Source organism: Vibrio alginolyticus NBRC 15630 = ATCC 17749 (assembly GCF_000354175.2).
GTDB lineage: Bacteria > Pseudomonadota > Gammaproteobacteria > Enterobacterales > Vibrionaceae > Vibrio > Vibrio alginolyticus.
In genome coordinates, this window is the sequence record NC_022349.1 from 2,191,518 (window position 1) to 2,249,188 (window position 57,671).

Consider the following 57,671-nt stretch of genomic DNA (forward strand, 5'->3'; position numbering starts at 1 on the left):
TTTACCGCTGCGCGTCAGTTCTGGATTCACACCAGATTCCCATTTCAGCCATCTAGATTGCTAGATAGCACCAACTTGAGGCAAATATTATTCAGCTATTGATTATTTGTCCAGCCAATATTGCCCTTAGAAGTTGTAACGTTTTGATTGATTTTGCTTTCTACTCTGCCTGTACGCACTATCTTTAAATCAATTCCAGTACAAAACTGGACATCCTATTGAGATTGAATAAAATCTGCGCTCTTAAATTGAATGCACCATAAAAGGTAAGATCATGGCTACTCTTGATGTAAACCCACAACGCTACCAAGAACAACTGGCTGAAAAAGTCGAACGTCTCACGGATATGTTCGCGCCATACAACATGCCAGAACTGGAAGTGTTTGAATCACCAGAGCAGCACTACCGCATGCGTGCTGAGTTCCGTGTTTGGCATGAAGGCGAAGATCTTTACTACATCATGTTCAACCAAGAAACTCGTGAGAAGTACCGTGTTGACCAATTCCCTGCAGCAAGCCGTCTGATCAACGACCTGATGCCGCTATTGGTTGAAGCGATGAAAGACAACGACTCACTACGTCGTAAACTGTTCCAAGTGGATTTCCTATCGACGCTAAGTGGTGAGATTCTGGTCTCACTCCTTTACCATCGCCAACTTGATGAAGAGTGGATTGAAAACGCGAAAGCCCTTAAACAGCGTTTAAATGATGAAGGCTTTAACCTAAACATCATTGGTCGCGCTCGTAAGATGAAGATTGTCCTAGACCGAGACTACGTTATCGAGAAGCTCGATGTAAATGGTCAAAGCTACATCTACCAACAAGTAGAGAACAGCTTCACTCAGCCGAACGGCAAAGTCGCAGAGAAGATGCTGGAATGGGCGGTCGACTGTACCCAAGAAAGCACTGGCGACCTACTAGAGCTTTACTGTGGTAACGGTAACTTCTCGCTGGCGTTGGCACAGAATTTCGACCGCGTACTGGCAACTGAGCTAGCGAAGCCATCTGTGGTATCTGCACAGTACAACATCGCCGCCAATAAGATTGATAACGTACAAATCTTACGTCTATCGGCAGAGGAATTTACTCAAGCGATCGAAGGTAAGCGTGAATTCCGTCGTCTACAAGATGCAGGTGTGGATCTGAAGAGCTACAACTGCAACACGATTTTTGTCGATCCACCACGTGCTGGGATGGATGTCGATACTTGTAAAATGGTGCAAGGTTACGAGCGCATCATGTACATCTCTTGTAACCCTGAGACTCTAAAAGAGAACTTGGACATTCTATGCGAAACACACAACGTGACGCGTTTTGCTCTGTTTGACCAATTCCCTTATACCCACCACATGGAAGCAGGTGTAATGCTAGAGCGCATTAAATAAGGGTTTAAAAGGTTTTTAATTGTAGCAAAAATCGCTCTGGGTACGGCTTGGGGTACGGGAGCATCTAAAATGCTCGATTGTTATGATTGGATTTGATGTCAACGCCACCAGCTTTGCTAGTGGCGTTTTTGTTTTAGCTATCACTAAATCCGAAGTCAGTGCGCACTCATTTTTCAGAAACAATCAGTTCTGAGTACTAAAACACCCAGGCTATTTTTTAGTTTGCTTGGTGTACTCCTGCTCTATGAGATACTCAATAAGTTTGTTTTTCTTCATATCAAGTGCTTTAGACAGGTGGTCAATTTTCTTTTGCAGAGACTCCTCCATCTCAAAACTGTAGGCCTTCACCTTTTTAAGCTTGTTCTTCTCTCTATGCTTATATTGATTCCATGAAAGATTCATCTTGTGAATGTACGCACTCTTGCTCATATTTTTCTCATCATAAAGTAGAGAAGCCTTAAAAAAGCTACTGCTACTCCATAGATAAAGGGATATGGCTAAGGATAAGTTAGCCGTATTGTTTGAAGCAGGTATCTCAAATGGTAGAAAAGCACCATCGCTTTCTAGCTTATTTTTTGTCCATTCAGCTCTATCTTCATTCTCTTCTTTTGTTAGCTTGAAGAAAGGAGAACGCTTAAAGTCCAGATATTTGTTTTTTATCTCGTTCATGGCCTCTTGTTGCTTTAATGCATCTTGGATACCAGTTTCTTTAAATAAGTAATGCAAGAATATAGTTGTATGCATTTTCCACTTTGAAGCATGAGGCGAAAACTTTGGTACATATCCAACAACCGCATCATTAGCACTTGTTGAAAAAACCACATCAAAATCTGAGATATTCTTCGCTTTAGTATCTTGCTTATTACACCTAACCACTAGAAGCATGCAATACCATATAAAGTAGGAAGATACGTAGTCACGAGTATCAATCCAGTCATACTCACTGAGCGCAATATTTCTAATTACAAAGTTATCTTTCAGTCTTTGAAGGCAACCTTCCGAATCTTTCTTCACAGCATCTTTGGCAATCATGATTCGAGCATCAATATCATCCTGATTGCTATCTATCGTGATCTCAAAACTAACATCAAAAAGAAACCTAGGGTCATGTTCTACGTTGAATGTCTGTATTAAATTTGCCATATTTATTACTTAGTAATTTTTATGTAATTTTAAAGTATTTCTTATATGTTTTTATAGTATTTTTCAAATAAACAATCTGAAACCTAAACCAAGCTCACATAGGGGAATTGATGTGAGTTTTATGGTTTTCCAGTGGAGGAATATCGAAGGTGTCCTTGTTATGTGACAACGTAAGCTGAATTCATACCAAAAATACACAGTTTTGGTGGATACTATCCCATCCCAAAGCACGTCATAGCAGTAGTCAAACTTCTACAAAGTCGAAGTTTTTATCAGAGTAACTTTTGCAAGTTTTGAAACCACAAGACGCCTTGTGAACAAAGATACGTGACTGGAAGAGGTGAGTAAAAAACTGTCGGTAATAATAGTATTTATATGAATCTTATCTAATAAATTACAACAACCTATCTACCTATTGAGAACACTAACCAATAGGAATGATAGAAATGAACAACAACAGTACAGACAAGCGTTACATCGGCGGTATGCTACTAAGCTGCAACTCGAATAACGGTCCTCTCGACGATAGCTACTTAGCCTCGATAAAACGAACTTTCGATTATGCACTAAGCCAATACCCTAGAACGTTGTTAATGCGATTTGACTTGCACTACCCCGATGGTTATTCAAATGCCAATGTCACAGGTAAACAGATCACTAAGTTCCGAGAGTCCTTTAAAGCGATTATGTGTGCTTACTTAAAACGTAAAAGCCATAACCGCCACTCCGATCCTCGATTTATCTGGTGCAGAGAGATCGTCACTTCAGCGTATCCTCACTATCACGTAGCTGTATTGTTGAATGGTGATGTTTTTAAAGGAGTGGGACCTTACGATGACATTAAGGGCGAGTACATTTCGGGGATGATTGCTAAGGCCTGGGCAAGTGCAACCGGCCTTTCGGTCGAGCAGGCAAGCCGTGCGATTTATTTCCCCAACAACGGTACGTATGAAATCAACAGACGAGACAATACAGAGACCTTTTACAATCAATACAACCAAGCCTTTTACCGTGTCAGCTATTTGGCAAAACTAGAAAGCAAGCTTTTTGGAAACAGAGGAAGAAACTTCGATAGTAGTCGTCATTAGCAAGGCAAAAAAGAAAGGCCCCTGCGGCCTTTCTATAATCTAATCTGTCGTATAGCGGAACTCACCTTCACTGGAAAAGATTTTTATCTCTAAGACTCTACAGCGCGTTGTGGTGACGTATCCGGTTGAATCCCCGTACTTCAGGTCCACTTCAGGATAACGATGCCATACGACCCCATTCGCCTTGCTATCGCTAGATGGCTTTTTGTAGTCGGGATTGCTCAGATTATTGAGTAAGTCATCGGATTGGCTATATTTATTCTTGTTTACAGTCATCTTGGGCATCTCTGGCCAAGCAACCTCACAATTGCCTCGGTTTACTTCAATGCCGAAGATGGTAGAGAAGTCAAAAAGAGACGTCACAAAGATTTTCGTTTTCGTTCCCCATTGAGTATTGATGTCTTTATATTCCACTTTGTAGCCTTAAGCTGACGCATTAAAGGCTAATAACATTGACAGTGCTGCTGTAAGCACAATTGGTTTCATGAGAAGTATCCTTTGAACAGTTATTCAATGAGTTGATATTAAAAGGTGGTTGCGACAACTTATGTCGAAGAGAGGTTGGCTTTGAGAGACGTAACAGTGGAGACGCTATCTACCAGCCAAAGATATAACGTAGACTACCTAAGCATGCCCCTAGTGCGCCGCCAATGATTTTGCCCAGGTGTTTGCCTGTAGCGCCAAACACACTTCCTATTTCTTCGCCGTATTGAGCACCTTGAGTCGTCGTGTCGAAGATTGCCTCCCACAAACTAAGACTGTTTTTTTTGTTGTAATCACTGGCATCGTTGTCTTTCCAATTCTCATGTCGAGGGGAAAGCGTGCGATTCGCCAGTAAGAGCCGTTTATTTTTTGGTAAACGCTCAACAATCAAATACAGCAACTTGGAAAGGTTATAGGGCCGTTGCTTGACCAATCCATCACTGTGCCCCGCAACGTAGTAGACGGGCTTTAGATAAACCCCTGTTGCGCGTAATACGCGTCGATGAACCGAGCGCACCATGGTTTCAAGATAAGTTTTAGACACGGGTGTCGGTGTATTGCTTTCGTAGTCCCAGGATTGATTTCCTTTTAACGCATTATCGGCTTGATTAATGGCGATGATTAAACGGTGCTGTGCTTCTTCGCCTAATGCTGGAATAAGCACATCATTAATCAAGGTGATAGGTGTACCTAAATCGCGTGAGCCACCATCAAGAATCACAAGTACCAAGTCAATCACGAAACGGTTCTGCTCATCTCTGGCTCTCAGCGCATGTTTCAATAAGCGAGCATGGCGTTTGTCTTCTTCTAGGCCATCCCCCAGACCAGGACTATCCCAAAGAATAAGATTGTTCAGACGATATTGCGTAACACCCTGAGTGTGCGGTTCACACCCAATGCCCACTTCTGCAACGCCCATGTCAAAGAGAGCGTTAATCGTTGAACTTTTTCCTGCTCCGGTGGCTCCTGTAATGAGGATGTTGAGCTCGGTGGCTCTCATTTGTTTGAGGTTATCGAGTAACTTGGTGCGAGTACGCTCATTGAGGGATGCCTGGCGTATCTCGCTTTCAAGCGTAGTGAAAAGATCGTGCTGTTCGGACATAAGCGCTCCTTAGTTAGCGTCCGGAAAAATTACAACTAGCTACCTCCTTATGACGAACAAATCATGAGGACAGAAAAATGAGACTAATTCGACTAAAAGAAGTGCTGGATAATACAGGTTTGAGCCGTGCGTATATGTACAAACTCATGGCAGAGGGTAAGTTCCCTAAATCGGTATCACTGGGCTTTCGCAGCGTGGCTTGGGTAGAAAGCGAAGTACAAGACTGGATATTAGAAAGAGTGGCAGAACGAGATGAGCGATTGGGTTTGCCAATGCTAGAACAAGAGGCAGTGGCTTAAGCAATTTTTGTGGTGCATTCCTCTTTTGTAATGCTCCAGACCTCATCACCAAACCCGCGTAACCATCGATCGAGCTGAAGTGAGTCAATCACCGTTGCCGTCACTTGATATCCACCATCAATTAATTCCACGTGCTGATCGATCGACAGCGGCGTTTCGAGTAAGTGATAACCGCTTTCTCTGCCAATACAAAACGACAGTCGTATTTCCTCCCCTTCACCAAAGTAAAAACGCCCATCTAAATCATACCGTTCCAAGTCAAAATCACTTGGATAAGCAAAATCAAACGTAGAGATGCTTGCTTTATGGATACGATGCAATGCCAAAGAACGTTCGTTGGTGTGACCGCGAAAACGGCACACGAGATAAAGACGGCTTCCTTGTTGCGCTAACCCCAATGGCATCACCTCTTTGCTTTTCTGCTCTAGATTGGCATTGGTATAACAAAGGGACAAATAACGATTGTGGAAGAGAGCGTAACTGACCTTCTCAAAAATCTCATTGTCGATGTGGGGAGGAAGCAACGGTACGCCCTCACTAACAAAGCGCACTTTCTTTAGCCATTGACGCTCTTTCACATTGCTGGTGGTGGGAAATAGGTGTTGCTTGGCGTCATTGAAAACCGTGTCGAGAGTTTTCATCAAGTTCACAGGGAGAAGATAACGCAGATAATTTTCCGCCAAGCTCAATAAAACCGCCTCTTGTGGACCGTGTGAGAGCAAATGGCGCGAGCGACGACTATAGCCAAAAGGCTTGTCGCGCATATCCACGTCGACATCATCAAAGAACTGAGCGATATCGGTAAGATTGCGCTGAATGGTTCGCTCTGAACGCACAATGCCCACTTCACTCAGTTGCTGCTGGATCTCTTTGGCTGTGATTTTGCGACTGTTTGGAATGCGCTTATAAATCTCAAGAACCAGCTGGATGTAATGCTGAGAGCGATTAAGCTTAGTATCGTTCATAGATGGCTTTATTTTTAAGCGCACGAGCCCTCACCCATACAAGAGACGAGTAAAGACAATGAGCTAACGAATTGATTAAAGAGAGTTTACGAGGCGCTGCGTTGACTTATGTCGCAGCAGTTTTGCAAGGAAATAAAGAAAGCAGCGGACACGGCAAAGCGCCGTGTCCACTTACCATCATTAACGGTGACGGTTCACCAAGCTTTGAATGGCATCGTCACTATAGCCACGACTTTTAAGCTCCTGGCGAGCAGCCCCAATGGCCCATGTACCGCCTGAACGATTGGCAATAGTGCGCGCTAACTGATCATCACTCTTACGAGCAGCATCCGCTTGCGCTTCTTTCATATCACCGTACGTATCAGAAGCCATCTTCGCTCCCGCTTGTGCGCCTGCTTTAGCAAGCTTTCCAACGTTGTCCCATAATCCCATTAGGTTATCCTTCTTATTAAGTGGTCAATTCCCATGCATAGTACGAACTGGTGCGTTAACTTATGTCGTACCGGATAAGGTTTGTCTTAAAAATGAGCGAGCTAGCCAGTATCCTGAAACCTCAACAGAGGGGCCTCTCATGCAAGACACTCAACACCAAGAACATTACAGTGAGCAATCCTTTTGGGATACGCTCAAACGCTACGCCAAGAAAGCTGGTCGTGAGGTAATTGAAACGGCCTTGATCCTTTACTACTGTGCGAAAGACAGCGATACGCCACGTTGGGCGAAAACCGCAATACTGAGTGCGCTGGGTTACTTTGTCTTACCTATTGATGCCATACCCGATGTATTGGTAGGGGTTGGCTATAGTGATGACATTGGTGTGTTGATGGCGGCTTTGACTTCGGTAGGGGCGCATGTAAAACAAGAACATAAGCAAGAAGCAAAGCAACAACTGGAAGTCTGGCTAGATTGATAAAAAGTTAATGAGAAATCTGAATGTCGTCGTAACACTCCCATTCGACGTACTGAAGAAAGTTTTGCTCCCACATTTGATACAGCTCATCGATACCTGGAGAGCGAATGCTTTGCCATCCCGTGGCGACGGTAAAAGCGACTTGATTGCCAAAGTCAAAATCAATGCATCGCTCTAGCTCCGGATAATAGTTCCCCATATACGCAAAATCGGTAATGTAGAGAATATCAATCGTTTTACCATTCACAATGTTGAGGCCAATTTCAACCGGATGGTATCCCCCTTCTTCCGCGCTATAGCTTTTGTCTCGAAAATGGATAGAAAGGGCATAGCTGGTGGACTGTGTTGATTCCATCGAGGCATGACAATGTTGGTTTAATAACGTCAGAAGCTTATTAGAAACAGGCAGCACTGACGGCGTAAAATTCAGTATAGACATGGCTAGATCTCCTAAAAGTGGCCGAAGTTAAAATGTGATCATGAGTGGTGTTCATCGAAGGTTTGAATCATCGATAACTGAATGTCATCAAAGAGGGACTGAGTAAGGTGTCGAGAGAGCGCGTTCAGCCAAGTATCTAACAGCGCTTTCACTTGCGGGTGTGCGAGACTTGCTGCACCGCTATCTGGTTGATAACACCAAAGATTGAAGAGATGAAAGTAGAGTTCAGGCTCCATCTCACTCGGTTTATTTTCCGAATAAGAAAAACTCGCTAAACAGACGACCTGCCAATCTTCACTGGCCGATGTTCGACGAAATTGAATTTCAATGGGATGAAGCCCCTGCCCCGTCTGGTAATAGCGTTTTTGTCGACAGTTCAGGACCATACGTTGAGCTTGTGGAGGAATCGAATAACGTTGGACTACCAAAAGCAATGCTCGATGAAAGCCATCCAACAGTTCCAGTTCACCCGATGTTTTCTGGATCATAGTAGCCCCCTTTCTGCAAAAGAGATGGCGCTATCACCAACCACGATATGATCAAGAACTCGAATGTCCACCAGCGCCAAAGCCTCTTTAAGCCTTTGCGTAATTTATTTATCGGCTTGGGAAGGAGTGGCATCGCCAGAAGGGTGATTGTGAGCAAAGATGAGCGCGGCGGCATTGACTTTTAAAGCCGCTTTGAGGACTTCTCGGGGATAAACACTTGCTGAATCAATTGTGCCAAAGAACAGCTCTTCAAAGGCAATAAGGCGATGCTGATTATCTAAAAACATCACCGCAAACACCTCTCTTTCATGGTGTTTTAACTTGCAAGATAAATAGGTTTTTGTTGCTTCGGGATTGCAATATTGTTCGCCTCGGAGAGCCCGTGTGGCAAGGATTTCAGCGGCCGCGTCGAGCACCTTATCTGCTGTAACAGGACCATCAAAATAGTAGTTATTTTCGCGCATAAAAAGCTCCTAAAAATGAAACCGTTGAGGTATGCACGAAGATGATATCTATCTGAAATTGTTTTGATTGCTATGGGTCAAATCATGGTACTTTTATCACTAGTATTCTCAAAGTATTTATTGATGTCGTTAAATAGGTCTGATCTTTATGGGTAAGTTGAGTATTCCAAGTCGTAATGTAAACCAATTTGTGTATGACTTTTCTCGTTATAATTACAGTAATGACAAGGAGGAGACGACTACAATTGAACGCGTAAAAAGGATTACTCAAAATGATCGTTCTGATGATGGAATAAAAGAAATTCAGTTAGAGCTTCTTTGGAATGAACTAACCAAAGAAAAGCGCCAAAAGCCCGCAAGACCTACCCAAAGAACTAACAATAACGACAAGCACAAAAATAAAAGTGAGCAGAAAAAGGAACACAGAGCTCAAAGGAAGAAAGATGCCGATGCCAGAAAGCTGCAAAAAAAGGCCAACAACCTAGATAGATCCACTTCACGCACACCGAAAACATTCCAGAGAAAGCCTGAGTCGGCTCAAAAGAGCATGAATAGTTGGTCCAATGCACCATCTTGGAGTGAAGTAAAAAAGCGTTCACCGCAGAATCTAGATCCCACGGTTAAAACGAGCCCTATCGACAAGCTTCCTAATGGTCCGGAAAATCGATTAAAACAAAGTATTTCTCTATTAAGCGTTACCGACAAACTACTTTCTGAGCTTCAGGCAGAACTCGCCATCTATCAGTTGCAATGCGTTTGGAACTGGTCAGATGGAAGTCGGAAATTGGTTTTACGACAAACAGGTACCTCTTTGCCTTATGAGACGATTCAAGGTAAGGATGACAAAGAAAAATTAGAGATACTAAAACGGGCATATAGGCTTTTCACTTTCAAGAGCAACTATACTGGTGAGCAAGAACAAAGGGTCTCTCTGGAGAAACTCGTTAACTTTATGTGGTCTACTCAAATACTGAGATATTCGAGAGACAAGAAGGTATCTCTTCCAAAGAGCATTAAGAAAAAATCTTTTGCATTCACCTCAACAACTTCGCTGCTGCATAAACAACTAAGCTGGAAAAACCTTTCAGCCTTAGAAAAAGCAAATCTGATAATTATGATTCGTTCAAGGATCGGTTTTGCTAAAACAAAAGAACCTCTAGAGGCTGCGTTAGTGCAACCTGACATCTATGAGCAGTTGTTAAAAGAGCGCCCCGAGCTCGCTCCATCGCTTTTATCTTCAGACAATCAAAGTCAATCAGATAAAACGGCAAAGCCAACGAAAGAAACCAGCTCAAGTACAGCCAACCAACAAACCTCTAATGTTGGAGATCCCAATAACGCATTGAGTACCGACGATGAGTTACAATCGAAAGCTCCCTATGGTCCTCATGGACAAGCGAAATCGTTAGAGTTACCCAGTAATACAGTCCTCAAAACCAGTGATTCATCAATAGATAAAACGTCGGTAAAAGCAAACGCCGAAATCAACGCAACAAAAACAGTTCAGAGCACATTTCGTTGGCCCTCTACAATTGCAAACGAAGCAGATGGTTCGCTGCCTGAAAGTCAGTGGCCTCAAATGGGGATGCTCAAAGCAGTGGGATACACAGTAGGTGTATCTGGTTTGGCAGTCTCTTCTCGACTCAAGTTGCTAAAAAACATTTATTGTGAAGAGTTACCATACGTCGACTCAAAGGCATATGTCGCTGAGTGGGGCTCCCCAGAAACGGCTACACGATTAAAAAAAATGGCAGAAACACTGGCTGCTCTTGCAAGAAATGCAAAGCGCAAGAGTGCAAACATGGAAGTGGCGATTCGAGATTGGGAGCATGATCTAACTTGGCTTAAAGATCAATACTACTTGAAGCACAAATATAGCTGGGTCTGGCCAACTTCAACAAATCAAGATGAGAAACCTCACGTCAAAATTATCAAAAAGGAACCTGTTAAGCTCTATCGTTCTTCCCGAGAGTTTTTAACTGAACAGTACACGAATAAAGCGGGTGAGCTTTGCTGTCAGGTCTGCCAGTCGGCCCTGCCTTTTAAACTAACTAACGGTGAGTATTTTTGGGAAGAAACATCTATTTCAAAACAACTGGACTCATCACCCTTCTCTGATTTAGTGCTCTGCCCGAACCATAGGGCGATGTATGAGCACGCGAATGAGAGCGAAGCACAGTTGATCGAACAAATAACAGCAGGGAAAGTAAAAGAGCTCTCATTGAAGCTGGCAGGGAAATCAGAAAAGCTTTTCATAACCAGTGATCACTTAAAACAATTACTGCCTGCTGTAATAAAACTCCAATCAGAGGTTTCTCCATATTCTCAGGTTAGCAAAGGGCTAATGAATGTCAGAAATCTGTACCTATATGAAAGTGATGGGTATTGGCACTTAACGTCTAAGAAACGCGCAATTTTGATATCGCGACCGTCAAAAAATGAAGTAATTGAATGGCTAGAAGGCTTTGATAAATTACGAAACTTCTCTCAACCCTCAAATGTCAAAGAGCAAGAGCCACCTGCAAAAAAGATAAAGGTTAAACCTCTAGCTAAGGGGCCTTCAGCGATACGCTTTGGTACAACAAAAAAGGTTACGCAAACCAGTTCCTATAAAACGGGCTATAAACTTTGTTCCGTCTGCAATGGAGATGGTGGTGTCAATGGAGGCTGTTGGAAATGCGAAGGATCTGGCTGGATGTAAAATAGACATCTACCTGCATATGGGCAGAACAAGCAAAATTTCTTCGTTGAACAAAAACGATAGAACTCATATTGTTTTTCAGGGGAGGGGGTAGTGGAAGCATTCAACCTTAATGCAGCTAAACCACAGGACAAACGAGGAAACTTCAAGTTTGAACGGCTTACTACTGATATCGAAAGCGCCTACTACCTACTAGTAGACCTGTAGTGTTATTGCACAACTTCCTTTGATTTCTGAGGATTATCAGTACAGTTTTCCTAGTAAACCGACTCTCAACCCCAATTCACCTTTTTTGTAATTGGCAAAAAACAAGATAGAAAAACTAGCTTAAGCCGAGGTCCAGCAAGTTCTATGGTCCTTCTAAAATCCACAAGGATAAATAAACTATAGCGGTCCAGATTACTGGCAGAACTCGGTCGGTAAATCACTTAAGGAAATTGAGGCGGAATCCATTTAATGGTATCAGACGCATAAATCATTAGAAACAAGCAAGGGAAGCCAACGCAATATCCTATAGAGATCATTGTCCCCTTCCCTATTTTCCCCTATCCTCTGCCCACAAAACTCCCTCGCGTGTGATGCACACACAACAAGCAACACCACCACATCACATGAACAAAGGGAAAGCATTTTTAAATGAATTTTTCAGGAAAAACTATAATGACAAGTTTAGAACAGCGTAGAGAACTTCAACGCCAGATATGGGCAATTGCCAACGATGTACGCGGCTCTGTCGATGGGTGGGATTTCAAACAATACGTACTCGGCACCTTGTTCTACCGTTTCATTAGCGAAAACTTTGTTGATTATATTACCGGTGGCGACGATAGCATCGACTACGCAGCAATGAACGATAACGATGAAAACATCCTTGCCGCTCAAGATGATGCGATTCGTACCAAGGGCTACTTTATTTTTCCAAGCCAATTGTTTAGTAACGTTGCCGCCAATGCGCACAAGAACGAAAATTTAAACACTGACCTAGCTGCCATTTTTGCGGCAATTGAAAACTCAGCGAATGGCTACGATTCAGAAAAAGACATCAAAGGCTTGTTTGCTGATTTTGACACCACCAGCAACCGCCTTGGTAACACTGTAGAAGCCAAGAACAAACGACTATCTGCCGTACTAAAACGAGTTTCAGCGCTCAACTTCGGCAGCTTCGAAGACAATCAAATCGATCTGTTTGGTGATGCTTACGAGTTCTTAATTTCCAACTACGCGGCCAATGCAGGTAAATCCGGTGGTGAGTTCTTCACGCCTCAAAACGTTTCAAAACTGATCGCTCAGCTCGCAATGCATGGCCAAAACAGAGTGAACAAAATATACGACCCCGCTTGTGGCTCTGGTTCACTATTGCTACAGGCCAAAAAGCACTTTGATAACCATATCATCGAAGAAGGCTTCTTTGGTCAAGAGCTCAATCACACCACCTACAACTTGGCACGTATGAACATGTTTTTGCACAACATCAACTACGACAAGTTTGATATCCAACTGGGTGATACCTTAATCGAGCCACATTTTCTCGATGATAAACCATTCGATGCTATCGTCTCTAACCCACCTTACTCTGTGAAATGGCGTGGCAGTGACGATCCAACACTCATCAATGATGACCGCTTTGCACCTGCTGGTGTACTTGCGCCCAAATCCAAAGCCGACTTTGCCTTTGTGCTGCATGCGCTAAGTTACCTATCAAGCAAAGGCCGTGCGGCAATTGTTTGCTTCCCTGGTATTTTCTACCGTGGTGGCGCTGAGCAGAAAATTCGCCAATACCTAGTGGATAACAACTACGTAGAAACTGTGATTTCGCTGGCACCTAACCTGTTCTTTGGCACCACCATTGCGGTAAATATTTTAGTGCTGTCTAAACACAAAACCGACACCACCACTCAGTTTATTGATGCCAGTGGCTTGTTTAAAAAAGAAACCAATAACAACGTGCTGACCGACCAACACATTGAAGACATCATCAAAGTGTTTGCCAGCAAAGAAAACGTGGACCACCTTGCTAAATCCGTTGATTTGGATGTTATCGCAGGCAATAGCTACAACCTATCGGTGAGCAGTTATGTAGAAGCTAAAGACAACCGCGAGTTAGTGAATATTGCAGAGCTTAATACAGAGCTTAAAACTACCGTCGCTAAAATCGAAGCGCTTCGCAGTGATATTGATGCCATTGTGGCAGAGATTGAAGGTGAGGAGGTTGAGGTATGAACAACCTAACCTATTTAGAGAAACTGTTGGATGGTGTTGATGTTGAATGGAAAAAATTAACTGATGTTTTTCAGCTTAAAAATGGGTATACACCATCAAAATCAAAAAAAGAATTCTGGGAAAATGGAACTGTTCCATGGTTTAGAATGGATGACATCCGAGAAAATGGCCAAGTCCTTGATGGCTCGCTTCAAAAAGTCTCAGAGAGCGCAATCAAAGGTGGAAAGCTATTTCCTGCAAATTCAATAATAATTGCTACATCAGCAACCATTGGAGAGCACGCTTTGGTTCGTGTTCCATTTTTAGCAAATCAGAGATTTACCAATTTAAGTTTAAAGCCTGACTATAAAGACACTTTTAATAGCAAGTTTATTTTCTATTACTGCTTTATTTTGGCAGATTGGTGTAAAAAAAACACAACCATGTCCAGCTTTGCATCTGTTGATATGGATGGATTTAAAAAATTTCTTTTCCCCATCCCATGCCCTGACAACCCAGAAAAATCGTTAGCAATACAAGCCGAAATTGTGCGTATTCTGGATGCATTCACTGAGCTGACCGCTGAGCTGACCGCTGAGCTTAACCTACGCAAAAAACAGTACAACTACTACCGAGATAAGTTGTTGAGTTTTAAATATGATGAGGTTGAGTGGAAGACGTTGGAGGAGGTCGCGCACTTTGCAAATGGAAAAGGGCATGAGAAAGATATATCAGAAGATGGCAAATTTATTGTTGTAAATTCGAAGTTCATCTCCACAGATGGTTTAGTTGCTAAGTACTCACATAGCCAAATATGCCCTCTCTTTAAAGACGATATTCTACTCGTAATGAGTGATCTACCCAATGGCAAAGCTCTCTCAAAAACATTTCTTGTAGATGAAGACGAAAAGTACACGTTAAATCAGCGTATAGGACGGATCACCGTTAAAGATAAGTCTGAAATGTTGCCTAAATTTTTACACTATTTTTTAGATAGAACACCGCAGTTGTTAAAACACAATAATGGCGTTGATCAAACAAATTTACGTAAAGGGCAGATCCTTGAAGTTAAGGTACCAATTATTTCACTCCAAAAACAGACGCATATAGTTAATATCTTAGATAAATTTGATAAGCTCACAAAATCGCTTTCGGAAGGTCTCCCACGCGAAATCGAGTTACGCCAAAAGCAATACGAGTATTATCGCGACTTGTTGTTGAGCTTCCCTAAATCGAATGAGGGGGCGGCGTAGTATGAGTAAGGAACTAAACGAGATAGCCAACGACCTAAAGAAGGCGAATAAAAAAGTACAACTGATTTATGCTTTTAACGGCACAGGTAAAACGCGTTTATCGCGCGCATTTAAAGAATTAGTCGCACCCAAAGATGACGCACAAGAAGAAGGAGATGGCGAAGCAGGCCAACAAGCACCACTGTCACGCCACAAAATTCTCTATTACAACGCATTTACTGAAGACCTCTTCTATTGGGATAACGATCTGGAAGGAGATGCTGAGCCTAAACTAAGGATTCAACCAAATACCTTTACCGATTGGATTCTCAAAGTTCAGGGACAAGAAGCTAACATTACTAAAATTTTCCAGCGTTATAGTAATGACAAGCTCACACCTAATTTCAGCCAAGACTTTAGTCACGTTACATTCTCATTTGAACGAGGCAACGCAGAAAAAGAACCAAATGTAAAAATTTCCAAAGGTGAGGAAAGCAATTTTGTTTGGAGCATTTTTCACGGTCTTTTGGAGCAGGTGATCCGGGTACTCAATAACCCTGAGGAAGAAGATGGTGACGAGTTCCAACAACTAGAGTACGTCTTTATTGATGATCCCGTCAGCTCTTTAGACGAAAATCATTTGATTGAGTTGGCCGTCAATCTAGCAGAGCTGATCAGAACAAGTCCGGACAAGCTTAAGTTTGTTATATCAACCCATAACCCTCTTTTTTACAATGTCTTGCACAATGAACTAAATAAGAAAACGTGTTATCTATTACAAAAATTTGAAGACGGCAGTTTTGAACTAAAAGAGAAGCAGGGGGGCGCAAATACCAGCTTTTCGTATCATTTGTATATCAAGCAATTGATTGAAAAGGCAATATCTGACAACGAAGTACAACGATTCCACTTCAACTTATTACGAAACCTGTATGAAAAGGTCGCGGCATTTTTGGGCTACTCGGATTGGACAGCGCTCCTCCCTGAGAATCGCGAACTGTATGCTAAACGAGTGATGCATTTTTACAGTCATCGCTCCTTGTCAAATGAAGAAGTTGCAGAACCCACAGAACCAGAAAAGCAGACAGTAAAATTTCTGCTTGAACATTTATTAAATAACTACGGTTTTAAACTGCAAGGAGAAGCGAATGCCTAACCTCAGCCTACAAGACCAAACCTCAGAGTTCTTACTCTATACCGCGCCTAATGGCGATGTAAAAGTCGAAGTGTTACTCAGTGGTGAAACCATTTGGCTCACTCAAAAACGCATTGCACAGCTGTTTGGTGTGGGTGTGCCTGCCATTTCAAAGCACTTAGATAATATTTACGATTCAGGCGAACTGCAACGCGAGGCAACTATTTCCATTTTGGAAACAGTTCAACAAGAAGGCAAACGCGAAGTTAAACGCAAGCTGGAGTACTACAACCTAGATGCGGTGATTTCAGTAGGCTACCGAGTGAACTCAGCACAAGCGACGCAGTTTCGTATTTGGGCGACTCAGTTGATTAAGGACTACATCATCAAAGGCTTTGCCATGGATGATGAACGCCTTAAAAATGGCCGCTTCTTTGGCAAAGATTACTTTAAAGAGCTATTAGAACGCGTTCGCTCTATTCGTGCCAGTGAGCGACGTATTTACCAACAAATCACCGATATTTTTGCTGAATGCAGTATTGATTACGATCCTAAATCAGAAACCACTCGTCTGTTTTATGCTCATGTACAAGACAAATTTCACTTCGCTATTACAGGGCACACAGCAGCGGAAATCATCGCATTGAAGGCAGACGCCAACCAACCATTAATGGGCATGACGACATACAAAAACGCCCCTTCAGGTCGTGTGTTAAAATCGGATACCACTGTTGCCAAAAACTACCTTAGTGAAGACGAGATCAAAAAACTTGAACGTGCCGTTTCGGCTTTTTTTGATTACATTGAAGGCATTATTGAACGTAGAAATACCTTTACCATGGAGGCGTTCGCCGAAAGCGTCAATAAGTTTTTGACCTTTAATGAGTACCAGGTACTTGAAGGTTACGGCAGCGTTTCACGCAAGGCTGCTGAGCAAAAAGCTCATGCCGAATATGAGCAATTTAACAAACAACAAAAGATCGAGTCTGACTTTGATCGTGAAGTAAAGAAGTTGCTCAATGATGGTAGAAAGAAAAAGGACTAGATAAATGACCACCTCCTACAAAAGTATTGCGGAATCCAATAATTTTATTGTCCTAGATCGATATACCAAGCAATGGCAAGTCAATGACAGCTATCAGAGCGAAAGTGATTTAGAGCGTGAGTTAATCCAAGATTTAACTCAACAAGGCTACGAGTATGTGCCTAACCTCACAACACCTGACGCCATGATGGCCAATGTCCGTACGCAACTACAAACGCTCAATAAAACCACGTTTACTGACGCGGAGTGGTTGCGTTTTCAGGAGCAATATTTAAATACCCCAAGCGACAACATTATCGACAAAACCCGTAAGGTTCACAGCGACTACATTTACGATTTTGTCTTTGATGATGGTCATATTGAAAATATCTATCTGTTTGACAAAAAAACGATTTCACGAAACAAAGTACAGGTGATCAAGCAGTTTGAGCAAACTGGCAGCCATGCGAATCGCTATGATGTGACTATATTGGTCAATGGATTGCCTTTAGTCCAAATCGAGCTTAAAAAGCGTGGTGTGGCCATTCGCGAAGCATTCAACCAAATACATCGTTACAGCAAAGAGAGCTTTAATGCAGAAAATTCTCTGTATAAGTTCTTGCAGTTATTCGTGATCTCCAATGGCACCGATACACGCTATTTTGCAAATACCACCAAACGAGATAAAAACAGTTTTGACTTCACCATGAACTGGGCGGAGTCAAACAACAAATTGATCAAAGATCTAAAAGATTTTACTGCCACGTTTTTCCAAAAAGAGACGCTACTGGAAGTGATTTTGCGCTATTCAGTATTTGATATCAGCAATACTTTGCTGGTGATGCGCCCTTATCAAATCGCCGCCACAGAACGTATTTTATGGAAAATCAAGAGTGCATTTAACAGTAAGAGCTGGAGCAATACCAAGAGTGGCGGCTACATTTGGCACACCACTGGATCAGGTAAAACGCTCACCAGTTTCAAAGCGGCTCGCTTGGCTACTGATTTAGACTTTATTGATAAAGTTTTCTTTGTCGTAGACCGAAAAGACCTCGACTATCAAACGATGAAAGAATATCAGCGTTTTTCGCCTGATAGCGTCAATGGTTCCGACAGCACCGCAGGGCTTAAACGCAATCTGGATAAAGACGACAATAAAATCATTGTCACCACCATTCAAAAGCTCAACAACCTGATCAAAAGTGAAAAAGACTTACCTATCTACAACAAGCAAGTAGTGTTTATTTTTGATGAATGCCATCGCAGCCAATTTGGTGAAGCACAGAAAAACTTAAAGAAGAAGTTTAAAAAGTACTACCAGTTCGGCTTTACTGGCACTCCTATCTTTGCTGGCTACAATGCCCTCGGCGCAGAAGATACGGCTTCTGTATTTGGCGAACAATTACATACCTATGTCATTACCGATGCTATTCGTGATGAAAAAGTCCTGAAATTCAAAGTGGACTACAATGATGTGCGTCCTCAATTCAAAAGCATTGAAACAGAGCAAGACGAACAGAAACTGAGTGCTTCAGAGACCAAGCAAGCTTTCTTGCACCCAATGCGAATACGTGAAATCTCACAGTACATCTTGAATCATTTCAATCAAAAAACGCACAGAGCCTACTCTGGCGCTAAAGGTTTTAATGCCATGTTCGCAGTGAGTAGCGTTGACGCTGCCAAAGCCTATTATGAAACCTTCAAGACCCTACAAAGTGAAGCGTGTAATGGCGTAGCAACTAAGCCACTTCGTATTGCGACCATCTTCTCGTTCTCTGCTAACGAGGAGCAGGATGCGATTGGTGATATCGCAGATGAAAACTTTGAAGTTACAGCGATGAATAGCAGCGCCAAAGAGTTTTTGAGTGCCGCGATTGCAGATTACAACGCGTTATTTAAAAGCAATTATGGGGTAGATAGTAACGGCTTTCAAAACTACTACCGCGACCTTGCTCAACGGGTGAAAAATCAAGAAATAGACCTGCTGATCGTGGTAGGGATGTTTTTAACAGGATTCGACGCCCCAACACTTAACACTTTGTTTGTGGATAAGAACTTACGCTATCACGGTTTGATGCAAGCATTCTCGCGTACTAACCGTATTTACGATGCGACAAAGACCTTCGGCAACATTGTGACGTTTAGAGATTTAGAGCAAGCGACTATTGACGCCATTACCTTATTTGGGGATGACAACACCAGAAATGTATTACTCGAAAAGAGTTACAAAGAATACATGGAAGGATTCCAAGATCTCCTTACCGATCAATATCGTCGCGGTTTTGTAGAGATCGTCAATGAACTACAAACGCGCTTTCCTGATCCTCAATCAATTGAGAAAGAAGAAGATAAAAAAGCCTTTGCTAAGCTGTTTGGCGAGTATCTAAAAGCAGAGAACATCCTACAAAACTACGATGAGTTTGCAGGCTTAAAAGCACTACAAAGCTTGGACATTAAGGATGAGCAGGCTGTTGAGGAGTTTAAGGCTAAATACTACCTCAACGATGATGACATTGAAAAAATGCAAGCGATCGCTATGCCAAGTGAGCGTGCAATTCAGGACTATCGTTCAACCTACAACGACACTCGTGACTGGTTACGCCGCCAAAAAGAAGGTAAAGATCAAGACAAACCTTCTACCGTAGATTGGAATGATGTGGTTTTTGAAGTTGATTTACTTAAATCTCAAGAAATTAATCTCGACTACATTCTGGGGCTAATTTTTGAACACAACAAGAAGAGTAAAACGAAAGAAGGTTTGATCGAGGAAATTCGTCGCCTGATACGGAGTAGCTTAGGAAACAGAGCAAAGGAAAGCTTAATAGTAGACTTTATTAATAAAACAAATCTTGATGAAATCACTGACAAAGCCAGCATTATCGATTCGTTTTACAAATTCGCGCAAGAAGAATTAAAGCGTGAAGCCAATGATATTATTGTGTCTGAAAAGCTCAAGGAAGATGCAGCTAAGCGCTACATCGCGTCATCACTCAAACGAAGCTATGCCTCTGAAAATGGTACAGCTCTGACTGATGCACTGCCTAAGTTAAGCCCACTAAACCCACAGTATCGGACACAAAAGCAAACGGTTTTCCAGAAAATCGCGGCTTTTGTTGAAAAATTCAAAGGGATTGGGGAAACAATCTAACATAGTGAGATCAATGTCAGATCGCATTATTATCAACAACGGGAGCTTGATGCTCCCGTTCTTTTTTATTTTTTGTGCCATATCGCTATGCCGATTTCGACGCAGACAGAGGCACTACATTGGCAACCGTCAGAGATTGTAACTTCTCGCCCCAGGCTTGTAATACCACTAACTGTTCTTCAAGGTAATCGTGATGATTGTATACCCGCAACATACCTGGTAGCTGGTGGCCAACCGTCTTTTCAATCGCCACAATATCTAACCCCATTTCACTGCAACGACTGATAAAGGTGCGGCGCAGATCGTGTGGTGAGAAACGCTCAAAATCATCCGGTAAGTTACGTTTAATTAGCGCACGTACTGCTGCGGGTTCCTGAACCTTATCGGCCAAAAGCTGAGGCCAAACAAGTTTCCATTTGCTTGGTAGGCTCTCACGCTGCTCTTTAAGAAGCGCCAACAGGTAATCGCTTAATGGTACTTTCCGACTCTCCTGACTTTTGGTGTGGCGCTCCTCAGAGCTGGCAGGTAACAACCATACCTTTTCTTGCCAATCTATCTCACTCCAGTGCATTTCAAGCACGGCACTAATACGTTGCCCACACCCAAGCAAAAACTGCATTAAACGGACGTTAGAAGGCTCTGTACGCCAAGAAGGCAAACTGGTTAGCAAAGTCTTCAACTCTGAAAAGCTCAAATTGCGCTTGGTGACTTTAGAACCACCACCGACATCCTTGGATTTCAAATGTGGTGCAGGGTGTGCACCAATCATATTCAAAGCTAGCGCATGGTTGATCACCTGATTGATAATTCTATGGCATGCACTAATCGCACCCGCTTTTCGCTGTCCATTCTCATCAACCTTTGCATCAAATACTTTATTAAGATCATGAATTCTCAACTCTTCTAGTTTGATGTGACCAAGAAATGGTTTGATATCCCGGCTATAGGTTGCCCTCGCTTGTTCTCCTCGTAGCTGCTTGGACAAACGCTTCTCGTCAAAACTGGCAAAAGCATCATCAAAAGTTTTTGCTTCCTCTTGCTCGCGCTGTTCACGTGCCAGTTCCTGCTTCGGATTTTTATTGTTTTCCAGCCAGCTACGGTAACGCCCCGCTTCTGTTCGAGCCTGTTCAAGTGTCATCCCCGTTTCCGGTTTCAACTTAACATACCGCCCCATGGTGATTTTTTCGTGTTTGTTACCAGCCTGAAAGCGAAAGATCCAAGTCATCGTGCCCGTTGGTCGAACGCGAATATTCAATCCTTCGATTTTCTTATCTGGAATTAAGTATTCCTTGCCTTGTGGCTTCAATGCTTTCAATGTGGCATTCGTACTAATTTTATCGACTGGCTTGATCATGACTGAAAAACCTCTGTATTTCTGGGTACGGCGTGGGGTACGGGGAAAGACGAGTTTTCATTGTACGGCTAAAGACGTCCTTGGACAATTAACAATTAAAATTCAATTAAAAACAACACATTAAAATGCAAAGTTGGATTTTATAAGACATTACAAGATTCAGAGTTTGATTTACCCACCACATGGAAGCTGGCGTGCTATTGGAACGTAAAGCTTAGTCCACCAGCTTCAGACAAAAAAAAGCGAGCTCAATGGCTCGCTTTTTTTAATTTGATTCGTTTGCTTATTCCGCAGAAGTCTTCTTGCTGACAAAACCTAGCTTCTTACCAATCCATGCGAGTAAGATCATTGAAACCATGATCGCGAAGAAGTTTGAGCCTGCTTCTGGGTATTGCGCTTTAATAAACGCAGAGTGACCAAACGCACCTACGAAGAAACACGCCAAGCCAACTAATGGGATATCTTCTGATACCGGATTATTTAGGTACTCTTGGTAAAGAGCTTGTACAGCCAGTACGAGTGCAATCAATGGGAAGATTGAAAAAGACACTTCACTCATGGTCAACCATGACAACAAAGCATCACCACACATACCTGCAACCAGTGCCAAAATCAGCGTTTTCTTTTCAGATTTATTTCCATTCGACATTATTCTATCCCGCCTTTTAATCGGTTACGTTCACGTTCTTTGCGATACCAATAGGCCCCTTTGGCTATCATTCGCAATTGCATGATCAATCGCTCGGCGAGTTCATCGCGCTCACGTCGATCTAAATCTAAAGCTTCAGCCCCCGAACTGAAAACCAAAGTCACAGACGCTTCTGCTTGAGTATACGCCTCTTCTCTGGTCACGCCGGTGCTCATTAAATACTCGGTTAATTCTGCCGCAAAATGCTGGATTTCTCGAGCAACAGCGGTACGAAATTCAGCAGAAGTGCCGGAGCGCTCACGCAACAACAAACGAAAAACGTTCGGACTACTTTCAATGAATTCCATAAAGGTTTCGACCGAGGTACGAATTACGCTACCTTCTTTCACAATACGTTGACGCGCCTGACGCATCAGTTGGCGTAGTAGCAAACCGCCTTCATCAACCATGGTTAAGCCTAGCTCATCCATATCTTTGAAGTGACGATAAAAAGAAGTCGGTGCAATCCCTGCCTCTCGGGCGACTTCTCGCAAGCTAAGGCTGGAAAAGCTGCGATCCGCACTTAACTGACTAAATGCCGCATCGATCAATGATCGACGTGTCTTCTCTTTTTGCTGTGCGCGGATTCCCATCGATTTCATTCTTAACTTGCTCTTTTTCTATAGGGTACAAGAGCCTCAATATAACGCAATTTGCTCCTACGGAGAAAGATATGTTGCTTCGCTCGCTCTGAGCGCCGAGAACGTTACTATTGGCATGCATCTAATTGCAATGTTCTCGATGCAATTTATAGACATACAACATACCAAATCACCCTTTTGGTCGATTCTGCGTGATCACTTCCACTCTCTAACAGGCATTACGTGTACCAATAGAGTAAATGAGTTAAAATCGCGCTAAAGCAATGTTAAGCAAATATAACAAGGAAGGCATCATGGCGCATGTTAATCACTATGACGTGATCGTAATCGGTAGTGGCCCTGGCGGAGAAGGGGCTGCAATGGGATTAACCAAAGCGGGACTGAATGTTGCCATTGTCGAGAAAGAAAGCAGTGTCGGCGGCGGTTGTACTCACTGGGGTACCATTCCATCAAAAGCACTGCGTCATGCCGTTAGCCGCATCATCGAATTTAATAGCAACCCGCTATTTTGTCGAAACAACACCAGCGTTCATGCAACATTTTCTGACATTTTAGGTCATGCTAAATCGGTCATTGATAAGCAAACTCGACTTCGTCAGGGCTTTTATGACCGTAACTCATGCACACTTTTGTTCGGAACCGCGCGATTTATCGATAACTACTCAATTGCAGTGATGCAAAGCGACGGTACAGAAGAAATCTATTCTGCGGATAAGTTTGTCATCGCGACGGGTTCTCGCCCGTATCAGCCTAACGACGTAGATTTCTTGCATGAGCGCATCTACGACAGTGATTCCATTTTGAGCCTGCAACACGACCCTCGCCATATCATCATTTACGGTGCGGGCGTTATCGGTTGTGAATACGCTTCTATCTTCCGCGGCCTTGGAGTGAAAACCGACCTTATCAATACCCGCGACCGCTTGTTGGAGTTTTTGGATAACGAAGTGTCAGATGCGCTGTCTTACCACTTCTGGAACAGCGGTGTAGTAATTCGTAATGATGAGACCTATGAAAAAATCGAAGGCACAGAAGATGGCGTGATTATTCACCTACAATCTGGCAAGAAGATGAAGGCAGACTGCTTGTTGTATGCGAATGGTCGAACAGGTAACACCGATAAGTTGAATTTGGGTGCAGTGGGTCTGGAAGCGGACTCTCGCGGACAACTAAAAGTAAACCGTAACTACCAAACCGATATCGAACACATTTACGCTGTAGGCGATGTCATCGGTTACCCTAGCCTTGCAAGCGCCGCTTATGACCAAGGGCGATTTGTCGCACAAGCCATTACGAAAGGTCAGGCAGAAAACTACCTGATTGATGATATTCCAACGGGTATCTACACCATCCCAGAGATTAGCTCTGTGGGTAAAACCGAGCAAGAGCTAACAGCTGCGAAAGTACCGTATGAAGTAGGACGCTCTTCGTTCAAGCATCTAGCTCGTGCACAGATCGCAGGGAAAGACATCGGCAGCTTGAAGATATTGTTCCATCGTGAAACCAAAGAAATTTTAGGGATTCACTGCTTTGGCGAACGTGCTGCGGAAATTATCCACATCGGTCAAGCCATTATGGAGCAAAAAGGCTCAGCGAATACCATCGAGTATTTCGTCAATACCACCTTCAACTATCCAACAATGGCCGAAGCGTATCGTGTCGCTGCGTTGAATGGTTTGAACCGCTTGTTCTAATCTATGCTTCTTGATAGCAGACAGAAAAACAGCAGGCTTGGACCTGCTGTTTTTATATCAACATTGTGTTAGGAAGGTATCCTTGTGCCATTGGTAGAGAAAGATAACCCCTAAACCAATACCCCGCATCAACATAAAGCTCATCATTGCAAACCACAGCGCGTGATTTTCCCACTCGGCGAATAAGTAAAAGACAACGAAGAAACTGCTGGTCGCGACAAACATACTATTGCGCATGTCTTTGCCTTTGGTTGCACCGACAAAAATGCCATCCAATAGAAAGCACCACATCGACGCAAGTGGCATCACCACCAGCCAAGGTAGATACACCGCTGCTTGCTGTTGTACCACCTCAATTGAAGTGATCATGGCGATCAACTGCGATCCCGCCAAACCAAAGAGCGCGGTCAGTCCTAAGCAAATAACCAAACTCCAAAAGAAAGTGCCGACAAGCGATGCACTCAATTGTTGCCTATCTTTGGCACCAATCGCCTTCCCGACCATGGCCTCGATTGCGTAAGCAAAGCCATCCATGCCATACGAGATAATCATCAGGAAGCTCATCAGAACCGCATTTGCAGCGACAACCTCATCACCAAAGCTCGCACCTTGGAACGTCATAAAGCTAAAAGCCGCTTGCAGACACAAAGAGCGCAAGAAAATATCGCGATTCAATTTCACGAAGCGCCCTAACCCATGCTGAGTGTCAGCAAGTAATTGCTTGGGTGACGGCAACTGACGTGCTTGCCATGTCTTCCACACGCAGACCAAACCAAACGCCATGCCTGAGTAATCAGCAATCACGGATGCAAGCGCAGCACCTTCAACTTTCCAACCTAAGCCCATCACAAATAACAAATCGAGAGCGATGTTGGTGACATTGGTGATGATCACCATCCACATTGGTGCTTTGGAATTTTGCGTTCCGAGCAGCCACCCCAACAACACAAAATTCATTAGTGCTGCGGGGGCACTCCACACACGGATAGAGAAATATTGCATGCCGTAGTGTTTTACCTCTGCGCTGGCGTCACTCCAGCCAAAGATCAAATCAGCTATCGGGGTATGGGCAATAAGGAAGACTAACGCAAACAGCAGCGCCATAAGTGAGCCTTGCATAAACACCAAGGCAAGTTGCTTTCGGTCTTCACCCCCATAGGACTGCGCCGCCAACCCAGTAGTCGACATACGCAAAAAACCAAGCAGCCAAAACGTCACGCTGATCATGGTGCTGCCCAACGCAACACCACCCAAATACCAAGCGTGGTCTAGATGACCAATCACCGCAGCATCGACCAAACCGAGCAATGGAACAGTAATATTCGACAGCACCATAGGTATCGCTAAAGCTAAGACTTGGCGATGAACTTTTGGGTTAGATAAAGGAGAGAAGATTGAATTTGTCACAGGCACCTCATCAGTAAGATCGACGAGTGTACCTGAGCGCTTAACGACTAGCCAATTACCACTTGATGTGAACGAGGACTGGCGTGAGGCGATGCTTCAACATTGGAATCTTATTAAGCCAACGCTGCCAAGCTTTCCAACGAGAACAGAATCTATCGAATGGCGAGAAAGCTTTCACCCATTGTGCCCATGGTAACCATTGCAATATCTGTGCTGCAGGCGCTTCAAAGCCATGAGCATAACGATCAGAGCCAAGCTTTTGCCCCCACTTGGTTTCCGTTAAATCTCCTGCCAGCACCATACACAGTTCAGCAGAAACAAAATGTCGACCCAAGGTTTGAATAAATTTCGCGACTTGGCGCTCTGTGCAATCGAGCAGTGCCATTTCACATAAAATGAGTACTGGTGCTTGCTCTGGAATGGCTAACGTCTCTAGCCACGACATTTCATCCACACTGCCACAGCGATGTTCATAGCGTTCATTTTTGTGGAACAAGCGCTGACGCCATACCAAATTTTCCGTCACATCCAACTCTATCCAATGGCAGCGTCCATTATCCAAACGATAAAAGCGGGTATCCAGCCCCGCTCCGACATTGATTATCCAAGCATCGGGATACTGCTGTAAGAAGTGACTAACCTGCTGGTCACAAAGCTGAGTCAGCGTCACGTGCAGCAATTGCTTCTGCGCAATATCACCACTCAAACAGTCCGGCGCCATCTTACAGCTCAAACACGCTTTAGCAGCTATCGGATCGTACACCAAGCCATTGTCGACCATGCTTTCACGGCTACGCAATAACAGTGGCTTTAATAAATGGTTAGGAACTTGATGTTTAGACTGAGACATGGGCATTTCCTGCGCCAGAGAGAAAACATAGACATTAATAAAGATGATAATGAATATCAATTACATTATCAAGCTTATAAATTGGTCAAAAAAACAAGGTTAAGATGATGAGCAAGCTTTTGGAGGAAGTAGAAAAAGAGAAAAGACAAAACAGCCCAGATCAACTGGGCTGCTTAAATACACTTACATCCAATCGGTATTACGAATAATACCAACGGCTAAACCTTCAATCGTAAGGTGCTGAGACGTTAAGTCCACTTGAATTGGGGCAAACTCTTCATTCTCAGCATGCAGTAATATGGTTGAACCTTTGCGCTCCAAACGCTTCACAGTCACATCATCATCAACACGCGCAACGACAACTTGACCGTCTCTCACGTCTTGGGTTTTATGCACCGCGAGCAAATCGCCATCCATAATCCCGATGTCTTTCATACTCTCGCCATTTACACGAAGTAAGAAATCCGCTTGCGGTTTGAACATCGCAGGATCGACTTGGTAGTGCGCCTCTACGTGCTCTTGAGCCAGAATTGGCTCACCCGCTGCAACTTGACCAATCAATGGCAAACCCTGCTCATCATTGGCTGCGTCTTCAAGCAGGATACGAATCCCACGAGAAGCGCCTGGAATAATTTCAATTGCTTGCTTACGAGCAAGCGCTTTTAGGTGTTCCTCTGCGGCATTCGCAGAGCGGAAGCCAAGCTCACGCGCAATCTCTGCACGAGTTGGTGGCATTCCGGTGTCATCGATTTTACTTTTAATCAAATCGAAGACTTGTTGTTGGCGTGGCGTTAACGGCTTCATGTCTCACCTGTCTTTTTATACAGTTAACTGTGAGTATATCCAGTAAATGCTCAAATGAAAACCCAATTGGTTGTTTTTTAATTTATTTGTGGAGAGCTTTCAGCTTACCGATTAAGTTCATTCTTTATTCGTTTAAAACACCGACTTTTCAGTTAATCAAGTCAAAGCAATAACTTAGGGGTTCGACTAATTTACAGCCAATAAAATTAAAAGGTTTGACCAGTTTCTGGTATCCTTGCAGCGCTTAAATTTTATCGCCTAGGCTTATTTCTATTGCCGTACTCATCTCTTTTTATAGAGAAGACATGCAAAGCGGAAACTGAAATAAGGTTAGGCCTGTTTGAATACCTATTGAGGCTGTGAACTTTATGTCTTCTGGACAATCATTTTCACGTTCATTACTAAAACTACCTTTATCGGTACTGGTAAAGGGCACCACAATCCCGTCGAACCCGATTGAAGATCTGAACATCGACCTAACTAAACCGATTGTATATGCCCTGCCGTTCCGCTCGAACGTGGATTTGCTGACACTGCAAAAACAAGCCATGAGCCTTGGTCTACCCGACCCGCTCAGCCCGCTGGAAATCAATGGCAAAACGCTGAACCGTTTCGTCTTTATCGCTGCGCGTCCAACTGTGATGAACAACGATAATGATGTCCCAACCGATTCTGTTTCTCTGTTCACTGACTTACTGGAACTGCACAAGCTGGATAGTGAGTTGGATGTTCAAATGATCCCTGCAACCGTGCTTTGGGGTCGTAAGCCAGGTAAAGAAGAGAACCAAAAGCCTTACCTTCAACCGATGAATGGTCCGCAAAAAGCCAAAGCAGTAATGGCGGCGGGACGCGACTGCTTAGTTCGCTTTAGTCCCGTGGTATCTCTGCGTTATATGGCAGACTCTCACGGTACCGACAGCGCAATTGCGCACAAACTGGCTCGCGTGGCGCGTATCCACTTCTCACGCCAGAAACTGGCTGCTTCAGGCCCAAACCTGCCACAACGCCAAGTGTTGTTTGCTCGTTTACTAAAATCTCCAGCTATTGAACTGGCGATTGCTGACGAAGCCAAGATCAAAAACATCTCGATTGATAAGGCACGTAAAGAAGCCCACGACATCATGGATGAAATCGCCGCCGACTTCTCCTACAGTCTAGTGAAAAACGGCGACCGCATCCTGAGTTGGTTATGGACAAAACTATACCAAGGTTTGCACATCAATAACGCCTCGACTGTGCGTCGTTTAGCGCAAGACGGCCACGAAATTGTGTACGTTCCTTGTCACCGTAGTCACATGGACTACCTGCTGTTGTCTTATGTTTTATACCATGAAGGCATGGTGCCTCCGCACATTGCGGCAGGCATTAACTTGAACTTCTTCCCGGCCGGTCCGCTTTTCCGTCGTGGTGGGGCGTTCTTTATTCGTCGTAGTTTTAAAGGCAACAAACTGTACTCAACCATTTTCCGTGAGTATCTAGCTGAGCTGTTTGCCAAAGGCTATTCAGTCGAGTACTTCAGTGAGGGTGGTCGTTCACGTACAGGTCGCTTACTGCAAGCGAAAACGGGTATGCTGGCTATGACCATCCAAGCAATGCTACGTGGTTTAAACCGCCCAGTAACGCTAGTGCCGGTCTACATCGGCTACGAGCACGTAATGGAAGTGGGCACTTACGCGAAAGAGCTGCGTGGCAAACGCAAAGAGAAAGAAAACGCAGGGCTTGTACTGCGTACTCTGCGTAAACTGCGTAACTTTGGTTTGGGCTATGTGAACTTCGGTGAGCCAATTCAGCTCAACCAATACTTGAACGAGCATGCTCCTGAGTGGACGAAAGACATCGACAGCATGGGTGGTAACAAACCACAATGGATGAATCCTGTGGTCAACGACCTTGCTAATAAGATGATGACGCACATCAACGATGCGGCGGCGGCAAACGCGTTGACCTTGTGTGCAACCGCACTGCTTGCTTCTCGTCAACGTGCACTTTCTCGTGACTCGCTGATCAATCAGATCGAGTGTTACTTAAAGCTACTCAAAAATAACCCGTACTCAAGCACCTCCACTATCCCTACCGAAAGTGCTGAGGAGTTGGTCGATCATGCAATTTCGCTTGATAAGTTCGTGATTGAAACCGATAGCATGGGTGACATCATTTCGCTGGACCGTAGCCAATCGATCCTGATGACTTACTATCGCAACAACATCATTCACTTGTTCGCTCTGCCGTCATTAATTGCCCAAATGCTCATTCGTCAGCGCAACCTTTCGGTAGCCAAGATTCAAGCGAATGTCGCGCAAATCTACCCATTCTTGAAGAAAGAGCTGTTCTTAAGTTACCAAGAAGACGAGTTAGATGAATTGGTCGTTAAAACACTGCATGAATTTGCCGATCAGAAAATGATTAGTCTTGATGGTGATAAGCTAGAGATCAATCAATCGAACAACCAGCCTTTGGTTCTGTTAGGTCGAACGATAACTGAAACGCTGCAACGCTACTCTATCGCGATGAACTTGCTTGTTGCTTACCCTGAACTCGGTAAATCGGACCTAGAGCAGAAGAGCCAAGATATTGCTCAGCGCCTAGGGCGTTTGCACGGTATTAATGCGCCAGAATTCTTCGATAAAGGTGTGTTTACCGCGATGTTCAATACGCTCAAACAGCAAAAATACCTCGATAACGATGGTAACTGTGACACGAAGAAAACGCAGCAATTTGCACGACTACTGTTCACTCTGCTTTATCCAGAAGTGAAACTGACGATCGAAGAGAGTATTCACCAACTTCGGTCGTAACCGTTTTATCTTCTTTCAATAAGAAAAAGGCATCCAATCGGATGCCTTTTTCTATTTCTTCGCTTACCAAAATGCGACCAGTAACCCTATCGCTATCACCATGCCAACATAATTGTTGTTAAGGAAAGCCTTAAAGCACAACTCACGCTCACGGTGACGAATTAAGTGCTGCTGATAAACAAACAACGACGCTGCAATCAAAAGGGTCCAGTAGTAACTTTGTCCCAATTGGTAGAACTGCCCTAACCAAACCAACATCGCGAGTGTAATCAGTTGCAACACACCAATAATAAGCTTGTCATGACGACCAAACAGAATTGCCGTCGATTTAATGCCAATCTTTAGATCATCATCTCGGTCTACCATCGCATATTGAGTGTCGTACGCAATGGTCCACAAAGCATTAATGAGGAACAAAAACCAAACAATTAATGGTAATTCCCCAGTTTGTGCAGCCCACGCCATTGGAATCGCCCAGCTAAAAGCCAAGCCTAAAAATAGCTGTGGAATATGAGTGTAACGCTTCATAAATGGATAGATGAACGCCAACACAATGCCAGCGAAGGATAGCTGAATCGTCAGCGGGTTCATGGTCAGCACTAACAAAAACGAGCTGATACCCAAAACCAAAAATAATCCAATCGCTTCTTTTGCTGTCACTTTCCCTGATGGCAGTGGACGTTGCTTAGTACGCTTTACATGGCCGTCGACTTTGCGATCTGCAAAATCATTAATCACGCACCCCGCACTACGCATTAGGAAAACACCCAATACAAACACGATGAATACATCCCAACTTGGCATTCCTTGGGCTGAGATAATTAGCGCCCAAATCGTTGGCCACATCAGTAACAGTGAACCAATCGGGCGATCCATGCGCATCAGTTGCCAATATGCTTTGGCTTTTTCTGCGGACATTTACACTGTCTCCTTAGCGTAAACTGGTGAATTAGATAAGAATAACTCGGCGACTAGCATCGGTTTGTGATTCATCCACAACCTTGAGCGTCGTGCTAACAAACGTCCTTCTGGTACGGCTACCCATCCCATTTGCAAAGAGTCCCGCTCAACGTTATCTGCGCTAAACACAGTTAGTCCTAATGGGATATCCCCTTGTTGAGCCAAATCATACTGCTGATCAACTAAGGTTGAACGAGGAATCAATGTCCGCCCAATAACCCAGTTATTATTGTCACCGCACAAAATTACCTCTCTCAGTAAGCAATCTTGTTCGGACAATAACTGGCTTTCGTCCTGTTTTAATGTCGCTGCAGTGACGATCTGATTTTGTAGCAATTCTACCGTTAACGCTTGGCAGTGCTGTTTTAAACGACGTGACAAAGACCCTTGCTCTTCAAGCCAATGCTTGGCAAATTCATTTGGAAATTCGAATTCTTCGGGGTTTTGCCACTCTACTTCCAATAAAGAAGCAAGATAGAGTGATGTTGGCTGATTCATACTAGTATTCAATTGGAGGCTTTATGCGTACAATAAAGCAACAACTTACCGTCCATAGTAATGTATGTAACCGTAAGTTCCGTTATTTGTTATAGACGGCCCATTGTATCAAGACTGAAGCGATTCGAATATCGCGATCCAGAGAAAGAAAAGTTAGAAATATGTACAAACGTTATATAGCCCAAATTATTTTTGCGTTAACCATACTATTCGCCGCACCAAGTTGGGCTGAAACGGAAGAAGCTGGACCTAAGTTGGCATACTTTACCCTAGAGCCTGATCTCACTACTAACTTTTACACCAAAGGCAAAAAGTTAGGTTATGTGCAAGTGCGCATCGACATCATGGTAATGAGTCAACAAGATTTATCAGTTGTTGAGCATCACCAACCTTTGATTCGCGATGCAGTGATTGAATTACTGGGTAAGCAAACAGAAGATACGATTAAGTCCCTTTCTGGCCGAGAAGATCTGCGCAAAACCTTAGTGACGACCCTCAACGAAACACTTTTGCCTGAAACAGGTAAAACCATCATTGCCGATTTGTTGTTTACAAAATACCTTTATCAATAAACCCAAATCCGTTTTGAACATAAAAAAAGACCGCTCTTGAGCGGTCTTTTCATTTCATCTGCTTTAGGCTTGCTGTTGGTATTTCATCTTGCCTGAATCAAACAGCGCAATCGCCATCCCCGACAGTAGCCCAACTAAGTGAGCGGTGTTTGCAATCGCCATAAATGGCTGCACAAAACCAAGAACTAACCATACCAACATAAAGACGATAATTGGCTTGGGTAACGTAAGGCCTAAATGTGGCAAGCGGTAACCCAGTATCCACAAATAACCAAGCAGTGCATAGACCACACCAGACAAGCCGCCGAAGTTAGCCCCTTCAACATAGAACTGGCCTGCCCCTGAAAGCGCTGCCGACACCACAAAGAGTTGCAATAGCTTACCGGAACCGAGACGACGTTCGATGTCGCCCCCCAACTGCCACCACCATAGTAAGTTAAACACGATGTGAGTTACTGAAAAGTGCAGTAACGCATGACTTAGCCATCGCCACACTTGCCATTGTTGCCCCTCAAAAGCCGGGAAGTGCAACAACTTAAACACGCCATTGCCAAAGCCAAACATTTGTAACAAGTAGATGATGATACAGACTGTCATGATCAGCAAAGTCATGGGGCCAGCTTTCGCTTTGACCATGCTTATGATACTCGGGCTGGAATAATGAAATGTGCTCTTACGAGTATCGGCAACGTCCCACGAGGCGGCGCTGTATTTTGAATCAGACGGGTTAGCAAGGAACTGCTTAAGTTCGGCTTCCGCTTCTATTTCATGCTGGCTATCAGTCAGCCACAGCGCAAATTGCCCATCCCCTTCTGGCATCATTTCGATGTCAATTTGGCGAGAGGCCATATAATCAATAAAGGCTTGCGCCATACGTGGATTATTTAACGTTACCAATCTCTTCATTAACTTCTCACTATCGGTAGTTCTGCTCGATGCCAGGCTTCAAAGCCACCATCTACACTGTACACCTGTTCAAAGCCTTGGTTAACCAAATATTGCGCCGCACCTTGGCTACTAATGCCGTGGTAACACATCACTAGAATAGGTTGTTCGAACTCCACTTCATCCATAAACGCAACGATCGTATCGTTAGTTAAATGATACGCGGACTCCGCATGCGCAACGGCAAACGATTGAGGGTCACGGATATCTACAAGCTTCGCATCACCCTGCTCGAGCAGCGCTTGCGCACCTTGTACATCGATATGCTTAAACTGATCCATTTACTTTCTCATTGTCTTATTAATATACCCAAGCAACCTCGAACCTAACGTACTAATCAGCACCCGTGGTACAGCATAAAATCCATATTTGAAGCTGCTTGGGTATACTGCCGCTATTGTAACCTATCCAACGGCAAACTTAGACACATGGATAATCAGGGTTTTCAAAAGTGTACACATTCCAACCATTTGTGGATAAAGCTGTGAATTGCGTTGATAAAGTGTATTTGGATCTTTTGATCCACAATATGTAGTGATGATCCTGATCTAACTGTGTGTATATCTATAGCTATCCCCAGATGGAAAAGTGCTTGAATCCCTTGTTTTGTCCGGGTTTCGAACAGTTGATAAATAATTACTTCACAGAGTTATACACAGGTAGCACATAAAATCCGGATCGCAAACGCTATCGATTTTCGATCGACAATAAAAAAGCCGAGATCACATGATCTCGGCTTTCTATGAAAATCTTACTTTCAATTAGCAGTGGAAATTAAAATTCACCCACGGCCAATTTTAGTTTCTTCATTGCATTTTTTTCTAGCTGGCGAATACGCTCGGCAGAAACACCGAACTCATCAGCTAAGTCTTGCAATGTTGCTTTCTCATCATCTAACCAACGAGAACGCACGATGCGCTGACTACGCTCATCCAAACTCGCTAATGCATGACCCAAGCGATTGTTGGTGTGCATTTCCCAGTTGGCGGCTTCAATGTTGTCGGCCACATCAGACGATTTGTCTTCTAGGTATAGCATCGGCGCTGTGTAAGCGTTTGAACTGTCGTCTTCATCAGTTGGCATATCAAAGGTTGAATCCACCGCCGCTAAGCGTGATTCCATCTCGCGAACTTCAGAAGGCTCAACACCTAACTCGCGCGCAACGGTTTCCACTTCACCGTTGTTAAACCAACCCAAGCGCTTTTTCGACTTACGCAGGTTGAAGAACAATTTACGTTGCGCTTTAGTGGTCGCAATTTTCACGATACGCCAGTTACGTAGCACGTATTCGTGGATCTCTGCTTTGATCCAGTGGACAGCAAAAGAAACCAAGCGAACCCCTACTTCTGGGTTAAAACGCTTAACGGCTTTCATTAGACCGATGTTACCCTCTTGCACAAGATCCGCCATTGGCAAACCGTAGCCAGAGTAACCACGAGCAACGTGAACAACGAATCGTAGGTGCGAAAGAATTAGACCTTTTGCAGCCTCAATCTCACCTTTATAGTGTAATCGTTCTGCCAGCTCACGCTCTTCGTCTGCAGTCAGCATTGGGTAGCTGTTTACTGAGCGAATATAGCTATCAAGGCTATCTTGCGTGACTAGAGCCATCGGATACGCTTCTTTTGTCATTCAATTCCTCATCAATCTCTGATCTGGAGCATTACATTGCAATTTAGCTTCGATATCTTGAACTCAAAATGAACAAGTTTCAAGAAGGGGAAGCAATTATCCATAAACATTTGGTCTAAGCAAGGGTTCAAAATTAGCTAGTGCTAATGAAATCCAAGTAATAAGACCGCCATCACTTAAACTGGTTCAATTTCTTTTAAATGTCGTTGCGCAGAAAAGCGCGCCGCAATACATCCCAAAAGACTCCCAATGATGATTAGTAACAAAGATTCATCCCAACTTAGACCAATCAGGCGGAACTGGCTATCGTACAACGCAGCAAGGTCTTCCACCGCACTATTCATGACAATGGTCACTAAAGCCGTTACCAACCACGCAATAGTGGCACCTAACACGCCAAACCACATACCTGTGTACAAGTAAGGGCGCAGAATGAAACTGTCCGTCGCACCGATCAGTTTCATGGTTTGAATCTCTTCTTTATTCGCCAGCACATTAAATCGCAATGTATTGCCAACGATTAAAAATACCGCACCGAGCATCAGCACTGTCAGGGTAATGACAATAATACTCGCGAGAGTTTTGATGGCATCAAGACGCGCTAGCCAGTCTTCGTCAAGTCTCACGTCGGTCACATCTTGTTGCTCTCGAACGTCTTTGGCTAATGACTGAATATCACTTTTTAGTTCCGAATCTGGCGTAATCACCAACACACCAGGTAGCGCATAGCCACTTAAGAGGCTGATAGCTTGGTCGAACCCTGCATATTGGCTTAAATCAGATAGACCTTGTTGCGGTGAAATATACTCTACCTCTTTTACCAAAGGCCAAGTTTCAATTTGATCTTTGAGAACCATCACTCGCGCATCCGGCATACCTTCAACTAAGTAAGCACTAACTTGTGAAGGAGAAGCGACATCTTCCGCTGCCCCCGCAACGTTTTTCCCCAATAGATACAAACAAGCTGGCATGGCAAGTGCCATGGAGATGACCGCTAGGGTCAGAATGTTGCCTAGTGGTCGTTGCCATAAGGCGCTAAAAGAGGATTTAGCTTGTTTTGCGTGGACAGAGAAAAAACCATCGGTATTCGCACGCTTGGCACTGCGGCCTTTCCCCTTCTTTTGGGAGTGCTTGTTACCTGCCATAGTCTTCTACCTCACTTAGGAAGCCTTGGTTCAATTCAAAATGACGATACTGTGGGCGAGTGTTTACTAACCCCACATCGTGCGTGGCAAGTAGGATAGTCACGCCCGCACGGTTAAATTCTTCGAATAGACGCAACACACGGTTGGATAATTCTGGGTCAAGGTTACCCGTAGGCTCATCAGCCACCAGCAACGTTGGTCGATTAACCACAGCACGGGCAATACCGACGCGCTGTTGCTCACCACCAGAAAGTTGACTAGGTAGACAACGAGCTTTATCGAGTAAGCCCGTTTTATCTAACGCCGCAGAAACACGGCGTTTGATTTCGTTTTCAGAAATCGATTCGATACGCATTGGCAGAGCGACATTGTCGTACACACTGCGATCCATCAATAGGCGATGATCTTGAAAAACAATCCCAATATTGCGGCGCAAAAAAGGGATGTCTTTGCTTGGAATACGCGTGATGTCGTGACCATTAAAATGGATTTTGCCATCGGTTGGTCGCTCTATCGCGCAGATCAATTTCAGCAAGGTACTTTTACCAGCCCCGGAATGTCCGCCTAAAAACGCCATTTCACCGCGCCTCAGGTGAAAATCGACTTTTTGCAGTGCTTGTCGACCACCTCGGTAAGCTTTGCTTACTTGCTGAAATTTGATCACCGTTGATTTCCTCTAACTCTTTTTATTCTTCACGACTAAACAGTGCGTCAATAAACTCTTGAGTTTCAAATGGACGCAAGTCTTCGATACCTTCACCCACACCAATGTAACGAATTGGAATACCGAACTGATCAGCGATAGCGAAAATTACGCCGCCCTTGGCTGTACCATCCAGCTTAGTCAAAGTAATCCCGGTTAGAGGGGCAACATCACTGAAAAGTTTCGCTTGGCTAATGGCATTTTGTCCTGTACCTGCATCAAGCGTTAGCATGATCTCATGTGGTGCAGAGTCATCAATTTTCTTCATCACACGTACAATCTTACGCAGCTCTTCCATTAGGTTCGCTTTGTTCTGTAGACGACCTGCTGTATCAGCAATCACCACATCCACACCACGTGCTTTTGCCGCTTCAATCGCATCATAGATAACAGAGGCACTGTCTGCGCCAGTATGTTGAGCAATCACAGGAACATTATTACGTTCACCCCACACTTGTAACTGCTCAACCGCTGCGGCACGGAAAGTATCGCCCGCTGCAAGCATCACTTTTTTGCCTTGAGTTTGGAACTGCTTCGCTAGCTTACCGATGGTCGTGGTTTTACCCACGCCATTTACACCCACCATCAAGATGACGTAAGGCGTTTTGTTGCTATCGATTTCTAGTGGCTGTTCGACTTTAGAAAGAATCTCAGCCATTTCTTCTTTCAACAAACCATAAAGGGCTTCGCCGTCTTTCAGATCGCCACGTGTGGCTTTTTCTGTCAGGTTGTTGATAATTTTTGTTGTGGTATTCATGCCCACATCAGCAATAAGAAGTTGCTCTTCTAGCTCTTCAAATAAGTCCTCATCGATTTTCTTACCGCTGAACAGACCGAAGAAGCCAGCACCAATATTTGCTTTTGTTCGGCTTAGGCTGCGTTTAAGACGAGCAAAAAAGCTTTCTGTTGGCTTTTCTTGTTCTTGAACACGAGGCGCGGCCGATACGACTTCTGGCTCTTCTGCTTCTGCTTCTGCTTCTGCTTCTGCTTCTGCTTCTGCTTCTGCTGGGGCAGCCTCTGATTGTTTCGCTTCTTCTTCAAGTTCTGGCGTTGCTTCCGCTTGCTCAGCAACCGCTTCGGTTTGCTGCTCTTCAGAAGGCGCTTCCACTGCTTCTTCTTTTACTGTTTCTTCAGTTTTTGGTTTTGGGCTTTGTTCTTCGTCACCAAAACCTAGCCACGAAAGTAATCCGCGCTTCTTTTTTTCCGTCATCTGGGGCTATCCTAGATTGTTCTTTTATCTATTAATGACTCTTTTTTGACAAGATTATTATCTGTCTAAAAAAGGCTAATGACAAAGTTCTGAAAACTTTCCGATTAGGTAATTCTAATCTTATTAGTGTTACACTCTGTCATCTTGAATATTCTGGGCTGTATCCAAGCTCCAAGCTCATTGCTTGGGCGATTAGATATAGTATCACTTTATTAGCGGTCAAAAAATCTATGGTAAGACGTCGCCAGCAAAACTCATCACAAAAAAAGCCAACAACGGGCTTTGTTCGCATTATTAGTGGCTTATGGAGAGGCAGAAAACTTCCTGTACACGATGCTGAAGGCTTACGCCCCACGACAGATCGCGTCAAAGAAACGCTGTTTAACTGGTTAGCTCAAGATGTACCACAGGCAAAATGTCTCGACTTGTTTGCTGGCTCTGGCGGCTTGGGATTTGAGTCAGCTTCGCGCCAAGCAGAGCAAGTGACCATGGTTGAGCTAAACCCACAAGCTTTCCAACAGTTACAAAAGAATGTTGCCTCTCTTAACGCGAACAACATCCAAGTGGTAAATACCGACGCACTGAGTTTTTTGAAGCAACCGGGTTCTGCTCATCATGTGGTGTTTATTGACCCACCGTTTCGCAAAGGTCTATTGGATGAGACCGTGGCTCTGCTAGAACAAAATGGCTGGCTCGCGGAAGATGCGATGATTTATATTGAAACAGAAAAAGAACTCAATATTGCCGACTTACCAGAAAACTGGCAATTACATCGAGAAAAAACAGCAGGCCAAGTGAGCTATCGTCTGTACGAACGTACCTCCGCATAACGCCTCGATTTAAAAGGATACTTAAATGAAAGCACTAATTATGCTGGCCAAAGCGGCTATCGCCTTTGTTTGGTTAGTATTAATCCTAAATATTTTTATGCCCTTTCCCGGCAATGCCGCGATTGCGCTATACATCATGACCGCTTTTTTGTTCATCATGCACGGTTTACAAATGGCCATCTTCATTGGTGCATTTGGCGACAAAATAAAAATGAGCAGTTGGGAAAAATATTCAATCCTGATTTTTGGTATTTTTGCCCTACTCGATATTCGTCGTAAACACATGATGTAATCGCTCAGATACGAAAAAGCCGCTCTTGTGAGCGGCTTTTTTTCTGCGTTTCGTTCGTCACCCAATGTAACTTTTTACACCATCCAAGAACATTTGAGTGGAGATCATCACCAGTAACAAGCCCATTAAGCGTTCTACCGCCTTCAAGCCACGTTCACCCAACAAGCGATTAAAGAAGCCATAAAACATCAGTATAAAAAATGTTGCGCCCCACGCAATTACGACTGATGCTGACATTTCCAACATTTTCTCTGGATGTTGCGAAGACAGTAAAAGCAAGGCTGCAATCACTGAAGGGCCCGCGATCATAGGAATGGCCATCGGAACAATAAAGGGCTCCTCGCCTGCTGCCAGTCCAGTGATGCTGCCAGCACTCGGGAAAATCATCTTAATCGCAATAATGAAGAGAATAATGCCACCTGAAATGCTGAGCGTTTCTGGCTGGACATGCAAAAAACTTAAGATGCTTTGTCCTGCAAACAGAAACAACATCAAAATCAGTAAGGCAAACAGTAGTTCACGAATCAATACCTTACGACGACGCTTGGGATCGATATGTTTGAGAATAGACAACACAATCGGCAAGTTACCGAGAGGGTCCATGATTAGAAACAGCATGGTCGCTGCAGAAAGAATGTCCATATTCTGGCCTCACCTAAAAAATGGCGGCCAGTGTATAGCAAACTGACAACATGAGTATATGACTGAGGGCGAAAACACCATAGTCACCCTCGATCTTAGCCGCCGTTTAGTGATTGCAAACTCGCGCCATATTGACCACAAACTTACCTTCAAGCTCACGAATTTTGTCGCGCTTGAGCAAAAATGCTAGTAATGCATCTAAGTCTAGATCATTCAGTTTACAGGTGTGAAAGCGAACGCTAGCACCAAAGTGCTGTGTGAGGGCTTCGCGATCCATTGGTGTTTCTCTAAGTAGGTTTAGCAGCTCGTGAGCATGGATTTCACTCATTATTGACTCCAGTTATTAAGAACAATGCGTTCAGTTTACTGAAATCCTCAAGAGCTGCTTTGACTTAAATTAGTAAATGATTGAGGCAACAATGAGGGCATGAGCAAAAAAGTAACTGCCACTCACCCACAAATAGGCGTGTTTCATCGGTTTTCGATAACCGTGTATCGCGTATGCCAGCGCCGAATAGATGAGAACTAAGGTTCCGCTAAAGCCGATAGCATTGGCGTAACTCGGCACTTGTAACCAAACTTCACCGGCTGCCCAAGCAAGTTGAACCAGCATCATCCCCATGATCACAACAGGGAATACCAGAGAGTCGAGTTGAGGTAGCAACAAAAAGAACGCCACGATACTCGCTGCAAGCAGCAGGGCCAACAGCCACCAGACAATCTCACCATTAAGCTGCACCCAAAATGACTTGCTGTAGCATACCTGGGCAACCAGATAAGCCGTAAAATAGATTAGCTTACGAGTTTTAAACGAGTGCAGCGTATCTGCCACCATAGACACAATAAGCCCACCCGCAATCCAGTAGGTATATGTTGCGGATGCACCTTGAGTTAACACCAACACAAGAAGAAGTAGCAGAGTAAAGATTTTAAACACGAGGGATTGTGTCGGGTTAGCTTGCTTTGCTCCCAACACGGAATACACACCTGATAGCCCTATCGCCAGCCAACTCCACATGCAGTATACACCTTTTACTTAAACTCGCCGCTAGTCTAGGTAGACCAGTTTTGATGTAAAGACACAATCTACGAAAGTTGGATCTCGCTAGCGATTCGAAACATTTTGTAACCCTCAGCCTACGTAATAATAAAGCCGATGAGCCTGAATGATGCCACTAAACATTGGGGCCAAGCTTTGCTCATCAGCCGAACCCATCAAATCACACGACACAATAACCAACGCTTTCTAAAACTATTTAACTGAAAAACAGATAAGTGCTCCAGGTAAGCCGCCATTTCACAAACTGACGATTAAACCACCAGGATGTATGTAATGCAGGCAACAAGAATAAATAACAGACACAAAATAGAAAATAGTCTTAGTAGCGCTCTAAGAGAGGAGAAACCACTGATGACTAGGGGTAAAAACTAAGAAAACCGACCTTAATTCAGTAAAAAAACATCAGACAAGAAAAGTAAGTCAATGATAAATAAAACCATAATTTCAATAACAGATAAAAGTGCGGACTTCATAAACCATAAAATCACTAAACACTTTTGAAGCCCATATTTTCTCATAAGGTAAGAAAATCTCACTCCATGCTTTCGATTTGACGATGCAACCTCATAGCACATTTTTTAATTTTCTCAATTTTTGAGAAATACAGACAAAATAAACACCCAACATACCATTCGAAACAAAAAACAATTACAAAGCCAACACCACAAACCATTTAACATTATAAAATCATATACTTAAAACAAAAAAGGATAGAAATAAAACAATGTGAACACTTTAAATGCAGCACAAAAAACATAGTTTCATTAGTCAGAATCACGTAAAACCAGACAAGTTAAGTGTGGTTTTTGAAAAGATTAACGAGCATATGTTGATCAAACCCCAAAAACAGTGCTATATTAAATTCATCGAGTTCATCAAAGATTAAGGGGTAGTGTTATGATTTCATCTTCTCAAAAACAAGGGCTGGTTATGATTGCAGTGGTTGTGGGTTTAATGACACTGCCAATGATGTACTAACCCAATGATTTAAAATAAAAAAGGACGCAAATGCGTCCTTTTTTATTTATCTGTATAGCTCTACTGAATGTGCTTAGACAAAATATCCCAGTGCATATAGTAGAAACCAAGAGCGGCCAGCGTAATCAACGTCATTAGCAAAATTGCTGTACGCCAAATAAAGCGAGAGCTTCTTGGTGTCAGCTCTTTTTCACAAGCATCACATGCCGCCATAAAGCCTTTACGATCATCCAGCTTGTAATCGTCTTCGTGCACCACTTTGTTACGCACGGTTGCGATGAATCGAAGCTTTGCTATCACGTCATGCGGTAAACGTTCTTCACAACTATTAATAAGTTGGTGCAACCCTTTCCCTTCTGCATGGTACTGAGTACGCAAAAGTTTTTCGATCGTTCGGGTACGCATGACTACTTTTTCAATATCTGACATCGTAACCCTCCTTACCAGACCCTTCCTATGTTCATTATTTTTATTCTTCTATAAATTTAGAGCTTTTTCGAGCCGTTAAGTGCAATTTTACTTTCAATTTGTGCCCTTGAGCTCATATAGCCAGACAAGTGAAAGCTGCTTAGTTCAGCTTTAGTGACGTAGCTTACAGATGAAGCAACAATTTCATCGCGTCCCCATTGAGATAAACCGTGAAGTGCGCCGAATAAAATTCATGTCCCTTTCATTAGATTATGAATAAGTTACCTCAACTCATCGTTTCGTCAGCGAGTTCTGTAGAATGGGACCCGATAAAACATTGGAGGTTAATATGCCAATCTCACTTATTTTCGCCCTATTCGCCCTTATTGCCTTGGGCGCGTGGGTGTTTTTCCGTTTTTATAGTAAGCACTATGTGGGCGAAGACGCTCCAGAGCAAAGCGCGCAGGTAACGGTTTTAGATAAACAAGCGATAGACATACCAAACGCACCACCAGGTCAAGACGATCAAGAGTATTGGATTTACGTTCAACGTGGTTCTATCGGTCCAAAGCGTGAATTCCAAATTGGAGTGCATTACTACCATGCACTCAACCCTGGAGATAAGGGAACACTGACCTATCGCGGCAACAAGTTCCTTCACTTCGCTATCAAACGTTAAGGCAGTAACCAACGAGTCTTGGCAGAACGAGAAAAGAGATAGCTCATCGCCAAGGCTCCAGATCCACTTAGAACGATCCAGACTGGAATCACCCAAGCAGGATGTCCTGTGTACCAACCGAACTCTTTCATCGGCCATAAGAAAATAGGGTGAAGTAAGTAAATCCCCAAGCTGTGCTGACTGATCACACTGACCGCTTTTTGTACTTTTGGTGATAAGCCTTCACCAAAGTAACGCCCGATCATAAAAATCATCGAAGCCGCTAGAATCACATTCAGTGTTTTATAAGAGAGCCAGCGCCCAACCGTATACTTCTCCGCCTCTAAGCTATTTGTCACAACCATCGTAAAGGTCACTGCCAACGCCACGAGTCCTAGCCCAACAAATAAGGTCACCATAGAGCGATTCAAAGGTACCTTTTGAAATAAAACATACCCCAGTGGAAGGTAACCCATATAAAGCCACATCTGATTACTCCAAGGGCCATCAATCTTGAACAAGAACAGAGTGCTGGTGAAAAGCCAAAATGCGAGATAGGTATACAAGACGTTGTCATCCACGTTGCGTACCATCCATTGAAACAGCGGAATCACAAAATACAGTGGTATAAAGTAATAGAAAAAGCCGAGATGGTAATACGTTGCGTGGAATGGGCTATTGCTTAATACCTCTTTTACGGTTTCAAAATCAAAGCCTTGAGAAGTCCAGCCTGAAAGGTATGCATAAAACATCGACCAAATAAGAAATGGAACTAAAACTTTGCCCAAACGCCTTTTGATATAATACTTACCGTCAAATGGTCGAGTGTCACTGAGCATTAGCGCTCCGGTGATCAAAATAAAAACTGGCACTGCCCAGCGGGTTACGCTATTCACGCCTACCGCTGTCAGCCATTGGTCAAATGGAATCACTCCTAACTCATTTCGATACGGTGCCAAGACGTGAATGGCGATCACTGCTACCGCTGCGAAGCAGCGCAATAAATCAAAAAACAGAACCCTTTCTCTCATACCTTTCCCTACTTTGAGTCGCTTATCGTTTATAGCATAGGGTAAATCTCAACCAGTGAAATAGTTAACAATCTGTTTTTGCTTATTTTTAACTCAACAATGACCTACAACGGGGATTTCATCACCACTCTAATCACTTAACGAGAACCAAAAACCAAGCATCAGTATTCACTCTCGATGCCAAACCGAAACAATCTGATTACAGCAAACGGCGCATAAGAAACAAAAATGGCTCCGATTTGGAGCCATTTATACCATCTACAGATAGCGATACTGGGGGTAGTTACGCAGTAGCAACATTAGCTTTTGGCAACTTAATTGAAATCAGCGTCGTCAGTGCCAAGAAAGCAAAAGAAACCCATAAGCACGCTGCAAGACCAGCCTCTTGGTAGATCCAACCCGATAATACCGTGCCAATCAAACGTCCCATCGCATTGGCCATGTAGTAAAAACCGACATCCAACGAGACGCCATCGCCTTTAGCGTAGCTCACTATCAAGTACGAGTGCAGCGAAGAGTTAATGGCAAACACAGCGCCAAAAATCATCAAACCTACCACAATCACCAATTCAGGCTGCCAACCGATTTGCACACCATAAGCAATACCAGCCGTAATTAACGCTAGGATTCCTGCCCACACCAATGCTGCACTACCATCAGGCACACGACCTTGCGCTTTGCCAGTAATACGCGGCGCAAAGCCTTGCACAAACCCATAAGCAATGACCCACGCTGCGAGAAAGCTACCAACCCACAAGTGATCCCAGCCAAACACGCTACCAAGATAAATAGGCAGAGCAACGACAAACCACACATCACGAGCACCAAACAAGAACATGCGTGCTGCGGATAAAATGTTTATCGATTCAGACTTGGAGAATATTTGGCGAAACTTAGGTTTACTCTTTGCTTTACCCATGTCCGCTTCTAGCCAGATCATGCTGCAAACAAACACTAATGTAAGTACACCCGCCATAATAAACATCGAGTTTTGAAAACCCACCCAAGACAGCAGCAAGCCACCAACAAAAAAGCCCGCTCCTTTGAGTGCATTCTTCGAGCCAGTCAAAATCGCTACCCATTTGTAGAGCGCACCTTGCTGTTCGTCTGGTACTAGCGTTTTAATCGCGCTCTTAGCACTCATTTTGTTCAGATCTTTGGCAATCCCCGACAGAGCTTGCGCTGCCATCACCCAAGGAATGGTCAGCCATGCATTTGGTACTGCGAGCATCAGCAACGCAAACACTTGCATCGCTAAACCAATGTTCATGGTTTTATTTAGGCCTAACCTTGCGCCCAACCAACCACCAACCAGGTTTGTCACCACACCAAAAAATTCATAGAAAAGAAACAGTGAGGCAATAGCTAACGTGGAATAACCTAAGTCATGAAAATAGAGCACCACCAGCATACGCAGTGCGCCATCGGTCACCGTAAAGTTCCAATAGTTAAACGTCACTAACATGTACTGACGAATACTTTTGCTTAATTGAGAAATCATATTGACCTCATATGTACAGCGATAGAAGCATTTAGATCATCATGTTCTAAATACTTCCTAACCTGTACAGCAACATTGACCAATACAATGTTGCTGTGATTTTCAAAAAATGCCCCAACATCAATAAAAAGAAAAATACACCTTAAAAACAATGTATTAGTTAATATTAATGGCTTTTTTTGTAAACAGTCGTATCCTGAAGAAGCTCGAATTTAGCTTTTGGATCATAATGAACCAAAAGCTATTTAAGCTGATCAAGCGTCTTGAGCCACGCGTTCGATGTACTCAACTTGCACAGGTTTTGTAAATGCACCAGGGCGCAATGCCTGTACTTCTCGCACGATATCTTCTAACTGCCATTCCTTTTCTAGGAGTAGGTGAGCAGCGAACAAACCTGTGCGCCCCGAACCACCCATGCAATGCATCGCAACTTTGCCACCTTGAGCAAGAATCGCGTGCAGTTCCGGACTGGCTTGTTGCCACTTCGTCGCAAATTCTTCATTTGGTGCGCAGTCGTCTTCAATCTCGATCTGGAACCATTTCATACCCAGTTGCTGAGTGGCTTCACCCAATGCAGAGACATTCTTCGCAGCTAATTCACTATCATCTAATGCAGTAACGACCGCTTGAACACCCTGCTCTTTCAACTGTTCTAACGACGCATGCAAATCGACACCTTTCGTTCCTGGGCACGGTGTTAAGATTAAAGCACCGGAGTCCAAATCTAATTGCCATGTAGGATGAGACATTGTGACCCCCTTTTAAGCCAAACCAACGTTACGAACCAGCTCTGCTGTGCGCGTTGCATAACCCATTTCGTTATCGTACCAAGCGTAAATCTTAACCATACGAGAACCCACAACCATGGTTGATTGCGCATCAACGATGGTTGAACGTTGGTCGCCTTTATAATCGATAGAAACTAAAGGACGCTCTTCGAAGCCAAGGATGCCTTTCAAATCACCTTCAGATGCTTCTTTTAACAGTGCATTCACTTCTTCTGCCGTGGTATCACGCTTCACATCAAAAATGATGTCTGTTAACGATGCGTTTGCTAGAGGTACGCGAACCGCATGACCATTAATTTTGTCTTTTAATTCTGGGAAAATTTCGACAATCGCCTTCGCGCTACCCGTAGTGGTTGGGATAAGGCTCATGCCGCATGCTCTTGCACGGCGTAGATCTTTGTGTGGCGCATCCAAAATAGTTTGCGTATTCGTCAGGTCGTGAATGGTCGTAAAAGAAGATTGTTCGATACCCAATTTCTCATGAATGACTTTAACCACAGGTGCGATACAGTTAGTCGTACACGAAGCTGCTGTCACGATACGATGTTTTTCAGGGTCGAAAATATGGTCGTTCACGCCCACCACAATGTTCGCAATACCTTCTTCTTTCACAGGTGCGCTTACCACGACACGTTTCACGCCTTGCTCTAGGTATTTGTTTAGGAATGATGTTTTGCGATGTACGCCTGTCGCTTCAATCACAACATCACAATCAGACCAGTTCACCGCATCGATATCGCGTTGTTGAGTCGTGGCAACACGCTTGCCGTTGATGACGAGCTCACTGCCTTCGACCTGAACTCCATGATGCCAACGACCTTGCACTGAATCGAATTCTAATAAGTGACCAAGCGTAGCTGCGTCACCTGCGACATCGTTGATTAACACAAACTCCAATTCTGGCCAATCAAATGCCGCTCGCAGCGCTAAGCGACCAATTCGGCCAAAGCCATTAATTCCTACTTTAATTGTCATAGTTTTACCCTCTAATCTTCTACCTTGAATCTCTATTCGCTGTTAACAGCAAGCCTCACGACTTTTATCGTGTAAGCGTGTGATGTCGTCTTGGTATTCCTGCTTCAAACAGTTTGATGCCACTAAGTCTTCAATTAACTTTCGCATCCAACCTGGTAATTGCTGTGATAACTCGTAATACACCCATTGCCCTTGGCGTTTATCCACCAAGATGCCACTGGATCGTAACTGAGCAAGATGACGAGAAACTTTCGGCTGGCTCTCTTGTAGAGCAAACGCCAAATCGCCAACGCAAGTTTCACCTTCACGGGCCACGAGCATTAAACAACGTACGCGTGTTTCATCGGATAACAGCTTAAAAAACTGATGTGGAAGCATAATGAACATACCTATATATGGATATGCGTATATGTTTATTTAATTAAGATATATCGTCAAGAGGAAACCGTCCATCGTCATAAAAGTTTCACATCTAACGAACAGCTTGATTGTAAAGAGAGAGATTCAAAGAGATAAAAGATAAGACAAGAAATTATGCAGTCGCGATGCTTTGACTCCAGCGAGCCGCTTCACCTAAGGAGAGCTTCACTTCCTCTAAAGGCAACCCCAATTGCATCGTGATTTTTTCAACCCCTGACCAATCGGCACGCTCGTAGCACTCTTCGAGGGAAATAAGTGCACCATAAACCCCTTTGCGATGTAATAGCGCTTGTTGTACTGAATGACTAAGCGGTAACTGCCTAACTAAAGATTCCACCGAAAGATCCAGCAGCGCATCTAGAATCGACAGCAAACCAACCATGAAACCTTGCTCGTTGAGGTGAGAGAATGGCTGATAGCGCGACATCAATTGGCAAAATTGAGCTCGTTGCAATGAAAGGTGATACAGCTCTCGAGGCTTGTTACTGGAGATATACGATGCCACAACCAAAGAGACAAACTGCTTAAGGTTATCCTGGCCAAGATAAATCAATGCCTGACGAAAAGAGCTGATTTCGACAGCCAAATTCGGCGCTTGCGTATTTACAAAACGCAATAATTTATATGACAACGCGACATCTTGCGTAATGATGGACTCGATACGAGTAAAGTCAGGCTCAGGAGCACAAACTTCACGAAACAGTTGCAATGCCAACACTTGCTCAGGACTGACGTATTTAGTCTGCGAGACGAGTGGCTTGCTAAAAAAATAACCTTGGAAAAATTTAAAGCCAGCCGCTTTCGCTTGCTCAAACTCTTCTGCGGTTTCAACACGTTCTGCTAAAAAGTGGTATTTGACGCGTTTGGCAAGGTGTGTTTTGACCAGTTCACAGGCCTTTTCGAGCCCCATCGCCATAATGTCGAGCTTCACAATATGCACATATGGCAAAAAACGGCGCCATTCTGGTGTTAGGGTGAAGTCATCCAAAGCGATCAAGTAACCTTCTCGATAAAACTCACGAATCGCATCAAGAAGCTCATCCGTAGGTTGGCACGTTTCCAACACTTCGATGACAATTTTGTTTTTCGGCAAACTGCGCGGCAAACGTCGCACCAAGCTTTGATGAGGAAAGTTAATAAAGCATCTAGAAGAGGCAATCACTGGGTTAGTACCCAGCGATAGGAAGTTTTCGACAATCAGTCGGTATGTCGCTCGATTTGAATCAATATGTGAAGGGTATGCGTTACTCTCCCCGTCTCGAAACAACAATTCATAACCCAGCGTCTGTCTTTTTCGGTTAAAGATCGGCTGGCGAGCGACATACGTTGTATTCATGCTAAAGAAGGACCTATAAATGGCTTATGACTTTGCAGCTGCTAATAATGCACCACAACCCATGAACATTGAACCGAATACTTTGTTTATTTTTCCCATGATTTTATCGGAGCGAATAAAGCGTCCCATTTGTGCTGCCAAGCTCGTGTAACCCAACATTACACACGCATCAATCACGACCGTAGTGACGCCAAGCACCAACAGTTGCGTGATTTGGTCTTTTGCCGGGTCAATAAACTGCGGGAACAACGCCACCAGAAAAACAATCGATTTAGGGTTGGTGAGGTTAATTAACACTGCCTTGTACAACAGCGCCGTGCCTGACATCTCGTTGTGGTTTTCAGCTGCGACTAAGCTTGATGTGTCGCGCCATTTCTGAATCCCCAACCAAACCAGATAAGCAGCACCAACCCATTTAATGACAGAAAATGCGGTTGCTGACTGCGCGACAAGCGCACCAATACCCGCCCCCACCAGCGCGATGTGGATAACTAAACCAATTTGTAAGCCAATAATGGCACCCAGTGATTTACGGGTACCGTAACTCAAACCATTACTGATTGAGTTCACCGTGCCAGAGCCCGGAGCCAAACTAAAAACGATTGCTGTTACTACATAAGCTAACCAGACATGGGTATCCATTGCATTTCCTCACTAATTCTTCGATGATACATCGCGTAAACAACGTATCTTCAGGTAATCAACTAATGGCGACTAACCATTCACCTTTGACTTATACTCAAGAGACATTATTTGAGCAAGCAATTGGTGGTCCGATCGCAGCACTTTGGCAAACTCGCCAAGAGGGCTTTGTTAAAGGGACTGAGAAAAAGAACATTTACTGGTGCAAGCTAACCAACCCAGAGCATAAAAAAGCCGTGCTCATCGTAAATGGACGCATTGAGTCTTCCTGGAAATACCAAGAGCTGTTTTACGATCTCTACCGCCAAGGTTTCGATGTCTATTCCTTTGACCACCGCGGACAAGGTTTATCAGATCGTTTATTATCTGACTCAGATATGGGTCACGTCTATGACTTTACTGATTATATTGATGATATGGACATCGTCGTAAAAAAACACGACCTTAGCGAATATCAACAATGCTTCATCATCGCGCACTCTATGGGCGGCGCGATCGCCACACGTTACCTGCAAACTCACCCAGAACACCCTTTTACTGGTTTGATTCTAAGTGCGCCCATGTTTGGCATTAACCTGCCATGGTACCTATCACCAATAGCGATTCCGGTCACACAAATTATGTCAGCGGTATCGACTTTGCCACGCTATGCACCAGGACATCAGGCCTACTTCCCTAAGCCCTTTGAAGATAACCCACTTAGCCAAAGTTACGGCCGCTACCAATGGTTCCGAAACCTATATACGGAAAAACCGGAACTGCAAGTCGGTGGGCCAAGCACTCGCTGGGTTTGGCAAGGGCTCATGGCCGCTAAGCAGTGCTTTTTATTAACTCGCCAAGTCAAAATACCAGTAATCCTAATCCAAGCAGGAAACGATCGGATTGTTAGCAACCTCGCGCAAAAGCGTTTTATTGATAAATTGCGGAAAACCAACCCGCACGCGGAGCTGCTTTCCATCGAAGGCGCACAGCATGAAATCTTGTTCGAGACCGACAAGTATCGTAATCAAGCGCTCGATGCGATTTTCCGCTTTATGAATGACCCTAAATCGCCATCAAACGAACAAGCACAATAAGAACTCTAGGCGACCATTTCACGACTAAGATTAAAGAGGAAATGTCTACACATCGATTTACCCTCTTTTTCATCCTCATTTTGGCGTACACTGCTTGAACTTGGCTACTTTGACACAGTGTTTAACCGCATAGTGCTACGGGCCCAAGTTCCCCCGCATTCGGAGCAGCACGATCTAGTCAGTCTGCTGTACTCCGTTTGCAATTCACCTGTTCCACACTATCCAAACCGTTTACGAGGACTTCATGAGCACATCGCTACCTTGCAAAGAGATCACCAAAATCGTTGCCTCTGATCTGGATGGCACGTTACTCGCACCAAACCATCAGCTCAGTGCTTACTCAAAAGAGACGCTAAAAGCGCTGCATGAAAAGGGTTATACCTTTGTCTTTGCAACCGGCCGTCACCACGTAGACGTTGCGAGCATCCGTCGCCAAGTTGGCATTCCAGCTTATATGATCACGTCGAATGGTGCCCGAGTGCATGACCAGGAAGATCAGCTAATGTACAGCGAGAATGTCCCTGCGGAACTGGTACAAGGCGTGATCGACACGATCAAACATGATCAAGAAATACTTATTCACATGTATCAAAATGATAGCTGGTTGATGAACAAGGATGATGAAACGTTACGTGACTTCCACGATGAATTCACTTACGTCTTATTTGATGAAGACCACGCCCCAACTGACGGTATTGCGAAAGTTTTCTTCACGCATCCAGGAGAAGACCACGAACGTTTGGTCGTATTTGAAAACAAACTACGTGAGCAGTTTGGTGATAAGCTGAACATCGCATTTTCAACGCCTTGGTGTTTGGAAGTAATGAGCGCTGGCGTGTCTAAAGGTCATGCTCTTGAAGCGGTAGCGAAAAAACTCGACCTCACGTTAGAAAACTGCGTAGCATTTGGTGATGGCATGAATGACGTAGAAATGCTGTCGATGGCAGGTAAAGGGCTAGTTATGGGTACATCACACGAAAAAGTGATGAAAGCTCTACCAAATAATGAAGTAATTGGCAGCAATGCAGAAGATGCGGTTGCACACTACCTACAAGAACACTTGCTGTAAGCTTCAATACTCCAAATAATGAAGGGCTGCACATTCGCAGCCCTTCTCTTTTATCGCTGACTTGGCAGCTTCTCTTTGCCAAGAATCGCGTCCCATTCTTCTTCTGTCACGGGCATAATCGACAAGCGATTTCCACGTTTCACCAACGGCATGTTCTCAAGTTCTGGCATCGCTTTCATCACCGACAACGGAATCACTCGCGCCGTTTTACGTACAAACTCTACATCCACCATAATCCAACGCGGGTTGTCTGGGTCTGACTTTGGATCGTAATAATCGCTTTCGGGATCGAATTGGAAATGATCGGGATAGGCTTCTCTCACAACTTTAGCAATACCTGCCACGCCAACATGTTTACAAGAAGAGTGGTAAATCAGGACTAAATCGCCCACCTTCACTTGGTCACGCATCATATTGCGCGCCTGATAATTACGAACTCCCTCCCAACATGAAACCTTTTGGGTTCGAAGCGTGTCAATAGAAAAGGTATCTGGTTCAGTTTTAAATAACCAATATGCCATAATGCCATCCGATGCCGATTGAGTAACAATAATGAGGAAGATATAACATGAAGGCTTTGAAAAACCCAGTGGCGCTTGCCACCCTGCTGGTTCTGCAAGCATGTAGTTCACAGTCGCCACAATCTGGTGCCGCTGACCTAACCTCTCCACCAGCAACCTTAGATAAGCCTGAAACCATTCAACCTCAAACTTTTATGCTACGCGGAAAAGTGATCGTCGGTCACGAGAGCCAATACATCATGCCTTGTGGCAGCGACAAGCAATATTGGTTGCAACTATCACCACAGCAAATGCAACGAGCAATTCAGTTAAATAACGAGCCTTACCAGACTATGTATGGCGAGGTTATCGGCCACCTCAACCCACCGGGCATCGATGGGTTTTCTGCTGATTTCGATGCTAACTTTGTAGTGGAACAAGTGAACTTCCTCACAACGGAAAACCCAAACCGTTGTCAGCAACCAAACAAACCAACTCGCGTGTTTGGTAATGAGCCTTCTTGGTCGGCAAGCTTTGAGGCTAATGGACTAACATTCCAGCAAATCGGCAAACAAACCACAAAATTAGCGATTAACAGCAGTCAGCTTCAACCTCGCCAGCGCACTTATCAACTGCAAGGTGGTGAGCTTCGCTTAACAGAAAACCTCTGCTCAGACACAATGAGCGATTCTTTATATGGCTGGAAAGCAACACTAAAACATGATGGCGAGACGTATCAAGGTTGTGGTATGGCTGCAAACGTCGATGCAACGCTTGGCTGGGCTAATACCTATGTCGCGACCTCAACCCAATCACAAGGCTTTGAAGTACAAATGACCTTAAACCCAGACCACAGCGCCACAACAAAATACCGTTACGCCAATGGACAAGCACCATTAATCGAGCGTGGTTACTGGCAACAGTTAAGTCCGTCTCAGGTTCAAGTTGTCATGACGCATCATCAACAGCAAAGGCTAATGTCAGAGCGACTGTTTACTCGAGAAGGCAATCAGCTCAAAGCGACCAAAGAAAAAGTCGGTAACTTGGTATACCCAATCGCCGATGGTGGTTTAGTCCTTTATCCTGCCACCGTTCGTGATGAAGGCATCATGCAACTAGCCGAAAAACGCACCAACAACCCCATCGGTAGTGCTGACGTCCCTTCTAGTGCAGAGTTTGATTCAAAAGTAGATGCCGCGGTGCGCAACTACTTCTTTATCCATCAAACCACCCCCAACAACAACCAATACCGTTGGCTAACTTACGACCTCAACAGCGATGGTAACGAAGAGCTATTGGTACAGTTGGATTGGTGTGGTTCCGGAGGCTGTACATTGCTGATATTTGAACATCACGAAAAGGAATGGCGATTTAATAGCCGCATTACACTAGTGCAAAGCCCGATTATGCTCGGCCAACAAACCTCTCATGGTTGGCGAGATCTGATTTTTAATGTCAGCGGTGGCGGAGCTAAAGCGGCTCAACATGTTATGCAATACACTGGGGTTAGCTACCCACTCAACCCAAGCATGGCGCCAACGGCAACGCCAAACCAAGTCAGTGGTGTGCGTCTGTTCTCTGATGGGATAAGCCCGGTGCGAGAAGGAGTTCGTCTTTAATGTCTCAACCGTGTCCAACCTGCGGTTTTCAATTCAATTGTATGTGCTCGCTGATGCCGAAACTTACCAGTGAGCACAACATCCTGCTGTTAATGCATCCGAATGAACTGAAGCGTGATACTAATACCGGCCAGCTACTAGAGCAGTGCCAACTCAACATTGAGCGAGTAATCTGGGATCGCAAACAGCCACCAGCAGAATCGCTCACTCTATTAGCTGATCCGTCGCGGTATCCGGTGTTGCTCTTCCCCTGTGAAGAAAGTATCACACTCGAACATGTGGTACTCCAAAGCCAGCAACAAACCAAAACTCCGCTGTTTATTATTTTAGATGCCACCTGGCAAGAGGCGCGCAAGATGATCAATAAGAGCCGTTGGTTAGAAGGTATCCCTACGATGGGATTGTCTGCGTCGGCGGACTCACAATATCAGCTGCGACGCAACCAACAACAAGGTAATTTGTGTACGTTTGAAGTCGCTGCACATTTGCTCGGGCAACTTGGAGAACAAAACAACCAACAACAAATGCAGCGCTTTTTTGCCCATTACCTCGCTCTGTTCCAAGCTGAAAAGAGTGGACACGCTCTTAAGCGTTAAACATTAAGCTCAGTAGAAGAACCAAACAAAAAACGCAGCCTACGCTGCGTTTTTTACGACAAGAAGTTTCACGTGAAACATCATTAAAACAGTCGAGTCGGCTCGCCAAGATAGTAACCCTGCAAATAATCCACCCCCATGTCTTGTGCAATGGTACACACCTCCTGATTGTGGACGAACTCCGCCACCGTCTCCGCGTTAAACACCTGGCACAAACGCACCAACTGGGAAGCGATCTTGCGCTGTTTTAAGTCTTTATCAATATCACGAATCAAGCTGCCATCGAGCTTTATGACTTCTGGCTCCAACTTTAGGATTTCATCGATATTCGAATAACCGGACCCAAAGTCATCAACAATGATACGCGCCCCTAAGCTTCTAAAATGACTGCACACTTCTATCATTCGGCCGTAGTCTTTGATCTGCTCAGATTCCAGCACTTCTAAACCAATTCGCCTTGGGTCATTTAGCTGGCTAATTTCATGCTCTAAAAGCATTAAAGTTTTATCACTGAGCAAATCTTGCGGCGATAAGTTTATAGAAAAGTCACCTTGCTTATCTCGCATATAATGCAACGTAGAATGAATCATGTGCCGACTTAGTCGAGTGTAAAGATGCGTATCAGAGATAATTGGCAGAAAACGCCCTGGCGCAATCACCGTTCCATCGGCTTCCAGAATACGAACCAAACATTCTTGGCTTGCCAATTTGTGGCTACCCGCATGCACAATAGGTTGGCTATAAGTGATGATATTCTGTTTGAGAATGGCTCTACTGACGCAACTTAGCCATCCAAGTTGCTCTTTACGCACATCCTCACTGACTTCAATATCTTTCGCATTACAGATATGGGTATTACTGCGTACACCAGAGCGCCTCGCTTCGATGCCTTTGAGTAAGAGCTCATCCACTGAAGCGGATGGAAAGTCTCGACGACTCACTAAGCCGCCGCATAGCGAGATAGAAAGATAATCTATTTCACGTAGGCCAATTGGCTCAAAATTAGTTTGTTCTACCGCGTCAGCAAAACGCGTAAAGTGCTGTTTGATGGTTTCGCTGCTTTGGTCAGCTTTAAATATGAATGCCCACTCACCAACCCCAATACTATAAAGCTGCAAAGCCGTTGGCATGCCAAAACGCTTTCGTAGTCGATTCGTAAAGTGCATTGAGAGATCTTTGAGTAATTGATCTCCCACTCGGTAGCCGTATTTTTCGTTAATATGACTAAAGTTAAGTAGCTTTAGAGTCAACAAATGCTCATCCAAATCGATGTTACTCAACCGCTCTTGCAATGCGACCCGGTTTTGTAACCCCGTGCGACTGTCGCGTCGATAGCTTTCTTGTAACTTGCGCGTTTGGCGATCGAGTTGATATCCCATATGCGCGTTCATATGGTTGAGATCGCCGATCGCATTTCGAATCAAGCTAAACAACGGTGAAATAGAGGAGCTAACGGGCGACTTAGGCAAGTTCAATGTTTGCACTTCGTCTCCCTCTCGCATCGCTAAATACGTCAGGCTGTGATGAAGAATTTCGGGCTGACCAATACCACCATGCAGTTCCCCCATACAGTAACTACCAAACGTCGTCGCAATATCTTTGAAGGCTTGGACTTCGTCGCTGCTGTCAATAAAGTCTAACCGTGACGCGCAGTTAAAAATCATAACGACTTCAGGTTGGTGCATGGCTAACTCAACCACACCATGCCGCACTTGCTCGAGCGTTAACGAGGGATGGTTATAGCAAAATTGCACTTCGTCACCAAGACACCAGGGCCTGTCGAAGCTCATACTGCCATCAGCGTGTAGCTCCGTTACCGTACAAACTTCCTTTCGCCCTAAGCTTTCTCGATATAAAGGAAAGCTGAGCAGTTGACTCAGCGTCACGTCATGGCCATCCGCCAAGTAACGCTTGTATACGTCCAGTGCTTTCTTCTCACCTAAACAATACAAGCGCGTTCCTTTTGCATGAGTGACTTTGTGTGGCATGCCAATCGGGTTCCATTCCGAATACGCATCAGTCCATAGCTTCAAAGTATCACTGTGCAAAGCTACGGCAACCACAGCGTTATCGTAAACTCGGTTTTGATATAGCACCCAGCAGCCATCGTCAATACTCTGCGCCAACCCTCCAGAAATCACTACTTCTTCACTGGCGAAGGTTTGAAACAAGGGATAGTCACGTCGTTCAATTTGCACAGCAAAGCTGAGGATCACCTGTGAATTATGCTGCATTAGAAGAGAGCGCTTGAGCTCCCCGCCATCAATGTCAGGGGAGTAAGAGTATGTTTGTACCGCAGAAGTCAGCGTGGTTTGCTCAAATTCAATCACACTCACTAGGCAACCAGAGGTAAATATCTCCCCTTCCAGAATCACATTACGCGTACTATGCCCCATAACATGAGCATTCGGCAGCGACGACAAAACGGCGTCTGCAAGTGTGGTCGTAATTTCGCGCGATTGCGTCGACAATATTTGTACTAAATATTGTTTATCTGAGGAAGTCGGAAAAGTGACTAAAAAGTCATTCAGTTGACTGACATCGTGAACCAGTTTTGAAAAAGCTCGCATGGACCTACCACTGCCGTAACACTATCTTCACCACGACGTGTGGCGTTACTATTTTTATTTAATAGAGAATAATTTACGTGGCTTTGCGCTGCTTTTCTAGACACAAAATGAGATTAGAATGGATTAATGCGAAAGCAATTAAAAAAGTGTGAGTAACGGCTGCAAACTATTGATTTCAATATCAGGTAAAGTACGTGTTTTTGAATGGTTAATGACATTTTTATTCATATCATTAAACCAACAGGCTGCAAAACCAGCCAACTTTGCACCATGCACATCCGTGGTTAGATGATCACCAACATGCAGAATATTCTCCGCAGGAGTATCCAAGAATCGCTTCGCTTTAGTAAACATATCGGTTGCGGGTTTCGCCAATCCATCTGGTCCTGCTTTAAGTACCTGTTGGAAATAAGGCGTAAGACCGATGCGGTCTAAATCCACATTACCGTTGGTGATTACCACCAACGGGATGTGCTGCGCGAGTTTCTCCAGTACATCGAGGCTTTGCTGCGGCACTTCAAAACGGTTACGCCAGTCCAACGCAACGTCTACTGCGGCTTTCGCGGCGGCATGTGCTGCGTCTTCGTCGTAGCCTACTTGGGAGAAAGCTTGCTGAA

General features: G+C 44.1%; 55 protein-coding genes, 1 pseudogene and 1 riboswitch (2 of these 57 cut by a window edge). Of the genes and pseudogenes, 20 read left to right on the top strand and 36 right to left on the bottom strand.

The genetic code is table 11. From position 1 onward, the window contains the following. Positions 1-88, bottom strand: a riboswitch (cobalamin riboswitch); it reaches 110 nt to the left of the window's first position. A 186-nt stretch (positions 89-274) separates the two neighbouring features. Continuing rightward, entirely contained in the window at positions 275-1,384 is a 1,110-nt protein-coding gene (gene trmA, locus N646_RS10040; RefSeq protein WP_017821274.1) for a tRNA (uridine(54)-C5)-methyltransferase TrmA, read from the top strand. Between the two features lie 210 nt (positions 1,385-1,594). Here the strand turns inward: trmA and N646_RS10045 are convergent, their stop codons facing one another. Then, positions 1,595-2,527 carry a hypothetical protein gene (locus tag N646_RS10045; RefSeq protein ID WP_017821275.1) on the bottom strand — a complete coding sequence of 311 codons (933 nt, stop codon included), beginning with the start codon at positions 2,525-2,527 and terminating at the stop codon, positions 1,595-1,597. A gap of 446 nt (positions 2,528-2,973) precedes the next feature. On the opposite strand from N646_RS10045, the gene N646_RS10050 reads away from it, so the two are divergent. After that, positions 2,974-3,615: an inovirus Gp2 family protein gene (locus tag N646_RS10050; RefSeq protein ID WP_017821276.1), complete on the top strand. Its 642-nt coding sequence runs from the start codon at positions 2,974-2,976 to the stop codon at positions 3,613-3,615. A gap of 39 nt (positions 3,616-3,654) precedes the next feature. Here N646_RS10050 and N646_RS10055 read toward each other — a convergent pair whose 3' ends face one another. Both N646_RS10055 and N646_RS10060 read right to left on the bottom strand, forming a co-directional pair. After that, positions 3,655-4,029: a hypothetical protein gene (locus N646_RS10055; protein ID WP_017821277.1), complete on the bottom strand. Its 375-nt coding sequence runs from the start codon at positions 4,027-4,029 to the stop codon at positions 3,655-3,657. Between the two features lie 181 nt (positions 4,030-4,210). Further along, positions 4,211-5,200 carry a GTPase family protein gene (locus N646_RS10060; RefSeq protein WP_017821278.1) on the bottom strand — a complete coding sequence of 330 codons (990 nt, stop codon included), beginning with the start codon at positions 5,198-5,200 and terminating at the stop codon, positions 4,211-4,213. 77 nt (positions 5,201-5,277) lie between these two features. On the opposite strand from N646_RS10060, the gene N646_RS10065 reads away from it, so the two are divergent. Further along, the gene (locus tag N646_RS10065) at positions 5,278-5,499 is read left to right on the top strand and encodes a helix-turn-helix transcriptional regulator (protein ID WP_005378664.1); all 222 of its coding nucleotides are present in this window, start codon (positions 5,278-5,280) and stop codon (positions 5,497-5,499) included. Here N646_RS10065 and N646_RS10070 read toward each other — a convergent pair. Together N646_RS10070 and N646_RS10075 are read right to left on the bottom strand one after the other, a co-directional pair. Then, positions 5,496-6,464 carry a helix-turn-helix transcriptional regulator gene (locus tag N646_RS10070; protein WP_017821279.1) on the bottom strand — a complete coding sequence of 323 codons (969 nt, stop codon included), beginning with the start codon at positions 6,462-6,464 and terminating at the stop codon, positions 5,496-5,498. The two genes, N646_RS10065 and N646_RS10070, sit on opposite strands and share 4 nt — an antisense overlap. A gap of 180 nt (positions 6,465-6,644) precedes the next feature. Next, a complete protein-coding gene (locus tag N646_RS10075; protein WP_017821280.1) occupies positions 6,645-6,896 on the bottom strand; it encodes a hypothetical protein in 252 nt (83 codons plus the stop codon). Positions 6,897-7,035: 139 nt separating this feature from the next. Between N646_RS10075 and N646_RS10080 the strand changes: the two genes are divergently transcribed. Continuing rightward, positions 7,036-7,374: a YkvA family protein gene (locus N646_RS10080; RefSeq protein ID WP_017821281.1), complete on the top strand. Its 339-nt coding sequence runs from the start codon at positions 7,036-7,038 to the stop codon at positions 7,372-7,374. Between the two features lie 7 nt (positions 7,375-7,381). Here N646_RS10080 and N646_RS10085 read toward each other — a convergent pair whose 3' ends face one another. The 3 genes and pseudogenes from N646_RS10085 to radC all read right to left on the bottom strand — a co-directional run bounded on the left by N646_RS10085 (position 7,382) and on the right by radC (position 8,765). Then, positions 7,382-7,813, bottom strand: a complete 432-nt coding sequence (locus N646_RS10085; RefSeq protein WP_017821282.1) for a DUF2787 family protein — start codon at positions 7,811-7,813, stop codon at positions 7,382-7,384. 38 nt (positions 7,814-7,851) lie between these two features. Then, the gene (locus N646_RS10090) at positions 7,852-8,301 is read right to left on the bottom strand and encodes a DUF2787 family protein (protein ID WP_017821283.1); all 450 of its coding nucleotides are present in this window, start codon (positions 8,299-8,301) and stop codon (positions 7,852-7,854) included. Then, positions 8,298-8,765: pseudogene (gene radC, locus N646_RS10095) on the bottom strand (RadC family protein). The gene N646_RS10090 and the pseudogene radC overlap by 4 nt, the downstream one beginning before the upstream one ends. 148 nt (positions 8,766-8,913) lie before the next feature. Between radC and N646_RS10100 the strand changes: the two are divergent. The 6 genes from N646_RS10100 (at position 8,914) to N646_RS10125 (ending at position 20,204) form a co-directional block, all read left to right on the top strand. Beyond that, the gene (locus tag N646_RS10100; protein ID WP_017821284.1) at positions 8,914-11,466 is read left to right on the top strand and encodes a hypothetical protein; all 2,553 of its coding nucleotides are present in this window, start codon (positions 8,914-8,916) and stop codon (positions 11,464-11,466) included. A gap of 660 nt (positions 11,467-12,126) precedes the next feature. Next, positions 12,127-13,686, top strand: a complete 1,560-nt coding sequence (locus N646_RS10105) for a type I restriction-modification system subunit M (protein WP_017821285.1) — start codon at positions 12,127-12,129, stop codon at positions 13,684-13,686. Then, on the top strand, positions 13,683-14,918 hold the full coding sequence (locus N646_RS10110) for a restriction endonuclease subunit S (protein WP_017821286.1): 1,236 nt from the start codon (positions 13,683-13,685) through the stop codon (positions 14,916-14,918). The genes N646_RS10105 and N646_RS10110 overlap by 4 nt, the downstream gene beginning before the upstream one ends. Position 14,919: 1 nt before the next feature. Continuing rightward, positions 14,920-16,053, top strand: coding sequence for an AAA family ATPase (locus tag N646_RS10115; RefSeq protein WP_017821287.1), 1,134 nt, complete (start codon positions 14,920-14,922; stop codon positions 16,051-16,053). After that, entirely contained in the window at positions 16,046-17,077 is a 1,032-nt protein-coding gene (locus N646_RS10120; protein WP_017821288.1) for a virulence RhuM family protein, read from the top strand. The genes N646_RS10115 and N646_RS10120 overlap by 8 nt, the downstream gene beginning before the upstream one ends. A gap of 4 nt (positions 17,078-17,081) precedes the next feature. Beyond that, positions 17,082-20,204 (top strand): type I restriction endonuclease subunit R, encoded by a 3,123-nt coding sequence (locus N646_RS10125; RefSeq protein ID WP_017821289.1) that lies wholly within the window; start codon positions 17,082-17,084, stop codon positions 20,202-20,204. Between the two features lie 85 nt (positions 20,205-20,289). Here the strand turns inward: N646_RS10125 and N646_RS10130 are convergent, their stop codons facing one another. The 3 genes from N646_RS10130 to fabR form a co-directional block, all read right to left on the bottom strand. Next, complete coding sequence (locus N646_RS10130) at positions 20,290-21,558, bottom strand: tyrosine-type recombinase/integrase (RefSeq protein WP_017821290.1); 1,269 nt, start codon at positions 21,556-21,558, stop codon at positions 20,290-20,292. A 283-nt stretch (positions 21,559-21,841) separates the two neighbouring features. Next, positions 21,842-22,207 (bottom strand): YijD family membrane protein, encoded by a 366-nt coding sequence (locus N646_RS10135; protein WP_005378634.1) that lies wholly within the window; start codon positions 22,205-22,207, stop codon positions 21,842-21,844. After that, positions 22,207-22,848, bottom strand: a complete 642-nt coding sequence (fabR, locus tag N646_RS10140) for an HTH-type transcriptional repressor FabR (RefSeq protein WP_005378632.1) — start codon at positions 22,846-22,848, stop codon at positions 22,207-22,209. The genes N646_RS10135 and fabR overlap by 1 nt, the downstream gene beginning before the upstream one ends. Positions 22,849-23,141: 293 nt before the next feature. On the opposite strand from fabR, the gene sthA reads away from it, so the two are divergent. After that, entirely contained in the window at positions 23,142-24,542 is a 1,401-nt protein-coding gene (sthA, locus tag N646_RS10145) for a Si-specific NAD(P)(+) transhydrogenase (RefSeq protein WP_017821291.1), read from the top strand. Between the two features lie 57 nt (positions 24,543-24,599). Here the strand turns inward: sthA and dinF are convergent, their stop codons facing one another. The 3 genes from dinF to lexA all read right to left on the bottom strand — a co-directional run bounded on the left by dinF (position 24,600) and on the right by lexA (position 27,603). Continuing rightward, on the bottom strand, positions 24,600-25,949 hold the full coding sequence (dinF, locus tag N646_RS10150) for an MATE family efflux transporter DinF (protein ID WP_017821292.1): 1,350 nt from the start codon (positions 25,947-25,949) through the stop codon (positions 24,600-24,602). 55 nt (positions 25,950-26,004) lie between these two features. Beyond that, positions 26,005-26,799 carry a class I SAM-dependent methyltransferase gene (locus tag N646_RS10155; protein WP_005378679.1) on the bottom strand — a complete coding sequence of 265 codons (795 nt, stop codon included), beginning with the start codon at positions 26,797-26,799 and terminating at the stop codon, positions 26,005-26,007. Between the two features lie 183 nt (positions 26,800-26,982). After that, on the bottom strand, positions 26,983-27,603 hold the full coding sequence (gene lexA / locus N646_RS10160; RefSeq protein WP_005378682.1) for a transcriptional repressor LexA: 621 nt from the start codon (positions 27,601-27,603) through the stop codon (positions 26,983-26,985). 368 nt (positions 27,604-27,971) lie between these two features. On the opposite strand from lexA, the gene plsB reads away from it, so the two are divergent. Beyond that, entirely contained in the window at positions 27,972-30,398 is a 2,427-nt protein-coding gene (gene plsB, locus N646_RS10165; RefSeq protein ID WP_005389683.1) for a glycerol-3-phosphate 1-O-acyltransferase PlsB, read from the top strand. 63 nt (positions 30,399-30,461) lie between these two features. Here the strand turns inward: plsB and ubiA are convergent, their stop codons facing one another. Continuing rightward, positions 30,462-31,316, bottom strand: a complete 855-nt coding sequence (ubiA, locus tag N646_RS10170; protein ID WP_005378684.1) for a 4-hydroxybenzoate octaprenyltransferase — start codon at positions 31,314-31,316, stop codon at positions 30,462-30,464. After that, positions 31,317-31,856, bottom strand: coding sequence for a chorismate lyase (locus N646_RS10175; RefSeq protein WP_005378686.1), 540 nt, complete (start codon positions 31,854-31,856; stop codon positions 31,317-31,319). Positions 31,857-32,017: 161 nt separating this feature from the next. Here N646_RS10175 and N646_RS10180 point away from each other — a divergent pair, with 161 nt between their 5' ends. Continuing rightward, on the top strand, positions 32,018-32,428 hold the full coding sequence (locus tag N646_RS10180; RefSeq protein WP_005378687.1) for a flagellar basal body-associated protein FliL: 411 nt from the start codon (positions 32,018-32,020) through the stop codon (positions 32,426-32,428). A gap of 63 nt (positions 32,429-32,491) precedes the next feature. Here N646_RS10180 and glpG read toward each other — a convergent pair whose 3' ends face one another. The 6 genes from glpG to ftsY form a co-directional block, all read right to left on the bottom strand. Beyond that, a complete protein-coding gene (gene glpG, locus N646_RS10185; RefSeq protein WP_017821294.1) occupies positions 32,492-33,334 on the bottom strand; it encodes a rhomboid family intramembrane serine protease GlpG in 843 nt (280 codons plus the stop codon). Next, on the bottom strand, positions 33,334-33,654 hold the full coding sequence (gene glpE, locus N646_RS10190) for a thiosulfate sulfurtransferase GlpE (protein WP_005378691.1): 321 nt from the start codon (positions 33,652-33,654) through the stop codon (positions 33,334-33,336). Before glpE ends, glpG begins: the two co-directional genes overlap by 1 nt. 493 nt (positions 33,655-34,147) lie before the next feature. Next, positions 34,148-35,005 (bottom strand): RNA polymerase sigma factor RpoH, encoded by an 858-nt coding sequence (rpoH, locus tag N646_RS10195; protein ID WP_005378693.1) that lies wholly within the window; start codon positions 35,003-35,005, stop codon positions 34,148-34,150. A 176-nt stretch (positions 35,006-35,181) separates the two neighbouring features. Then, positions 35,182-36,150, bottom strand: coding sequence for a permease-like cell division protein FtsX (gene ftsX / locus N646_RS10200; RefSeq protein ID WP_005378695.1), 969 nt, complete (start codon positions 36,148-36,150; stop codon positions 35,182-35,184). Next, positions 36,140-36,814: a cell division ATP-binding protein FtsE gene (ftsE, locus tag N646_RS10205; protein WP_005393800.1), complete on the bottom strand. Its 675-nt coding sequence runs from the start codon at positions 36,812-36,814 to the stop codon at positions 36,140-36,142. Before ftsE ends, ftsX begins: the two co-directional genes overlap by 11 nt. Before the next feature lie 22 nt (positions 36,815-36,836). Continuing rightward, complete coding sequence (gene ftsY, locus N646_RS10210; RefSeq protein WP_017821295.1) at positions 36,837-38,063, bottom strand: signal recognition particle-docking protein FtsY; 1,227 nt, start codon at positions 38,061-38,063, stop codon at positions 36,837-36,839. Positions 38,064-38,293: 230 nt separating this feature from the next. Between ftsY and rsmD the strand changes: the two genes are divergently transcribed. Continuing rightward, on the top strand, positions 38,294-38,893 hold the full coding sequence (gene rsmD / locus N646_RS10215) for a 16S rRNA (guanine(966)-N(2))-methyltransferase RsmD (protein WP_005378702.1): 600 nt from the start codon (positions 38,294-38,296) through the stop codon (positions 38,891-38,893). A 25-nt stretch (positions 38,894-38,918) separates the two neighbouring features. Next, positions 38,919-39,185 carry a DUF1145 domain-containing protein gene (locus N646_RS10220; RefSeq protein ID WP_005378704.1) on the top strand — a complete coding sequence of 89 codons (267 nt, stop codon included), beginning with the start codon at positions 38,919-38,921 and terminating at the stop codon, positions 39,183-39,185. A gap of 57 nt (positions 39,186-39,242) precedes the next feature. On the opposite strand, the gene N646_RS10225 is transcribed toward N646_RS10220, so the two are convergent. The 4 genes from N646_RS10225 to N646_RS10240 form a co-directional block, all read right to left on the bottom strand. After that, positions 39,243-39,827, bottom strand: a complete 585-nt coding sequence (locus tag N646_RS10225; protein WP_005389671.1) for a YhgN family NAAT transporter — start codon at positions 39,825-39,827, stop codon at positions 39,243-39,245. A gap of 106 nt (positions 39,828-39,933) precedes the next feature. Beyond that, a complete protein-coding gene (locus N646_RS10230) occupies positions 39,934-40,155 on the bottom strand; it encodes a YecH family metal-binding protein (protein WP_005378711.1) in 222 nt (73 codons plus the stop codon). Between the two features lie 69 nt (positions 40,156-40,224). Continuing rightward, the gene (locus N646_RS10235; RefSeq protein WP_005389670.1) at positions 40,225-40,845 is read right to left on the bottom strand and encodes a lysoplasmalogenase; all 621 of its coding nucleotides are present in this window, start codon (positions 40,843-40,845) and stop codon (positions 40,225-40,227) included. 1,080 nt (positions 40,846-41,925) lie between these two features. Beyond that, positions 41,926-42,294 carry a hypothetical protein gene (locus N646_RS10240; RefSeq protein ID WP_005378717.1) on the bottom strand — a complete coding sequence of 123 codons (369 nt, stop codon included), beginning with the start codon at positions 42,292-42,294 and terminating at the stop codon, positions 41,926-41,928. A gap of 328 nt (positions 42,295-42,622) precedes the next feature. On the opposite strand from N646_RS10240, the gene N646_RS10245 reads away from it, so the two are divergent. Then, on the top strand, positions 42,623-42,952 hold the full coding sequence (locus N646_RS10245) for a DUF2500 domain-containing protein (protein WP_005378719.1): 330 nt from the start codon (positions 42,623-42,625) through the stop codon (positions 42,950-42,952). Here the strand turns inward: N646_RS10245 and N646_RS10250 are convergent. From N646_RS10250 to rhtB, 7 genes are all read right to left on the bottom strand, one after another. Then, entirely contained in the window at positions 42,949-43,962 is a 1,014-nt protein-coding gene (locus N646_RS10250) for an acyltransferase (RefSeq protein WP_017821298.1), read from the bottom strand. The genes N646_RS10245 and N646_RS10250 overlap by 4 nt on opposite strands. A gap of 283 nt (positions 43,963-44,245) precedes the next feature. Beyond that, positions 44,246-45,463 (bottom strand): organoarsenical effux MFS transporter ArsJ, encoded by a 1,218-nt coding sequence (gene arsJ, locus N646_RS10255; RefSeq protein WP_005378722.1) that lies wholly within the window; start codon positions 45,461-45,463, stop codon positions 44,246-44,248. A 254-nt stretch (positions 45,464-45,717) separates the two neighbouring features. After that, positions 45,718-46,212: a cyclin-dependent kinase inhibitor 3 family protein gene (locus N646_RS10260; RefSeq protein ID WP_005383629.1), complete on the bottom strand. Its 495-nt coding sequence runs from the start codon at positions 46,210-46,212 to the stop codon at positions 45,718-45,720. Positions 46,213-46,224: 12 nt separating this feature from the next. Then, entirely contained in the window at positions 46,225-47,226 is a 1,002-nt protein-coding gene (locus N646_RS10265; RefSeq protein WP_005383630.1) for an ArsJ-associated glyceraldehyde-3-phosphate dehydrogenase, read from the bottom strand. A gap of 42 nt (positions 47,227-47,268) precedes the next feature. Then, on the bottom strand, positions 47,269-47,604 hold the full coding sequence (locus N646_RS10270) for a metalloregulator ArsR/SmtB family transcription factor (protein WP_005378730.1): 336 nt from the start codon (positions 47,602-47,604) through the stop codon (positions 47,269-47,271). A gap of 154 nt (positions 47,605-47,758) precedes the next feature. Then, the gene (locus tag N646_RS10275; RefSeq protein ID WP_005378731.1) at positions 47,759-48,982 is read right to left on the bottom strand and encodes an EAL and HDOD domain-containing protein; all 1,224 of its coding nucleotides are present in this window, start codon (positions 48,980-48,982) and stop codon (positions 47,759-47,761) included. 24 nt (positions 48,983-49,006) lie between these two features. Next, a complete protein-coding gene (gene rhtB, locus N646_RS10280) occupies positions 49,007-49,624 on the bottom strand; it encodes a homoserine/homoserine lactone efflux protein (protein ID WP_005378732.1) in 618 nt (205 codons plus the stop codon). Between the two features lie 65 nt (positions 49,625-49,689). On the opposite strand from rhtB, the gene N646_RS10285 reads away from it, so the two are divergent. Together N646_RS10285 and N646_RS10290 are read left to right on the top strand one after the other, a co-directional pair. After that, the gene (locus tag N646_RS10285; RefSeq protein WP_005378733.1) at positions 49,690-50,700 is read left to right on the top strand and encodes an alpha/beta fold hydrolase; all 1,011 of its coding nucleotides are present in this window, start codon (positions 49,690-49,692) and stop codon (positions 50,698-50,700) included. A gap of 244 nt (positions 50,701-50,944) precedes the next feature. Next, positions 50,945-51,769: a Cof-type HAD-IIB family hydrolase gene (locus N646_RS10290; RefSeq protein WP_017636084.1), complete on the top strand. Its 825-nt coding sequence runs from the start codon at positions 50,945-50,947 to the stop codon at positions 51,767-51,769. 50 nt (positions 51,770-51,819) lie between these two features. Here the strand turns inward: N646_RS10290 and N646_RS10295 are convergent, their stop codons facing one another. Continuing rightward, the gene (locus N646_RS10295) at positions 51,820-52,290 is read right to left on the bottom strand and encodes an EVE domain-containing protein (protein WP_005378735.1); all 471 of its coding nucleotides are present in this window, start codon (positions 52,288-52,290) and stop codon (positions 51,820-51,822) included. A 47-nt stretch (positions 52,291-52,337) separates the two neighbouring features. Here N646_RS10295 and N646_RS10300 point away from each other — a divergent pair, with 47 nt between their 5' ends. Together N646_RS10300 and N646_RS10305 are read left to right on the top strand one after the other, a co-directional pair. Then, the gene (locus N646_RS10300) at positions 52,338-53,888 is read left to right on the top strand and encodes a COG3650 family protein (protein ID WP_017821299.1); all 1,551 of its coding nucleotides are present in this window, start codon (positions 52,338-52,340) and stop codon (positions 53,886-53,888) included. After that, on the top strand, positions 53,888-54,484 hold the full coding sequence (locus N646_RS10305) for a tRNA-uridine aminocarboxypropyltransferase (protein WP_005378739.1): 597 nt from the start codon (positions 53,888-53,890) through the stop codon (positions 54,482-54,484). Before N646_RS10300 ends, N646_RS10305 begins: the two co-directional genes overlap by 1 nt. Before the next feature lie 83 nt (positions 54,485-54,567). Here the strand turns inward: N646_RS10305 and N646_RS10310 are convergent, their stop codons facing one another. Continuing rightward, positions 54,568-57,054 carry an EAL domain-containing protein gene (locus N646_RS10310; protein ID WP_005383644.1) on the bottom strand — a complete coding sequence of 829 codons (2,487 nt, stop codon included), beginning with the start codon at positions 57,052-57,054 and terminating at the stop codon, positions 54,568-54,570. 138 nt (positions 57,055-57,192) lie between these two features. Further along, on the bottom strand, positions 57,193-57,671 hold the 3' portion of the coding sequence (gene yigB, locus N646_RS10315) for a 5-amino-6-(5-phospho-D-ribitylamino)uracil phosphatase YigB (protein WP_020480916.1). Its footprint extends 238 nt past the window's final position; only the last 479 of its 717 coding nucleotides appear in the window; the start codon falls outside the window, past its right edge; the stop codon is at positions 57,193-57,195.

Bases quoted from the DNA above. Each gene is read 5' to 3' on its own strand.
- N646_RS10270 (WP_005378730.1), bottom strand. From the start codon at position 47,604: ATGCTTCCACATCAGTTTTTTAAGCTGTTATCCGATGAAACACGCGTA.
- N646_RS10220 (WP_005378704.1), top strand. From the start codon at position 38,919: ATGAAAGCACTAATTATGCTGGCCAAAGCGGCTATCGCCTTTGTTTGG.
- N646_RS10075 (WP_017821280.1), bottom strand. From the start codon at position 6,896: ATGGGATTATGGGACAACGTTGGAAAGCTTGCTAAAGCAGGCGCACAA.
- N646_RS10155 (WP_005378679.1), bottom strand. From the start codon at position 26,799: ATGTCTCAGTCTAAACATCAAGTTCCTAACCATTTATTAAAGCCACTG.
- N646_RS10065 (WP_005378664.1), top strand. From the start codon at position 5,278: ATGAGACTAATTCGACTAAAAGAAGTGCTGGATAATACAGGTTTGAGC.
- N646_RS10175 (WP_005378686.1), bottom strand. From the start codon at position 31,856: ATGAATCAGCCAACATCACTCTATCTTGCTTCTTTATTGGAAGTAGAG.
- N646_RS10285 (WP_005378733.1), top strand. From the start codon at position 49,690: ATGGCGACTAACCATTCACCTTTGACTTATACTCAAGAGACATTATTT.
- N646_RS10105 (WP_017821285.1), top strand. From the start codon at position 12,127: ATGACAAGTTTAGAACAGCGTAGAGAACTTCAACGCCAGATATGGGCA.
- ubiA (WP_005378684.1), bottom strand. From the start codon at position 31,316: ATGTCCGCAGAAAAAGCCAAAGCATATTGGCAACTGATGCGCATGGAT.
- N646_RS10300 (WP_017821299.1), top strand. From the start codon at position 52,338: ATGAAGGCTTTGAAAAACCCAGTGGCGCTTGCCACCCTGCTGGTTCTG.
- N646_RS10060 (WP_017821278.1), bottom strand. From the start codon at position 5,200: ATGTCCGAACAGCACGATCTTTTCACTACGCTTGAAAGCGAGATACGC.
- N646_RS10130 (WP_017821290.1), bottom strand. From the start codon at position 21,558: ATGATCAAGCCAGTCGATAAAATTAGTACGAATGCCACATTGAAAGCA.
- fabR (WP_005378632.1), bottom strand. From the start codon at position 22,848: ATGAAATCGATGGGAATCCGCGCACAGCAAAAAGAGAAGACACGTCGA.
- N646_RS10265 (WP_005383630.1), bottom strand. From the start codon at position 47,226: ATGACAATTAAAGTAGGAATTAATGGCTTTGGCCGAATTGGTCGCTTA.
- N646_RS10295 (WP_005378735.1), bottom strand. From the start codon at position 52,290: ATGGCATATTGGTTATTTAAAACTGAACCAGATACCTTTTCTATTGAC.
- rsmD (WP_005378702.1), top strand. From the start codon at position 38,294: ATGGTAAGACGTCGCCAGCAAAACTCATCACAAAAAAAGCCAACAACG.
- rhtB (WP_005378732.1), bottom strand. From the start codon at position 49,624: ATGGATACCCATGTCTGGTTAGCTTATGTAGTAACAGCAATCGTTTTT.
- N646_RS10080 (WP_017821281.1), top strand. From the start codon at position 7,036: ATGCAAGACACTCAACACCAAGAACATTACAGTGAGCAATCCTTTTGG.
- N646_RS10180 (WP_005378687.1), top strand. From the start codon at position 32,018: ATGTACAAACGTTATATAGCCCAAATTATTTTTGCGTTAACCATACTA.
- N646_RS10085 (WP_017821282.1), bottom strand. From the start codon at position 7,813: ATGTCTATACTGAATTTTACGCCGTCAGTGCTGCCTGTTTCTAATAAG.
- N646_RS10045 (WP_017821275.1), bottom strand. From the start codon at position 2,527: ATGGCAAATTTAATACAGACATTCAACGTAGAACATGACCCTAGGTTT.
- N646_RS10290 (WP_017636084.1), top strand. From the start codon at position 50,945: ATGAGCACATCGCTACCTTGCAAAGAGATCACCAAAATCGTTGCCTCT.
- N646_RS10305 (WP_005378739.1), top strand. From the start codon at position 53,888: ATGTCTCAACCGTGTCCAACCTGCGGTTTTCAATTCAATTGTATGTGC.
- N646_RS10240 (WP_005378717.1), bottom strand. From the start codon at position 42,294: ATGTCAGATATTGAAAAAGTAGTCATGCGTACCCGAACGATCGAAAAA.
- trmA (WP_017821274.1), top strand. From the start codon at position 275: ATGGCTACTCTTGATGTAAACCCACAACGCTACCAAGAACAACTGGCT.
- glpG (WP_017821294.1), bottom strand. From the start codon at position 33,334: ATGAAGAGATTGGTAACGTTAAATAATCCACGTATGGCGCAAGCCTTT.
- N646_RS10050 (WP_017821276.1), top strand. From the start codon at position 2,974: ATGAACAACAACAGTACAGACAAGCGTTACATCGGCGGTATGCTACTA.
- ftsX (WP_005378695.1), bottom strand. From the start codon at position 36,150: ATGGCAGGTAACAAGCACTCCCAAAAGAAGGGGAAAGGCCGCAGTGCC.
- N646_RS10125 (WP_017821289.1), top strand. From the start codon at position 17,082: ATGACCACCTCCTACAAAAGTATTGCGGAATCCAATAATTTTATTGTC.
- rpoH (WP_005378693.1), bottom strand. From the start codon at position 35,005: ATGACAAAAGAAGCGTATCCGATGGCTCTAGTCACGCAAGATAGCCTT.
- N646_RS10135 (WP_005378634.1), bottom strand. From the start codon at position 22,207: ATGTCGAATGGAAATAAATCTGAAAAGAAAACGCTGATTTTGGCACTG.
- N646_RS10230 (WP_005378711.1), bottom strand. From the start codon at position 40,155: ATGAGTGAAATCCATGCTCACGAGCTGCTAAACCTACTTAGAGAAACA.
- N646_RS10245 (WP_005378719.1), top strand. From the start codon at position 42,623: ATGCCAATCTCACTTATTTTCGCCCTATTCGCCCTTATTGCCTTGGGC.
- lexA (WP_005378682.1), bottom strand. From the start codon at position 27,603: ATGAAGCCGTTAACGCCACGCCAACAACAAGTCTTCGATTTGATTAAA.
- sthA (WP_017821291.1), top strand. From the start codon at position 23,142: ATGGCGCATGTTAATCACTATGACGTGATCGTAATCGGTAGTGGCCCT.
- N646_RS10250 (WP_017821298.1), bottom strand. From the start codon at position 43,962: ATGAGAGAAAGGGTTCTGTTTTTTGATTTATTGCGCTGCTTCGCAGCG.
- N646_RS10090 (WP_017821283.1), bottom strand. From the start codon at position 8,301: ATGATCCAGAAAACATCGGGTGAACTGGAACTGTTGGATGGCTTTCAT.
- N646_RS10235 (WP_005389670.1), bottom strand. From the start codon at position 40,845: ATGTGGAGTTGGCTGGCGATAGGGCTATCAGGTGTGTATTCCGTGTTG.
- N646_RS10100 (WP_017821284.1), top strand. From the start codon at position 8,914: ATGGGTAAGTTGAGTATTCCAAGTCGTAATGTAAACCAATTTGTGTAT.
- plsB (WP_005389683.1), top strand. From the start codon at position 27,972: ATGTCTTCTGGACAATCATTTTCACGTTCATTACTAAAACTACCTTTA.
- ftsY (WP_017821295.1), bottom strand. From the start codon at position 38,063: ATGACGGAAAAAAAGAAGCGCGGATTACTTTCGTGGCTAGGTTTTGGT.
- N646_RS10225 (WP_005389671.1), bottom strand. From the start codon at position 39,827: ATGGACATTCTTTCTGCAGCGACCATGCTGTTTCTAATCATGGACCCT.
- N646_RS10110 (WP_017821286.1), top strand. From the start codon at position 13,683: ATGAACAACCTAACCTATTTAGAGAAACTGTTGGATGGTGTTGATGTT.
- N646_RS10115 (WP_017821287.1), top strand. From the start codon at position 14,920: ATGAGTAAGGAACTAAACGAGATAGCCAACGACCTAAAGAAGGCGAAT.
- N646_RS10070 (WP_017821279.1), bottom strand. From the start codon at position 6,464: ATGAACGATACTAAGCTTAATCGCTCTCAGCATTACATCCAGCTGGTT.
- N646_RS10120 (WP_017821288.1), top strand. From the start codon at position 16,046: ATGCCTAACCTCAGCCTACAAGACCAAACCTCAGAGTTCTTACTCTAT.
- arsJ (WP_005378722.1), bottom strand. From the start codon at position 45,463: ATGATTTCTCAATTAAGCAAAAGTATTCGTCAGTACATGTTAGTGACG.
- glpE (WP_005378691.1), bottom strand. From the start codon at position 33,654: ATGGATCAGTTTAAGCATATCGATGTACAAGGTGCGCAAGCGCTGCTC.
- N646_RS10310 (WP_005383644.1), bottom strand. From the start codon at position 57,054: ATGCGAGCTTTTTCAAAACTGGTTCACGATGTCAGTCAACTGAATGAC.
- N646_RS10275 (WP_005378731.1), bottom strand. From the start codon at position 48,982: ATGAATACAACGTATGTCGCTCGCCAGCCGATCTTTAACCGAAAAAGA.
- N646_RS10260 (WP_005383629.1), bottom strand. From the start codon at position 46,212: ATGTCTCATCCTACATGGCAATTAGATTTGGACTCCGGTGCTTTAATC.